Below are 57671 nucleotides of genomic sequence, written 5' to 3'. Positions count from 1 at the left end.
ATGATCGTGGCCTTGGCCAGCCGCTCGGCCGGGATCAATTGCGCGGTGATATCGCCACTGCCGATGTCTTCGAGCAGCGCGCGGCGCACGTTGGCTTCGATTTCGGCGGTGAGGTCGGCAAGACGGAGATTCGGCATAACAGGCTCCACAAACAAAGTGCCTGGATTATAGGGGCAGTGTGCGTTCGAACCCATAACCCACCGCTCAATTACAGCCGAATGACAGAGTTTGCTGGCGCAACTACCCCCATTTGCAAGATAATCTCGCGCCTTGCAATTGGCGTCATAGCTTTGACGTCCTGGTGATGACTGGAATCGCGCAGCGCCCGCGCCATCATTCCCCAACAGACACCGCCGTATCAGGAGGCCAGGATGCACAATGACGGAAAGGTGGTGCCAATCAACAAGGCACAGGCTATGCCATCGCCGCTCGCGCGCTTGCCGGTGGTGTTGCTGCAGGTCCGTGACAAGGCCGCGCAGCAGTTGCAGCAAGGCCTGCAGGAACTGTTCGATAACGCCGACGACACCCTCTTCGAAATGGCCGACAAGGCGCGCAACAACCTCGATCACCATATTTTCTTTGAAGCCATGCGCGACCTGCGCCTCAAGCGCAAGAATTTCGAGCGCGTGTTCATGGAGCAACTGTTCGCCGCCTTCGCCAACCTGGGCCTGGCGGGGCAGGGTGAGCGGCAGTTGGTGCCGGTGGTGTCCTACGATGCGGTGCCAGGCACATCCCGCGACGAGTTGGAGAAAGCCGTGGCGCTGGAGGCCATGCTGGGGCGGGTGCGCCACCGTGACGGCCTGGCCCTGGGGCAATTGACGGCGCGCTTGAGTGCCGTGCTGGTCAAGGGCCTGGATGAGCGCGAGAACCCACTGGGGCCCGCACTGTTGTGCGAGTTTTTCCTGCGGGCGGGGCGCAGCCTGGGTGTGGAGATTCGCGTCAAGCTGATCATGCTCAAGCTGTTTGAGAAGTACGTGCTCAGCGACGCCGATCAACTGTATGGCGAAGCCAATCAGCTGTTGGTCGCCACCGGCGTGTTGTCTGAGCTCAAGGCGGCGCCCTCGCGGCGCCCCGGCGGGCGGGCGGCCCGTGAACACTTGCGTAAAGACAGCGTGCCAGCGACCGATCCGCCGCTGGACGCAAACGGCCAGCAAGCGTTCGGTGCCTTGCAGGAACTGCTCAAGGCCGTGCGTGGCAGCGTGGCGCCCACCCTGGAAGCCAGCGCTGAACTGCAGCCGATCGCCACGCGCGACCTGCTGCGGCTGCTGTCCCATTTGCAGCAGTACGTGCCCACGCCAGACACCGAGGACGACGTTGACCTGCGCAACCAGCTTGGCCAGTTGCTGACCCGGGTCAGCGTCAAGAGCGGCAAATCCCGGGTGGTGGAGGTTGCGGACGAAGACGTGATCAACCTGATGGCGATGCTGTTCGAGTTCATCCGCAAGGACCGCAACTTGCCTGATGTGCTGCGGGCGTTGATCGTCCGGTTGCAGATCCCGTTGCTGAAAGTCGCGGTGCTGGACAAGAGTTTTTTCAGTCGCCCCAGCCACCCGGTACGGCGGCTGCTCAATGAAGTCGGTTGTGCTGCCGCGCAGTGGAGCCCACGGGACGATTATCAGCGTGACACCCTGTACCTGCGTATCGAGCACGTTGTGCAGCGTCTGCTGAATGAGTTTGTCGAAGATCCGGCGGTTTTTTCCCAGTTGCTCGCGGAGTTCACGGCGTTTGTTGCCGATGAGCAGCGCCGCTGCGAACTGGTCGAGCAGCACACCCGTGACGCCGAACAGGCGCGCGTGCTGAACGACGCGGCCCGCGAGCGGGTTGCCCAGGTGCTGAATCAACGGCTGTTGGGCAAGGCATTGCCGCCTGCCGTGGTGCAGTTTGTACAGCAGGCGTGGAGCCAGGTGCTGTTGCTGGCCAACCTCAAGTATGGCGAGCAGTCGGTGCAGTGGCAGTCGGCGCTGCGCACCCTGGATGAGTTGATCTGGAGCGTGGGCCTGCAAAGCGACACGGAGGCTGGGCGCCATCTGCTGGAACGCCTGCCCGGACTGCTCAAAGCGTTGCGCGACGGCTTGACCAGCGCCGCATTCGACCCGTTCAGCACCCGTGAATTTTTTGTGCGCTTGCAGGTATTGCACGTGCAGCCCCTGACGGGCGTCGAAGTGTTGAGCGTTGTGCGTGAGCCTTTCACCTTTGGCGCCGAGTTGCCCGACACCGCCCAGGACTTGCCGGGCGATGACCCCGACCTGATCAGTGCCCTGCAGATGCGCATCGGTGACTGGGTCGAGTTCCAGCAAGGCCCCGACGCCGTGCTGCGCTGCAAGCTGACGGCGATTGTGGCGCCGGCCAATCGTTACATTTTCATCAGCCACACCGGCCTCAAGGTGCTGGAGCAAAACCTCGGCCAATTGGCCCAGGCCTTCAAGCGTGGCGCCCTGCGCAGGCTTGACGATGGGCCGCTGTTTGACCGCGCGCTGGCCTCGGTGCTGGGCACTTTGCGCCAACTCAATCGCGGCTAACCATCGCAACCACAGGGCTGAACGCGGCATACTGGTCACACTTTGTCACGCTCAAGGACCCTGTATGCAGTTGGACCCCCTCAGCGGTTGGTGCAAGGGCATCCGTCATTGCCCTTCGCCCAACTTCAACGAGCGCCCCGCCGGCGAAATCTCGCTGTTGGTGGTGCACAACATCAGCCTGCCACCGGCGCAGTTTGCCACCGGCAAGGTGCAGGAATTTTTCCAGAACCGCCTGGATGTCACGGAACACCCTTACTTTGAAGGGATCGCCGACCTACGGGTGTCTGCGCATTTTCTGATTGAACGCGACGGCGCCGTGACGCAGTTTGTGGCGTGTATCGACCGGGCCTGGCATGCCGGGGTCTCGTGTTTCGAGGGACGTGAGACGTGCAATGACTTTTCCCTGGGTATCGAGTTGGAAGGCACGGATGATTTGCCGTTCACCGACGCCCAATACACGGCGCTGATCGACCTGACCCGTCAATTGCTGGCGGCTTATCCCGGCATTACCCGCCAGCGTATTTGTGGTCACAGCGATATCGCCCCGGGGCGCAAGACCGACCCCGGCCCGGCTTTTGATTGGGCGCGCTTTCGCGGCGCCCTGCAGGATGGAGGACACGCACAATGAGTTTCCTGGTATTGGTGCTGGCAGTGTGGATCGAGAAATTCTCGGCCTTGCGCCAGCGGTTGCAGCGCGACGGTGGATGGTTGCGCGAGCTGGCCAAGCTGGAATCGAGCCCGCGCATGGGCAAGCAGCCCTGGCTGATCCTGGTGCTGCTGGTGCTGCTGCCCGTGGCGTTGCTGGCGCTGTTGCTACTGGTGCTGGAGCCTGTGGCCTACGGTTTGCTGGCCCTGCCGGTGCACCTGTTGGTGGTGATCTACAGCCTGGGGCGCGGCGATCTACTGGCCGGGCTCGGGCCGTTCCGTGACGCCTGGCGGCGTGGCGACCTGCAAGCCGCCGAGCACGTGGCCGAGCGCGACCTGAAGCTGGGCGCCGACAGTGGCGAGCAGTTGCTCGAACGCGTCCAAGGGCATCTGCTGTGGCAGGCGTACCAGAGCTTTTTCGCGGTGATCTTCTGGTACTTCCTGCTGGGCCCGGTTGCTGCCCTGGCGTATCGCCTACTGGCATTGGCCAGCGAGCACAGTAAAAACCCGCTGGTGGCCGAACGCGCCGGGCAACTGCGCCATGCGTTTGACTGGCTGCCGGTGCGCTTGCTGGCGGCCAGCTTTGCCCTGGTGGGCAACTTTGTCGCGGTCAGCCGCGTGATGCTCCACGAACTGCTGAGTTGGGACATCAGCGCGGCGCAGTTGGTGGAAAAAGTCGGCCTGGTCGCCGCCGAAATCCCACCACCGGTGGTAGGCGCCGACGGTATCAACAGCCTCGACCGGCTGTGGGAACTGCTGCTGCGCGCGGCGGTGCTGTGGTATGCCGGCTTTGCGATCTGGACCGTGTTGCCCTAATCCCTGTGGGAGCGGGCTTGCCCGCGATAGCGGTCGGTCAGTCGAAGATGCATTGACTGACACTCCGCCATCGCGGGCAAGCCCGCTCCCACATGGGTTATTGCCGTGTCCTCAGGGTTGTTAACCTTACGTTACAAAACTCCCTTTCAAATTGAGCTATATAGAGGGTGGCGTTCTGCCGCTGCCCTGCGCCTCAATAAAAATAAAAGAAAGGGAGTTCACCTGTGAAGAGCTTGCTCTATCCCGCCGTCGCGCTGATGAATCGCTTGAGCTTCGGCATGAAATTCAGCCTGATCAGCGTGTTGTTCCTGCTGCCGATGCTGGCCACCAACTATTACCTCGTGCGCGACTCCTGGCGCGAATTCCAGGGCACGCGCATCGAATTGCAAAGCCTGGATTTGCTCGGCAGCAGCCTGGCCCTGCGTCGTGACCTCGAAACCCTGAACAACCAGGTGCAGATCAATGCGACCCTCGGTCAGTCTGGCAAGGCCGGTGATCTGGAGGGCAAGATCAGCGCCTTGGAACAGAGTGTGCTGAGCCGCCTGCAAAGCCTCACTGCGATGGCCACCGACCTCGAGCAAATCGCTGCGTTTGACGCCAAGCGCGATGAGTTGATCGCCGCCTTCAAGGCCCAGCAACAGGAAACTTCGTTGCTGAGCAAAAGCGCGCTGATCGGCAAATTGCTCAACAAGGCGCACATGCTCAGCCAGGTGATTGCCAGCCAGTCCGGCCTGAGCCGCGACCCCCAGGGCGATTTGCGCCAACTCGCCGAGCTGATCACCAGTATCACCCCGCAAGTCACCCAGACCCTCGGCGAAGGCCGGGCGATGGGCGCGTATTCCCTGGGCCAGGGTTTTCTCAACTCATCCTCCAGCACGCGCTTTGACGAACTCCTGCAGCAACTGGAAAAACTCCACGGCGAATACGCGCTGAAATTGCAGGATGCCCTGGGCTCCAGCAAGGCCGCCCACGCTGCACTCGACGGCCTGGCCAAGGCCAGCAATGCCAGCCTCAAGCAAGGCAGCGAGCTGTTTGAAGAGCAGGTGGTGATGGCCGAAACCCTCGACGCGCCCTGGCAAGGGTTCTACGACCACGTCAGCCAACTGATGGCCCAGACCTACCAACTCGACGAGGCGACCTTGACCTTTCTCGGACAGCAGTTGGAACAGCGGCTGGCGCAAAACCGCACGCACATGGTCGGGCTGGTCTGCGCCCTCTCGGCGGTGTTTTTGCTGATCTTCTACCTGTACGCAGGCTTTTATGCGTCCACCCGCACCACCCTGCGCCGGCTGGGCGCGATGATGGACAAAGTCGCGGCGGGCGATATGACCGTCACCTTCGTTGCCGATAGCCGCGATGAGCTGGGCGAGTTGGGCCAGGTGTTCAACGGCACTGTGGCGAAAATCCATGACCTGATCGAACGCGTCGGCCATACCGTCAGCCAGGTCGAAGTCCAGGCCGGCCAGGTGGAGACGGTATCGGCCCAGAGTAACCACGCGGTGTCTGGCCAGCGCAGCCAGATCGAACAGGTGGCGACGGCGATGAACCAGATGTCGTCCACCGCCCAGGAAGTGGCGCGCAGCGCGGCGGCGGCGGTCAGCAGCGCCCACAGCGTCAACGACGAAACCGTCAGCGGGCGCAGCCTGGTGCAATCCCAGCAGGGCAGCATCGCGCGGCTGGCCTCCGAGATCGACCAGTCGGTGCGGGTGATCAACCAATTGGCCACCGACAGCCAGTCCATCAGCAGCGTGTTGGAAGTGATCAAAAGCATTGCCGAGCAAACCAACCTGTTGGCGCTCAATGCCGCCATCGAGGCAGCCCGCGCCGGCGAGCAGGGGCGTGGCTTTGCGGTGGTGGCCGATGAGGTGCGCACCCTGGCCCGGCGCACGCAACACTCCACCGAAGAAATCGAGCAGATGATCAGCCGCCTGCACAGCGGCGTGGCCGCCGCGGTGAAGGCCATGGGCAGCAGCCATGAAATGGCGAATGGCACGGTGGGGCAGTCAGAAAAAGTCCAGCAGGCCCTGGAAAACATCCTCGGTGCCGTAGGCATGATCGTCGATCAGAACCAGCAGATTGCCGCCGCCGTGGAGCAGCAAACGGCGGTCGCCCATGATATCGACCAGAACATCGTCGAAATCAATCGTGCCGGCGAGCATGCGGCCCACGGTGCCCATCAGACCGAGGCGGCCAGCCGGCAGCTGTCGATGCAGGTGATTGAGTTGAAGCAACTGATCGGTGCCTTTCGGGTGTAGGAGTTGTGAGTAGGACTAAGCCGCCAATGGTGTGGCACTTGTCTTGATTTACCCGCGGATCTTTTATTGCGCCCTGAATCGGTGAGAGTTTGTTTCCTCTAGTCCTCGGGGAGAGCCGGCGATGACCGCAGTAATTGGCATTCGGGGGCATTGCGCCCAATGTGACATGACGTTCGAGCTCAAGCCTTGGCAATTGAACGCCATCGCCATCGACGAACCCTTTGAATGCACGTATTGCCAGTCGTGTCTCAGGCTGGTCAGCCAAAAACAGCTGTGTCGGTTCCGCGCCTTGAACCAGTGGGCGTTGGTGCGCCCGAGCATGATCATCCTGACCAGCGCAACCTTGCTGGTGGCGTTGGTGGCAGAGTGGGTGGGACTGATCAACGTGATCGGGCAGTTCAATATCTCGTTGGTGACGGTGCTGGTTCATTGCCTGGTATTGCGTTATGCCCGCTACCGGCAACGCATGACCCTCAACCTGCATGGCGTCAGCCGGTTACCAATCGAACAGCTCGCACGCATTGCGTGTACTCGCCTGCGCGAGCAATAACGGTTCGATGCCCATGCGTTCGGCCAGGGTGCGGCAAATATCCGGCAGGTGCTGCGGGCTATTGCGCTGGCCGGGGTACATGGCGGGGGCCATATCCGGCGAGTCGGTCTCCAGCACCACACTGTCCAGCGGCAACTGCGCCAGCACCTTGTGCATGCGCAACGCCTGGGGCCAGGTGGCCGCGCCGCCCAGGCCGAGCTTGAAACCCAGCTTGATGTACTCGCGGGCTTCCTCCGTGCTGCCGGCGAAGGCATGGATGATGCCGCCCCGTGGCAGGCGGATGCGCTTGAGGGTGGCGATTACGGCCGCGTGGCTGCGGCGTACGTGCAGCAGCGCTGGCAGTTGGAAGTCCACGGCCAGTTTCAGTTGGGCGTCAAACAGGCTTTGTTGGCGCTCGCGGTCCAGGTGCTCGAGAAAGTAATCCAGGCCGATCTCGCCCACCGCACACAGTTGCCGGTGGCCGTGCAGGCGGGTCAGCCAATCCCCCAGCTCCACCAGGTCGGCGGGGCGATGGTCATCGAGATACACCGGGTGCAGGCCAAAGGCTGCGAACAAACCTTCATCCCCTTGCACCAGATCCCACAACCGCTGCCAATTCTGCTGATACACCCCCAGCACCACCATGCGCCGCACGCCGAGTTCGCGGCTGTGGGCGAGGACTTCGCGGCGGTCGCTGTCGAAGTCCGCGAAGTCCAGGTGGGTGTGGGTGTCGATCAGCTCCACGGTCAGGCCTCGCGGATACGCTGCTTGAAGGTCCGGCCGATGGCATGTACGCCAGGTTGGTAGTGCTGTTCTTCGATGGCCGCCAGGGCCAGTTTCAGCGCGGTGTCGGCGATCAGCTGATGTTGTTGGGCCATGGCGTTCACCGGTAGCGGCAAGAAGTCCAGCAATTGGGTGTCACCGAACGTGCCCAGGCGCAGCGGGCGCGACTTCAGCGGGAAGTCATGCAGTGCATCAAACACGCCTTGCAGCAGCACGTAGGACGTAGTCACCAGCGCGTCAGGCAAATGCCCCAGTTGTTGTAGAAGTTGCTCCATCAACTGTCGGCCACAGTCACGGCTGAAGGCTTCGCCCTGTTCGACGATCACCTCGCCGCTGAACCCCTGCAGCGCGTCACGGAAGCCCGCCGCGCGCTCCTGGCTGATGCTCAGCTCCGGCCGTGCGCCGATCAGCACGATCTGCTTGGGCAGCGGTTGCAACAGGCTGCCGGTCAGTTGCTGGCAGGCCTGGCGGTCGTCGCTGACCACCGAGCAGAACTGCGCGGTTTCCATCACCCGGTCGATGGCAATGACCGGCAGGCCCTTGGCTTGCAGTTCGCGGTAGCTGTCATCGCTGGCCGGCAGGCAACTGGCGACAAACAGCGCATCACAGCGCCGCGCACGAAACAGTTGCAGCAACTGGCGCTCGCTGTTGGCGTCATCATCAGAGCTGGCGATCAGCAACTGATAGCCGCGTGCCCGTGCGCCTTGCTCCAATAGCTTGGCGATGCGTGCGTAACTGGGGTTTTCCAGGTCGGGCAGGATAAAACCCAAGGTGCGCGTGTGCCGACTGCGCAGCCCGGCGGCTTGGGGGTTGGGTGTAAACCCATGGGCTTCAACCACGGCACGCACCCGTTCGACGGTGGCGTTGCTGATCCGTTGTTGTTCGGCCTTGCCATTGATGACGTAACTGGCGGTGGTCACGGACACACCGGCCAAGCGTGCAATATCACTGAGTTTCAAACCGGGATTTCCTTGTTTTTTGGAGCTTGCCCCGACATTTTGTCCAATCGTAACCGATTACTGCATACAACCAATGTCCAAGCGCAAGTGCCGAGTGGTCCTTCAAGGATGCTCAATTAACGCGTAATCTGCCATAAATTCTAGATTAAACGTTTCAGCAGGCGTATTTTTACGATCTTCGCGACTGAGAGGCCACTGCCAATTGACTACTCAGTCAGCTATTACGCAACGCCATTACACTGTTTATTCAAAACAATACCTAGTGCGCCCATCGCACTAACTAGGAGAACGGCATGCTTGAGCTCACCCACGAGCAGATTTCCATGGGCCAGGTGGCTGTGGATAAGTCTGCTGCCTTGCACCTGCTCGCTGAAAAACTGGTGGCCGACGGCCTGGTCGCCGAGGGTTACCTCAGCGGTTTGCAAGCCCGTGAAGCCCAAGGCTCGACCTTTCTCGGCCAAGGTATTGCGATCCCCCACGGCACCCCCGAAACCCGCGACCAGGTGTTTGCCACCGGCGTGCGCCTGCTGCAGTTCCCCGAAGGGGTGGACTGGGGCGACGGCCAGATCGTCTACCTGGCGATCGGTATTGCCGCCAAATCCGATGAACACCTGCGCCTGCTGCAACTGCTGACCCGCGCCCTCGGCGAGACCGATCTCGGCCAGGCACTGCGCCGCGCCGGTAGCGCCGAGGCCTTGCTCAAACTGCTGCAAGGCGCGCCGCAGGAACTGGCGCTGGACGCACAGATGATCAGCCTGGGCGTGTCGGCCGATGATTTCGAAGAGCTGGTGTGGCGCGGCGCACGCCTGTTGCGCCAGGCCGATTGTGTGAGCAACGGTTTCGCCGCCGTGTTGCAGCAGGTCGATGCGTTGCCCCTGGGTGATGGCCTGTGGTGGCTGCACAGCGAGCAAACGGTCAAGCGCCCGGGCCTGGCGTTTGTCACCCCGGACAAACCCATGCGCTACCTCGGCCAGCCGCTCAATGGCCTGTTTTGCCTGGCTAGCCTTGGCGAGGCCCACCAAACCTTGCTCGAACGCCTGTGCGCCTTGCTGATTGAAGGCCGTGGCCAGGAACTGGGCCGCGCCACCAGCAGCCGCGCCGTACTCGAAGTGCTCGGCGGCGAGCTGCCGGCCGACTGGCCCAGCGCGCGCATCACCCTGGCCAACGCCCACGGCCTGCACGCGCGGCCGGCGAAGATCCTCGCGCAATTGGCGAAAAGTTTTGACGGCGACTTGCGCGTGCGCATCGTCGATGGCCCAGTGGGCGCCGTCTCGGTCAAGAGCTTGAGCAAACTGCTGAGCCTTGGCGCCCGCCGTGGCCAGGTGCTGGAATTTGTCGCCGAACCGACGATTGCCGGTGATGCGCTACCAGCGCTGTTGGCCGCCGTCGCAGAAGGCCTGGGTGAAGAGATCGAGCCGCTGCCGACCGTCAGCGCGCAACTGGCCACGGTCGACATCGAACCGCTGCTCAGTGCACCGCTGAGCGGCAGCCAGCTCCAGGCCATCGCCGCCGCGCCGGGCATCGCCATCGGCCCGGCGCACATCCAGATTCAACAGGTGTTCGACTACCCGCTGCGCGGCGATTCTTCGGCCATCGAGCGCCAGCGCCTGCAAGCCGCCCTGGCCGATGTGCGCCGCGATATCCAGGGCCTGATCGAGCGCAGCCAGGCCAAGGCGATCCGCGAGATTTTCATCACCCACCAGGAAATGCTCGACGACCCGGAACTTACTGACGAAGTCGACACCCGCCTCAAGCAAGGCGAAAGCGCCGAAGCCGCGTGGATGAGTGTGATCGAAGCCGCTGCCAAGCAGCAGGAATCGTTGCAGGACGCCTTGCTCGCCGAGCGCGCCGCCGACCTGCGCGACATTGGCCGTCGCGTGCTGGCGCAACTGTGCGGCGTCGAAACCGCCCGCGAGCCCAGTGAGCCGTACATCCTGGTGATGGACGAAGTCGGCCCATCCGACGTTGCGCGCCTTGATCCGACCCGCGTCGCCGGCATCCTCACCGCCCGTGGCGGCGCGACCGCCCACAGCGCCATCGTCGCCCGTGCCCTGGGCATTCCGGCGCTGGTGGGCGCCGGCCCCGCCGTGTTGCTGCTGGCCTCCGGTACGCCGTTGTTGCTGGACGGCCAGCGCGGCCGCCTGCATGTGGACGCCGACGCGGCCACCCTGCAACGCGCCACCGTCGAGCGCGACACCCGCGAACAACGCCTGCAAGCCGCTGCGGCCCAGCGCCATGAGCCGGCGCTGACCCGTGACGGTCACGCCGTGGAAGTGTTCGCCAATATCGGCGAAAGCGCCGGTGTGGCCAGTGCGGTGGAGCAGGGTGCCGAAGGCATTGGTTTGCTGCGCACCGAACTGATTTTCATGGCCCACTCGCAAGCGCCGGACGAAGCCACCCAGGAAGCCGAATACCGCCGCGTCCTCGATGGCCTCGGCGGGCGTCCGCTGGTGGTGCGCACCCTCGATGTGGGTGGCGACAAACCGCTGCCGTATTGGCCGATTGCCCAGGAAGAAAACCCCTTCCTCGGCGTGCGCGGCATCCGTCTCACCTTGCAGCGCCCGCAGATCATGGAAGCGCAATTGCGTGCGCTACTACGTTCCGCGGACAACCGCCCGCTGCGCATCATGTTCCCCATGGTCGGCAGCGTCGATGAATGGCGCGCCGCCCGCGACATGACCGAGCGCCTGCGCCTGGAAATTCCGGTGGCCGACCTGCAACTGGGCATCATGATCGAAGTGCCGTCGGCGGCCTTGCTCGCCCCGGTGCTGGCCAAGGAAGTGGACTTCTTCAGCGTCGGCACCAACGACCTGACCCAATACACCCTGGCCATCGATCGTGGTCATCCAACCTTGTCCGCCCAGGCCGATGGCCTGCACCCGGCGGTGTTGCAACTGATCGACATCACCGTGCGCGCGGCCCATGCCCATGGCAAATGGGTTGGCGTGTGCGGCGAGTTGGCGGCAGACCCGCTGGCCGTGCCGGTGCTGATCGGCCTGGGGGTGGACGAGTTGAGCGTGTCGGCCCGCAGCATTCCCGAAGTGAAGGCGCGGGTGCGTGAATTCAGTCTGAGCGAGGCCCAGGGCCTGGCGCAACAAGCACTCGCGGTGGGCTCGCCCGCCGAAGTGCGTGCCCTTGTGGAGGCCGTGTAGATGGCAAGGATTCTGACCCTGACGCTGAACCCGGCGTTGGACCTGACCATTCGCCTGGCGCGTCTGGAGGCGGGTGAAGTCAACCGCAGCGAAACCATGCTCACCCATGCCGCCGGCAAAGGCGTGAATGTGGCGCAGGTGTTGGCCGACCTCGGTCATCAAGTGACCGTGGGTGGCTTCCTGGGCGAAGACAATCCACAGGCGTTTGACGCGCTGATCGCCCGCCGTGGGTTTGCCGACGCGTTCATCCGCGTGCCCGGCGAAACCCGCAGCAATATCAAGATCGCCGAACAGGATGGCCGGGTCACCGACATCAACGCGCCGGGGCCGCAAGTCAGTGAACAGGCGCAGCGCGCCCTACTCGAAAAGCTGGTGCAGATGGCACCCGGTTTTGATGCGGTCGTCGTTGCGGGCAGCTTGCCGCGCGGCGTCAGCCCGCAGTGGTTTCAGCACTTGCTGGCGCAGCTGAAAAACCTCGGCTTGAAAGTCGCCCTCGACACCAGCGGCGAAGCGTTGCGCGCCGGTTTGCAGGCGGGCCCGTGGTTGGTCAAACCCAACACCGAAGAGCTGGCCGAAGCCCTGGGCAATGCCCCCGATGCCATCAGCCAATTGCACCGCTTGGGCGTGGAACATGTGGTGGTGTCCGACGGCGCCGCCGGCGTGAACTGGTACCGCCCCGGCGCCGCGTTGCATGCCACGCCGCCCAAGGTCACGGTCGCCAGCACGGTGGGCGCGGGCGACTCGCTGCTCGCCGGCATGCTCCACGGTTTGCTCAGTGGCGACATCCCGGAGCAGACCCTGCTCCGCGCTACGGCGATTGCCGCGATGGCGGTGACGCAGATCGGTTTTGGCATCAGCGATGACGCGCAGTTGGCGCGCCTCGAAAGCGGCGTCGATGTTCGCACGCTGACAGAACAATAAGAGGGTTTGTGATGAAGTTAGCCATTGTTACTGCCTGCCCGAACGGCATGGTCACCAGTGTGCTGTGCGCCCGCTTGCTGGACGCCGCCGCGCAACGCCAGGGCTGGAGCACCAGCGTCGAAGTGGTCGACGTGCAGCGCCCGGAGCGTCAGTTGTCCCAAGGGATCATCGACGATGCCGAGTGGGTGTTGCTGGTCAGCAGCACGCCGGTGGACATGCAGCGGTTTGTCGGCAAGCGCGTGTTCCAGAGCACGCCGGCCCAGGCGCTGGCGGATGTCGAAGCGGTATTGCGCCGTGGCGCCGAAGAGGCGGCGGTGTATGTCGCCACTGAAGTCGCCGCCAAAAACGCGCCGCGTATCGTTGCCGTCACCGCTTGCCCGACCGGCGTGGCGCACACCTTCATGGCCGCCGAAGCCTTGCAGCAGACCGCCAAGCGCCTGGGCTACGACTTGCAGGTCGAGACCCAGGGCTCGGTCGGCGCGCGTACGCCGCTGAGCCCGCAGGCCATCGCCGATGCCGACGTGGTGTTGTTGGCGGCGGATATCGAAGTCGCCACCGAGCGCTTCGCCGGCAAGAGGATCTACCGTTGCGGCACCGGTATTGCCCTCAAGCAATCCGAGGCGACCCTCAACAAGGCGCTGGCCGAAGGCGCGGTGGAAAGCAGCGGCAGCGCGGCGGTGGCCAAGGCGGAAAAGACCGGCGTGTACAAACACTTGCTCACCGGTGTGTCGTTCATGCTGCCGATGGTGGTGGCGGGCGGGTTGTTGATTGCGTTGTCATTTATGTTCGGCATCACCGCTTTTGAACAGGAAGGCACGCTGGCCGCCGCGCTGAAAACCGTTGGCGACCGCGCCTTTATGTTGATGGTGCCGCTGCTGGCGGGTTATATCGCCTACTCGATTGCCGACCGTCCTGGTATCGCGCCCGGCATGATCGGTGGCCTGCTGGCCGGTACGTTGGGCGCGGGTTTTATCGGCGGGATCTTCGCCGGTTTCCTCGCCGGGTACTGCGTCAAGCTGATCACCCGCGCGGTGAAATTGCCCCAGAGCCTGGAGGCGCTCAAGCCGATCCTGATCATCCCGTTGCTGGCGAGTCTGATCACCGGCCTGGCGATGATCTACCTGGTGGGTCCGCCAGTGGCGCGCATGCTGGCGGGCTTGACCGACTTCCTCAGCACCATGGGCACCACCAACGCCGTGCTGCTCGGCATCCTGCTCGGCGGCATGATGTGCGTCGATCTCGGCGGGCCGATCAACAAGGCGGCGTATGCGTTCTCGGTCGGTCTGCTGGCGGCCCACAGCGGCGCGCCGATGGCCGCGGTCATGGCCGCTGGCATGGTGCCGCCGATTGGCATGGGCATCGCGACGTTCCTGGCGCGGCGCAAGTTTGCCCAGACCGAACGTGAGGCGGGCAAGGCGGCGATGATCCTGGGGATGTGCTTTATCTCCGAAGGCGCGATCCCGTTTGCCGCCAAGGACCCGCTGCGGGTGATCCCGGCGAGTATTGCCGGGGGGGCGTTGACGGGGGCGTTGTCGATGTATTTCGGCTGCGTGCTGGCGGCGCCTCATGGTGGGTTGTTTGTGTTGATCATCCCGAATGCGATGAACCATGCGTTGCCGTATTTGCTGGCGATTGTCGCGGGGAGTGTGTTGACGGGGTTGGTGTATGCGGTGATCAAGCGGCCGGAAGTGGTCGAGCTGTCGGTCGCCCCAGCCAAGGCCTGACTTGGAATGCAGTAAAAAAACTGTGGGAGCTGGCTTGCCTGCGATAGCGGTGTATCAGTAGCAGATGTGCTAGCTGGCCCGCCGCCATCGCAGGCAAGCCAGCTCCCACAGTTTTGATCTCCACTGATCGCAAGATTAGTGTCATCTGCCCGTGCTTTAGTTGTCCTTTTGATCCTCAAGAGGGCACCTGCATGAGCCACTTCGATCTCGGCCGTCGCCGTGTGATGCAAGCCGTCGGCGCCGGGCTGTTGCTGCCGGGCCTGGCGCCGGCGGTGATTGCTTCGGTCAAGGACCGCCCACAACTCACCGATGGCGTGCAGTCCGGTGATTTGCTCGGCGACCGCGCGATGATCTGGAGCCGCAGCGACCGCCCCGCACGCATGGTGGTGGAGTGGGACACCCGCAGCACGTTCAGCAACCCGCGCAAGTTCATCTCGCCCCTGGCCGACAACCGCACGGATTTCACCGCCCGCGTCGAGCTCACCGGCCTGCCCGCCGACCAGGCGATTTTCTACCGTGTGCACTTCGAAGACGCCCAGAGCGGCGTTGCCAGTGAGCCTTGGTTCGGCCACCTGCGCAGCGTGCCGCAACAGCGCCGCGACATCCGTTTTGTGTGGAGCGGCGACACCGTCGGCCAGGGCTTCGGCATCAACCCGGACATCGGCGGCATGCGCATCTACGAAGCCATGCGCCTGCGCCTGCCGGACTTCTTTATCCACAGCGGCGACACCATCTACGCCGACGGCCCGGTGCCCGCACAGCTGGTCACCGAAGGCGGGCGCGTGTGGCGCAACATCACCACCGAAGCCAAGAGCAAAGTCGCGGAAACCCTCGACGAATATCGCGGCAACTACCGCTACAACCTGCTGGATGAAAACGTGCGCCGCTTCAATGCCGAGGTGCCGCAGATCTGGCAGTGGGACGATCACGAAGTGGTCAACAACTGGTCGCCGAGCAAGCAGCTCGATGAGCGTTACCAGACCAAGGACATCAACACCCTGGTCGGCCGCGCGCGCCAGGCCTGGCTGGAATATTCGCCGATGCGCCGCCAGGCCGCCGACGGTGGCGGGCGGATCTATCGCAAGCTCAGCTATGGGCCGCTGCTGGATGTGTTTGTGCTGGATATGCGCAGCTATCGCGGGCCCAACGATGACAACCTGGGCGGCGAAAAAGCCTTCCTCGGTCGCGAGCAATTGGATTGGCTCAAGCGTGAGCTCAAGGGCTCGCAGGCGCAGTGGAAGGTGATTGCCGCCGATATGCCCATCGGCCTTGGCGTGCCAGATGGCGAGGTGAGCCCAGGTGTGCCGCGTTGGGAGGCGATTGCCAACAACGATCCGGGCGCGCCCCAAGGGCGTGAGCTGGAGATTGCCGAGTTGCTGGGATTTTTGCGGGCGCAAAAGGTGCGCAACCATGTGTGGCTGACCGCTGATGTGCATTACTGCGCGGCGCATCACTATCACCCGGATCGGGCGGCGTTCCAGGAGTTCGAGCCGTTTTGGGAGTTTGTCGCGGGGCCTTTGAATGCGGGGAGTTTTGGGCCGAATCCGTTGGATAAGACCTTTGGGCCTGAGGTGGTGTTCGAGAAGGCGCCGCCGGTACAGAACACTTCGCCGTTTGCTGGGTTTCAGTTTTTTGGAGAGGTGCAGATTGATGGGCAGACGGCGGAGTTGACGGTGTTTTTGCGGGATCTGGATGGTGTGTCGGTGTTCCAGCAAAAACTCCAACCTGCCTGACTTGGAATGCAATTAAAACTGTGGGAGCTGGCTTGTCGGGTCGCCGCATCGCTGCGATAGCGGTGTGTCAGCTTGCACATTTGCTACTGATACACCGCTATCGCAGGCAAGCCAGCTCCCACAGTTTGATCCTCAGTGTCTGGGAGAGGTCAGTACACATCCCGGCGGTAGCGGCCCTGTTCAATCAGGCGATCTACCGCTTCACTGCCCAGAATATCCACCAACGCCTGATCCACTCCCGCCGCCATTCCCTGCAAACTGCCGCACACATAAATCGCCGCACCCTCGGCCAGCCACTTGCGCAGCACGTCCGCCGATTCACGCAGGCGGTCCTGCACGTAGATTTTTTCCTCTTGGTCGCGGGAAAACGCCAGGTCCAACAATGCCAGGTCGCCGCTGGCCAGCCAGCCTTGCAGCTCGTCCTGGCAGAGGAAGTCGTGGGCGATATTGCGTTCGCCGAACAGCAGCCAGTTGCGCTGCTGGCCATCGGCAATACGTGCCTTGAGCAAGCTGCGCAATCCGGCCAGGCCGGTGCCGTTGCCCAGCAGGATCATCGGCACCGGTGCGTCCGGCAGGTGGAAGCCACTGTTACGGCGCAGGCGCAGGCTGATGGTCGAGCCCAGGGCGGCGTGTTCGGTGAGCCAGCCTGAACCCAGGCCCAGGCTGCCATCGGGGTGGCGTTCCTGGCGTACGATCAGCTCCAGCACGCCGTCGCTGGCAATCGAGGCGATGGAGTATTCGCGCATGCCCAGCGGCACCAGCGCATTCACCAGTGCCTGGGCGTGCAGGCCCACTAGGTGGGCGCGATGCGTCGGCAGTTGGCGGGTGGCCAGGGCTTGATCGAGGGTGTGCGCCAGGTCGTCGATCAACACGCCGTCGCTGCCGGCCAGCCCGAGGCCTTCGAGGAAGTGCTCGATGGCCCAGGGGCAATTGCGCGGGAGGATTTCCACCAGGTCGCCGGCTTGCCAGGTCTGTGGTGAAGACGGGGTCAGGCCCAGCAGGTAGACGTCGGAACCGCTGCTGTCGCGGTTGAGCAGGGTGCGTTGGGCCAGCGTCCAGTTTTCGTACTGCGCGGTCGGCCATGCCGCAGTGGGGGCCTGACCTGTCAGTTGCCCAAGCTGTTGTTGCCAGTGCAGCAGGGCAGTGGTGTCGCCGCTGTCCACTTCCACGGGGGCGAACAGCGGGTTGCCGCCCTGGTTGGTCAGCCAGAAATGCAGGCGCCGGGCGAAGCCGCAGAAGTGTTCGTACTGCCGATCACCCAGGGCCAATACCGAGTAGTTCAGGCCTTTGAGGGACAGGTCCTGGCCGAGCACGCTGCGCTCAAAACCACGGGCGCTGTCGGGCGCTTCGCCGTCACCGAAGGTGCTGACCACGAACAGGGCGTTTTCGGACTGGCGCAGGTCTTCCTGGCTGACGCTACCCAGGGGTTGCACCTTCACTGGCAGGCCGGCCGCTTGTAATTGGCCAGCGGTTTGCCAGGCCAGTTGTTCGGCGAAACCGCTCTGGCTGGCGAAGCCGATCAGCCACGCCGGGGCATCGCTGTGGTTGGCGCCGAGGCCTTTGCGCGCGTCGCGCACTTGGCGTTTTTTGCGGCGGCGGTCGAGGTACAGCAGCCAGCCGGTGATGAAGAACAACGGCATCAGCAACGAACTGACGGTGAGGATAATGCGCCCCGCCAGGCCGAAGTAGCTGCCGGTGTGCAGCGCGTAGACGCTGGTCAGCAGCTGGGAGCCGAGGGTCTTGCTGGCGTAGCGGTCGTGGGACTTGACCTCGCCGGTGGCGGTGTCGAGGTTGAGCTGGTTCAGCGCGCGGTCGTGGGGCGAGTCTTGCAGCAGGTAGTAGACCGTGGCCGGTTGCCCGGCGACGGCGGGCATGCGGATGTTGTAGCTGCTCAAGCCTGGGCCGGCGCTGCTGTAGATGCTGCTCCACATCGCGTCATAGTTGGCCACGGGCGCCGGGCCTTGCGGCGGTGGGCCGCGCTTGCGCATGCGCTCGTTTTGCGGCGCGTCGGAGAGCAGTTTGGTCACGCCCTGGTTGTACCAGTCGTAGGACCAATACAACCCGGTCAGCGCCGCCAGCAGGTAGGCCAGCAGGCACCAGGTGCCGAACACCGAGTGCAGGTCCCAGTTGAAGCTGCGACCTTTCTTGCGCCAGTCCAGGGTCAGCCACACGCGCCAGCTGGCGACCTGGCGCGGCCAGCGCAGGTACAGGCCGGACAGGCAGAAGAACACCAGGATCAGCGTGCACGCCCCGGTGATGTTGCGCCCGGTGTCGCCCATCACGAGGAAGCGGTGGAATTGCAGGAGGAAGCCGAACACGTCCTGGCCGACCACGTCGCCCATGTAGTTGCCGGTGTAAGGATCGAAATAGCGCAACTGGCCACGGCGCTCGCCGGGTGGCGGGGTGAAGAACACGCGCGCGGCATTGCCGCTGTCGCTTTCGACAAAGAGCATGGCCACGGTCTGGCCTTCGGTGGCCTCCAGTTTGCGTACCAGTTCGGCGGGCGGCAGCACGCCGGCGTCGCGCTTTTCCACCGTCAATACGCTGGGGTTGAGCGCCCGCAGGATTTCATCCTGAAACGAAACCGCTGCCCCGGTAATCCCCATCAAGGCCAGCACCAGCCCGGCCGTAATGCCGAAGAACCAGTGCAACTGGAACAGGGTTTTCTTCAACACGTCTGACCGCCTCGTCTATCTGGTTGTAAATGCACGGCGCGCATTATGCCGTGGGTTATCGAGAAATATTCTGTTTTACACGCAAAAGCCCCACGCATCCGATGCGTGGGGCTTTTGCCGTTTGCTGCCCGCTTTTAGAAGTGGAAGCTGGTGGACAGCAACGCCGTGCGACCCGCCGCCTGGTTGGCGAAGTGCGAGGCGTAGGCTTTGTCGTAGTAGGTCTTGTCGGTCAGGTTCTGCACATTCAATTGCAGGTCGACGTTCTTGGTCAGCTTGTAGCTGGCCATGGCGTCGTAGCGGGTGTAGGACGGTACGTACACGGTGTTGGCCGCATCGCCGTAAACCTGGTCGACATAGAACGCGCCGCCACCGATGGTCAGCTTTGGCGTCACGTTGTAAGTGGTCCACAGGCTGAACGAGTTTTCCGGGGTGTTCGGCATCTGGTTGCCTTTGTTCGAACCGGTCGTCACGACGCCCAGGCGGGTGCCGTTTCTGCCCGGATCAACCAGCTCGCTTTTCAGGTAGCTGTAGCCAGCGAACACTTGCCATTGCTCGGTGATCTTGCCGCTGGCGGACAATTCCAGGCCGTCGACGCGGGACTCACCGGCGGTTTCGTAGGTGTTGGAATCCACCAGGATGCGGGTGTTTTTCTTCTCGGTACGGAACACCGCAGCCGACAGCGACAGGCGGTTGTGGAACAGGTCCCACTTGGTGCCCAGCTCGTAGTTGACGGTTTCTTCCGGTTTCAGGTCGCTGGTGTTGATGCCGGTCGGGATAGCGTTGCTATCCACACCTTCACCCACCAGGCCGCCCGCTGGCGACGCCGAGGTGGCGTAGGAGGTGTAGATGCTGCCGTTTTCCAGCGGCTTCCAGACCAGGCCGGCCTGCCAGTTGAAGAACTGGCTGTCGTCCTTGACCTTGGTGCGCCCGGTGGTGGCATTGGTATTGGCTTCGGTGTCGAAGGTGTCGTAGCGCACGCCCACGTTCAGCAGCCATTTCGGGTCCAGCTCGATGGTGTCGAACACATAGGCGGCGCGGCTGGTGGCCTTGGTGTTGGTGCCCATGTAGTTGCGTGCGACGCTGCCGGTCCAGGCGTCGTCCGGGTTCGGGTTGCCCAGGGAGGTGCAGCTGCCGCCGCTGTTGCCGACCATGCCCGGCAAGCAGCCGTTGGGCGTTGGGTTGGCATTTGGCGTGATGGTGTAGCCGCTGACGCGGGTTTCTTCACCGGTGAATTCCAGGCCGGTGGAGTAGCTGTGCTTGAAGCCCAGCGCCTGGAAACTGCCAAACAGATCGGTCTGGTTGGTGGTGGTGGTCGTGGTGGAGACGCGGGCGTTGGCGCGGCGCCACACGGTGCCGTACTTGTTGACGTTGCCTTTGCTGTCGTCCGGCTGGGTGAGAACGTAGTCCTGGCCGGTGCTGCCATGACGCAGGGTGTTTTTCAGCGTCATGCTGTCGTTCAGGTCGTGCTCGACGGAGATCGTGCTGATATCCGCGCGGGTCTTGCGGAAGTCGCGATTCTTGAGGCCGTAGAAGTTGCTGCTGTCGCCGCCGTCGGTGGGTTTGTCGTGGACGTGGGTGGTGGTCGTGGCCGAGCCGTAGCCGTACGGAATGCCCGAATCCGGCAGGTCGTTGCTTTCCATGTGGTAGTAGCTGAGGTTGACACGGGTCGGGGTGCCCAGGCCAAAGGTCAGCGACGGGGCCACGCCCCAACGGTCGTAATTCACGGCGTCGCGGCCGGCGACGTTTTGTTCGTGGCTCATCAGGTTCAGGCGGAACGCGGCGCTGTCGTCGAGGAACTGGCGGTTCACGTCGAGCACGTAGCGGCGGGTCTGGTCGGAACCGTAGGTGAAGCCGCCGTTGGTGAAGTCCCGCGCTTGTGGGGTCTTGCTCACCAGGTTGAGGCTGCCACCGGCCGAGCCGCGACCGCCGAAGGACGAGTTCGGGCCTTTGCTGACTTCGATGGATTCGATGTCGAAGATCTCGCGGCTCTGGCCACCGGTGTCGCGTACGCCGTCGAGGTAGGTATCGCCCTGGGCGTCAAAACCGCGGATGAACGGGCGGTCGCCCTGTGGGTTGCCGCCTTCGCCAGCGCCGAAGGTGATCCCCGGTACGGTGCGCAAGGCATCTTGCAGCGAGGTGGCGGCGGTGTCCTTGAGGACTTGTTGCGGTACCACGGTGACCGAACGCGGGGTGTCCACCAGCGGCGCGGTGTACTTCTGCGAGGAGGCCTTTTCAACCTGGTAGGAGGTCTGGTCCTGTTCCTGGCCGGTGATGCTGGTGGCGCCCAGGGAGATGCTGTTGCGCTCGCCTTTTTGTTCAGTGTCGTCAGCCGCTTGCGCCAGGTGGGCAGCAGAGCCGGCGGTCAGGGCGACGCCGATGGCCGAAGCCAACAGACGTGGTGAACTGGCAGGTGTTTTTATTGAAGTGCGCGACATGACGTGTCCTTTCCCCAAGGATGTGAGGCGGCGGAATATAGGGCGAACACGACTTTCTATCAATTGCGATACATTGCTAATTGCATTGAATTTACATTCTTTACACTTTTTGCTTACGGTTTTTACGATGTCATCCGTCCACGGTGTTTTACAGGCTTGATAAGAATCAATACCATTGGCGCCTCTCTGCATTCAGGTATCGCCCATGTTGCTGCACATTCCCGGCCTGTTCTCTCGTGAGGAAGTGCAGCGCATCCGCCAAGCCCTGGAAAGCACCGATTGGGCCGACGGCAAAATCACCGCCGGGCACCAGTCCGCCAAAGCCAAGCACAACCTGCAACTGCCGGAAGGCCACCCGTTGGCCAAGGAAATCGGCGCGGCGATGCTGGAGCGCCTGTGGAAAAACCCGCTGTTTATGTCAGCGGCGTTACCGCACAAGGTCTTCCCGCCGCTGTTCAACTGCTACACCAGCGGCGGCAGCTTCGACTTCCATATCGACAACGCCGTGCGCCAGGCGCGGGGCAGCATTGAGCGGGTGCGCACGGACTTGTCGTCTACCTTGTTCTTCAGCGACCCGGAGGAATACGACGGCGGCGAACTGGAGATCCAGGACACCTTCGGCCTGCAACGGGTGAAACTGCCCGCCGGCGACATGGTGCTGTACCCCGGTTCCAGCCTGCACAAAGTCAACGCCGTGACCCGTGGCGCACGCTACGCCTCGTTCTTCTGGACCCAAAGCCTGGTGCGCGAAGACAGCCAGCGCACCCTGCTGTTCGAAATGGACGGCGCGATCCAGCAACTGACCGCCGATGTGCCCGACCATCCGGCCCTGATCCAGCTCACCGGCACGTATCACAACCTGTTGCGCCGCTGGGTCGAGGTCTGACATGGGCTTTCTGCTGCGCCGCGAAGAAGTGCTCAACGTCGAGAAACTGCAAGCCATGCTCGACGACTCCCCGGTGCGCGCTGCCCAGGCGATCCTGATGGCGGCGAAGGAGGGCGTGGTGGATGCCCAGGCGTTGCTTGGGCAAATCCTCTTGGAAGGCCGTGGCATTGCCCGTGATGAAGCGCTGGCGTTGCGCTGGTTCCAGATCGCCGCCCAGGGCGGGCACTTGATGGCGCGCAATATGGCCGGGCGGTGTCTGGAGCATGGTTGGGGATGTGCGGCTGATGAGGTTGCTGCGGCGAAGGCATACCGCTTTGCGGCTGAAGCGGGTTTGGATTGGGCGCAGTACAACTACGCCAATCTGCTGGCTACTGGGCGTGGTGTTGCTGAAGACCAGCAACAAGCGTTGAGTCTCTATCGCCAGGCAGCGGAACAGGGCCATGCCAAGTCGATGAATCTGCTGGGGCGTTATCTGGAAGACGGCCGGTTCTGTGCGCAGGATCTAGACGCAGCCGTGGATTGGTATCGTCGCTCGGCCGAAGGTGGCGATTTTCGCGGGCAGTTCAGCTATGCGGCGGTGTTGGCGGACAGAGGGCAGGTCGATGCGGCGTTGGAGTGGTTGCGCAAGGCGTTGGCGGGGGGGAATTTGAAGTTCTTGCGCACGGCGTGCAAGGCGTTGGCTGCGGCGGAAGATGCGCAGATTCGCGCGATGGCCGAGGCTTACCAACAACGTGCTGCAAGTCTTTCCTGATCCGTTGATCCCAGACAGAGCCAGGCACAAAAACTGACATTAGTTTTCTGGCGAAAACGGTTCGCCCCTCGGCACCATCGCGCCACACAAGCCCGCTTGAGAGTTAAGCGGGCTTTTTCATTGGTGTGTTTCGTGTGTATAAAAACCCATTGCCATCCGGTGGTGTGTAATGTACACACTGAAAGGGTGGGCGATGAAAAGTCGAGAGGTAATAGAACTGCTTGTTGCGGATGGTTGGTTTGAGGTGGCAGTCAAGGGCAGCCATCACCAGTTCAAGCATCCGGTGAAGCGGGGGCGAGTGACCGTTCCTCATCCCAAATCAGAGATTGCCAAGGGCACGCTGCACAGTATTTTCAAATCAGCTGGTATCAAGTGATGGCCTCGCTTGATGAGTTGGATAGAGTCCCAGGGGCTCGTCCAAAGGAGGAGCAATGAAGTTTCCAGTGGTGGTACATAAAGACGCAGACTCGGATTACAGCGTGGCCGTCCCTGATGTGCCGGGGTGTTTCTCGGCCGGTGGGACCTTTTCCGAAGCGCTGGACAATGTCCGTGAGGCACTGGCGTTGCATCTTGAAGGGCTGGTCGCAGACCAGGAACCGTTGCCCCAAGCGCTGGAGGTGGACGCCCATTTGGATAACCCGGATTTTGCTGGTGGAGTTTGGGCGATAGTCGACTTTGATCTCACGCCTTACCTGGGCAAGTCGGTGCGTTTCAATGCGTCTCTACCGGAACATCTGTTGCAGCGCATCGACGAGCGCGTGCAAAAGGACCATCGCTACGCCTCGCGATCAGGTTTTTTGGCGACGGCGGCGTTGCGTGAGTTATCGGCTTAGCAGAAACAAAAAAGCCCATGACAGGTCATGGGCTTCTTCTTGCAGCTTGTGGCTAAAAACTAACCGCTGCTCTTAAACGTAGAACGACTTCAACGGCGGAAAGCCATTGAACTCAACCGCGCTGTAGCTGGTGGTGTACGCACCCGTCGACAACCAGTACAAACGATCACCAATCGCCAGGTTCAGCGGCAGGCCGTACTTGTAGTTTTCGTACATGATATCGGCGCTGTCGCAGGTAGGACCGGCGATGACCACTTCTTCCATCTCGCCTTTCTTCTCGGTCCAGATCGGGAACTTGATGGCTTCGTCCATGGTTTCGATCAGACCGGAGAATTTGCCCACATCCGTGTACACCCAACGCTCGACGGCGGTACGGGATTTACGCGCAACCAATACCACTTCGCTGACCAGGATACCGGCGTTGGCGATCAGCGAACGGCCCGGCTCCAGGATGATTTCCGGCAGGTCGTCGCCGAAGTCTTCCTTGAGGAAGCGGATGATCTCTTCAGCGTAGGTTTCCAGGCTGTTGGTGCGGGTGATGTAGTTGGCCGGGAAGCCGCCGCCCATGTTGATCAGCTTCAGGTGGATGCCGTCTTCTTCTTTCAGGCGTTCGAAGATCACTTTGACCTTGGCGATCGCCGCGTCCCACACGCTGATGTCGCGTTGTTGCGAGCCGACGTGGAACGAGATGCCGTATGGCACCAGGCCCAGGTCGCGGGCGAGGATCAGCAGGTCCATGGCCATGTCGGTCTGGCAGCCGAATTTGCGCGACAAAGGCCAGTCAGCCGTGGTCGAGCCTTCGGTAAGGATACGCACATACACTTTCGAACCCGGGGCGGCCTTGGCGATGTTGCGCAGGTCGGCTTCGGAGTCGGTGGAGAACAGGCGCACGCCTTTCTCGTAGAAGTAGCGGATGTCCTTGGATTTCTTGATGGTGTTGCCGTAGCTGATACGGTCGGCGCTGACGCCGCGGTCCATGACCTTGTCCAGCTCGTAGATCGAGGCGATGTCGAAGCTCGAACCTTTCTCTTTGAGCAGGTCGATGATCTCGACGGCCGGGTTGGCCTTGACGGCGTAGTACACCTTGGCGAATTCGAAACCGGCGCGCAGGTCATCGTAGGCCTGGCTGATCATCGCGGTGTCGATCACCACGAACGGGGTTTCTTGCTTGTCGGCGAACGCCTTCATTTTGTCAAAAGTGGCGCGCGCGAAATAGTCTTCGACGTTGATCGACATGCTGGGAACTCCTAAGGGCAAACTGATTTAAACAATGGGTGCAAATGAACGTCCTCCGTATCCCCACTTTGGTTCGCCTACTTCCCAAGGCATGTCGCCGAAAGCAAAAAGGCCATGGGAATAACCGCTTCCCTTGGCCTTGCTGTCTCGTCGTCAGTACTTGAGCCGGATGGATCGTTTCCAGCATGGACGTTCGGCGCGAACTTTAGGGCGTGAGGGGCTTGAGATCAACTAAAAATGTCGCGTTTTTGCACGCGTTCGTCGCGAGGACCCGTGCAGCTACTTATGTAACCGACCGGTGTGACGGAATGATGTTCCCCGGATGGGGCAAATTGAGGTGTTTCAGACACAATGGAGATCCAATGTGGGAGCGGGCTTGCTCGCGAATGCGGCGTGTCAGTCGATAGATGTTTGACTGATACACCGCCTTCGCGAGCAAGCCCGCTCCCACAGTGTTAACCGCAGGGTGTCAGATCAAGCCAGTGCGGTTTCGGCAGGCGAAACGATGCTGGTCTTGCCCCCCCGGGACTTACCGGAACTCAAGTACTCGGCAATCGACTCCTGGGTCACCTCCCCAAGGAACACCCGCTCCGCATCCATCACCGGCAACCACGAGCGGTTGAACTCGTACATGCGCGACAACAGGATGCGCAAATGCTCGTCATACGCCGCCGTGGCGTTGAACTCGCGCAGGTACTGGCCGCAGGTACCGGTCTGACGGTGCAGGTCGCGACGTCGCACATAACCCAGCGCCTTGTTCTCGGCGCAGGTCACCACCACATAGCGGCGGTCATGTTCGTCCATCAGTTCCAGCGCGTCGGCCACCGGGGTTTCCGGGCTGACCGATGGGGCGTTGTCCGCCGCGTCTTCGGCTTTCACCAGCAGCAGGCGCTTGAGGGTGCTGTCCTGGCCTACGAAATTGCTGACGAACTCATCGGCCGGGTGCGCTAGCAGTGTGTCCGGGTGGTCGATCTGCAGCAGCTTGCCGGCACGGAAGATCGCAATCTTGTCGCCCAGCTTGATGGCTTCGTCGATGTCGTGGCTGACCATGATCACGGTCTTGTTCAGCGCGCGTTGCATCTCGAAGAACTCGTTCTGGATCATCTCGCGGTTGATCGGGTCGACCGCGCCGAACGGCTCATCCATCAGCAACAACGGTGCATCGGCCGCCAGAGCACGGATCACGCCGATGCGCTGTTGCTGGCCACCCGAGAGTTCACGCGGGTAGCGATGCAGGTACTGCTTGGGTTCCAGCTTGATCATGCTCATCAACTCGCGGGCGCGGTCGTGGCACTTCTGCTTGTCCCAACCCAGCAGCTTGGGCACGACCACGATGTTTTCCTCGATGGTCATGTTGGGGAACAGGCCGATCTGCTGGATCACATAACCGATGTTGCGGCGCAGGGTCACGGCGTCGAGGTCGGTGGTGTCTTCGCCATTGATCAAAATCTTGCCCGAAGTCGGCTTGATCAGGCGGTTGATCATTTTCAGCGTGGTGCTCTTGCCGCAGCCCGAGGGGCCGAGGAATACGCAAATTTCGCCTTCATTGACGGTCAGGCTTACGTCGTTGACGGCGGTGACAGTCTTGCCGTTGCTTTGAAAAGTCTTGGTCAGGTTTTGAAGTTCGATCATTTGAGTAATCCTTTTGGAGTCAGCGAGCGTTGCAGCCATTGCAAGAGCAGGTCGGCGAAGATGGCCAGGAGACTGACCAGCACGGCGCCGACGATCAGCATCGACATATCGCTGCGGCTGATGGCAGCCAGAATCAGTACACCCAGGCCACCGGCGCCGATGGTGGCGGCAATGGTCATTACACCGATGTTCATCACCACGGCGGTGCGCACACCGGCGAGGATCACCGGTACGGCGATGGGCAGCTCGACCATGCGCAGGCGCTGGCCGAAGGTCATGCCGATGCCGCGCGCGGCCTCGCGAATGCCCGGTTCCACGCCCGTCAGGGCCAGGTAGGTGTTACGCATGATCGGCAGCAGGGAGTAGAGGAACACTGCGGTGATCGCCGGCATCGGCCCCAGGCCCTGGCCGAATTTGGAGTAGAACGGCAGCAGCAGGCCGAACAGGGCGATCGACGGCACGGTCAGCAGCACCGTGGCGCTGGCTTGCAGCGGCCCGGCCAGGCTCGGGAAGCGCGTCATCAGGATGCCCAGGGGCACGCCGATGAAGATCGCGAGGATCACGGCGATACCCACCAGGGTGATGTGCTGCCAGGTCAGGTGCAGGACTTGGGCCCAATCAAGATGGGAAAAGGCGTTCAGGAATTCCATGTCTTCTCCTCTTATTGATTGATCGGATGTTGGCGCAGGAAATCGGCGGCAACGGCGGAAGGGCTTTCATGGTCAACGTCGACCCGCGCGTTCAACTGGCGCATGGTTTCGTCGTCGAACAGATCGGCCAATGGCTTGAGGTCAGCGGCCAGTTCCGGATGGGCGTCGAGATAAACCTGACGCACCACCGGCGCGGCGGTGTAGTCCGGGAAGTAGTGCTTGTCGTCTGCCAGCAGCTTCAACTTGAAGGCGTTGAGGCGACCGTCGGTGGTGTAGACCAAGCCCGCAAACACCTGGCCATTACGCAGCGCGGTGTAGACCAGGCCGGCGTCCATCTGCCGGGTGTTCTTGCGGGTCAGGTTCATGTCGTACAGCTTGACCATGCCGGCCAGGCCGTCGGAGCGGTTGGCGAACTCGGTGTCCAGGGCCACCAGGCGCTTGGCCTTGGCGTCTTGCGCCACGGCTTGGGTCAGGTCGCTGATGCTGTTGATCTCGGGGTGCTCAGCGGCCACTTTCTCCGGCAACGCCAGGGCATAGGTGTTGCTGAAGCGCGATGGGGCGAGCCAGACCAGGCCTTTTTTCGCGTCGAGTTCTTTCACTCGGGCGTAGGACTGTTCGCTGTCGAGTTTCTCGTCCACGTGGTTGTAGGCCACCAGCGACACGCCGGTGTATTCCCAGATCAGGTCCAGTTGCCCGCTTTCCTGGGCACTGCGCGCCAGGTTGCTGCCCAGGCCACCGGTCACGCGGGTGTCGTAGCCCTTGGTGCGCAGATATTGGGAGGTGATTTCGGCGAGCAGGGTCTGTTCGGTGAACACCCGGGCGCCGATGCGGATGACGGGCTTTTCAGCGGCTTGCGCAAACCCTGCACACAGCAGGACGCAGCTCAGTATCAGTGTCAGCTTTTTCATGTCGGTTCCTTAAGACGCACGCAACCCGCGTTCCAGCCAGAGGCGGCTGGCCAGGGTCACCAGACCGTCAAGCAGCAAGGCCAGCAACGCGGTGCACGCGGCGCCGAGCAGCAATTGCGGCTGGTTGTTCAGGGCGATGCCCGGGAAGATCAGGCTGCCCAGGCTGTTGGCGCCAATCAGGAACGCCAGCGGCGCGGTACCGACGTTGATCGCCAGGGCCACGCGCACGCCACCGATGATGATCGGCACGGCGTTGGGCAATTCCACGCGCAGCAGAATCTGGCGTGGCGTCATGCCGATGCCGGTGGCGGCTTCTTTCAGGGAACCCTGGACGTTTTTCAGGCCTTCGTAGGTGTTGCGCACGATGGGCAGGAGGGAGGCGAGGAACAGCGCGAAGATCGCCGGGCCGCTGCCGATGCCGAGGACGCCGAGGGCGATGGCCAGTACGGCCAGGGGAGGGACGGTGTTGCCGATGTTGAAGATCTGCATGAAGCGTTCTGCGCGCCCGACCATGTGCGGTCGGCTGAGCAGGATACCGGCGGGGATGCCCACAACAAGGGCGGCCAGCATGGAGACTAGAACGAGGATCAGGTGTGCTTGCAGGTAAAACAACAAATCGTCGCGGTACAGTTCGATCGTGTTGATGCCGATCCAGTGGACCAGCAGGGCCAGGAGGGCGACGACAACCGCTCCTCCTATCAGCCCTTTGCCATAGCGAATAGCCACAGGCGGACTCCTTTTTTCTTTTGTCGGCGAACACATTTCCGAGCGGCAATGCCATTCCTGGCTGTCGGCGAATGAGTTCGCGAAAAGCAGCTTGGTCATGTCGGTAAGACGGCATGAGATCAAGCCATGAGCGCAGCCTCGTCAGGCTAACTTGCTGATTTATCAGCCCCTGTTCCGAGTGCGGTAGCAGGGGAGTGGACGTCTCGACCTTTTAAAAGGTTCCATACTTGGCAGCATTTAGCCACCCCCAATCGGGTGAACGGTGGTCCGGCGCCCGGGGTTTGCGCTATACTCGCCGCCCTTTTTTGACTCACCTGCCAGGCGATTTCCCATGACCCACCAGGCCGCCGAAGTCGCGAAACGCCGCACTTTCGCCATTATTTCCCACCCCGATGCCGGTAAAACCACCATCACCGAGAAACTCTTGCTGATGGGCAAGGCAATCGCTGTGGCCGGCACGGTGAAATCCCGCAAATCCGACCGCCATGCCACCTCCGACTGGATGGAAATGGAAAAGCAACGGGGTATTTCCATTACCACGTCGGTCATGCAGTTCCCGTATCGCGACCACATGGTCAACCTGCTCGACACCCCGGGCCACGAAGACTTCTCCGAAGATACCTACCGCACCCTGACGGCGGTGGACTCGGCGCTGATGGTCCTCGACGGCGGTAAAGGCGTCGAGCCACGCACCATCGCCCTGATGGACGTGTGCCGTCTGCGTGACACGCCTATCGTCAGCTTCATCAACAAACTCGACCGCGACATCCGCGACCCGATCGAGCTGTTGGATGAAATCGAAGCCGTCCTGAAGATCAAGGCCGCGCCGATCACCTGGCCGATTGGTTGCTACCGCGACTTCAAGGGCGTGTACCACCTGGCCGACGACTACATCATTGTCTACACCGCCGGCCACGGTCACGAGCGCACCGAAACCAAGATCATCGAGAAGCTCGACTCGGACGAAGCCCGCGCCCACCTGGGTGACGAGTACGACCGCTTCGTCGACCAACTGGAACTGGTGCAGGGCGCCTGCCACGCGTTCAACCAGCAGGAGTTCCTCGACGGCCAACTGACCCCGGTGTTCTTCGGTACTGCGTTGGGCAACTTCGGTGTCGACCACGTACTCGACGCCGTTGTGGATTGGGCGCCGAAGCCGTTGGCCCGTGTCGCCAACGAGCGCACCGTGGAGCCAGTGGAAGAGAAATTCACCGGCTTCGTGTTCAAGATCCAGGCGAACATGGACCCGAAACACCGCGACCGTATCGCCTTTATGCGTATCTGCTCCGGCAAATACGAAAAAGGCATGAAGATGCGCCACGTGCGCACCGGCAAGGACGTACGCATCGGCGACGCCCTGACGTTCTTCTCCTCCGAGCGTGAACAGTTGGAAGAAGCCTACGCCGGCGACATCATCGGCCTGCACAACCACGGCACCATCCAGATCGGTGACACCTTCACCGAAGGCGAAGCGCTGGGCTTCACCGGTATCCCGCACTTCGCCCCGGAACTGTTCCGCCGCGTACGTCTGCGTGATCCGCTCAAATCCAAGCAACTGCGCCAAGGCTTGCAGCAACTCGCGGAAGAGGGCGCCACCCAGGTGTTCTTCCCGGAGCGCAGCAACGACATCATCCTCGGCGCCGTCGGTGTGCTGCAGTTCGATGTAGTGGCCAGCCGCTTGAAAGAGGAATACAAGGTCGAATGCTCCTACGAGCCCATCACCGTGTACTCCGCGCGCTGGATCGATTGCAGCGATAAGAAGAAGTTGGAAGAGTTCTCCAACAAGGCCGTTGAAAACCTCGCGGTGGACGGCGGTGGTCACCTGACCTACCTGGCGCCGACCCGGGTGAACCTGGCGCTGATGGAAGAGCGCTGGCCGGATGTGAAATTCCGTGCGACCCGCGAGCACCACTAAGGGCTGAGCGGTAAAAAAAGGGTGAAGCTGTCATGGCTTCACCCTTTTTTTATGCCCAACAAAAATCAAAACTGTGGGAGCTGGCTTGCCTGCGATGGCGGTGTATCAGTCGCCAATGTGCACGCTGACCCACCGCCATCGCAGGCAAGCCAGCTCCCACAGTTTGATCATCACAAGGCTTGGGATTGGCGAGAACCGTATATCGGGTCTAATTTTTACCCACCGACCGTAAAGGAGACCGCTGTGTTTAGTATTCAACGCGTTATCCATCTGGTTCTACTCGCAGGCCTGGCGCTATCCACCGCCGCCGCCCTGGCCGGCGCCGGCACACCCCAGTGGAAAGACACCGGCCCCGTCACCAAGCGCAAGCAGCAGGAGGTCAACTCCGGCAGCTGGCAGCCCCAGGCCCAACCCGCGCCCAAGGAAGACGCCGAAAACCCCTACAACGAAGGGGAAGACAGCGAAACCTACGACGACGGCGACACCTGACGGGCGAGTGGCGCAAACCCTGGATCGGAACTAGCTTGATTGTGAGCACCGGCCGAACGCCGGGGCGCATAGTTCACTGACTGGACGGAAACCGACCATGACTATCTTTCAACGTGTAGTGCTGTTGCTGAAAGTGTTGGTGCTGTTAACGCTGGGTACCACCACCGCATGGGCCAATAGCGCCGTGCAAAGCCAGGCGCCTGGGTTTGTGGCGGCGAAGAGCTTGCTTCTGGCCAAGAGCGAATCAGAAGCCGGTGACAAAGACCAAGGCGGCTCCGCGGATGACGACGACCAGCAAGCCCCACCGGAAGACGATGACAGCGAAGGTGACAGCGATACTTGAGTCGAGGCGAAAAAAAGCCCCACCTGCCGGACTGATGCGCAATCCGACGAGTGGGGCGGTAGAACTCTTGTAATGCCCTGGGCTTGATCGCCCAGGGCATTTTTGTTGCGTGATTACGCCACGAACTGCTCCGCGTAGTGGCAAGCCACCTGACGGTTATCCAAGGCACGCAGTTGCGGCTCCTCGCTACTGCACCGCGCCGTCGCATACGGGCAGCGCTTGTGGAAGGCGCAGCCAGGCGGCGGATTCAGCGGGTTGGGCAGTTCGCCGACGATCTTGATCTTCGGCTTGTTCGGGTCCGGGTGGATGGTCGGGGTGGCCGACAGCAGCGCCTGGGTGTACGGGTGCAGCGGGCGCGCGTAGATGTCTTCCTTGGGGCCGACTTCCACCGGACGGCCGAGGTACATCACCATCACGTCATCGGCGACGTGTTGCACCACCGCGAGGTTGTGGGAAATGAACACGTAGGCGGTGTTGAATTCCTGCTGCAAATCCATGAACAGGTTGAGCACCTGGGCCTGGATCGACACGTCCAGCGCCGAAGTCGGCTCATCCGCCACCAGCACTTTCGGTTGCAGCATCATCGCCCGGGCCAACGCGATGCGCTGGCGCTGACCACCGGAGAACATGTGCGGGTAGCGCTGATAATGCTCGGGGCGCAGGCCCACTTGCTTCATCATCGCCTGCACTTTCTCGCGACGTTCGGCGGCGGACAGGTTGGTGTTGATCAACAACGGCTCACCGAGTTGATCGCCGACTTTCTGCCGAGGGTTCAACGAGGCGTACGGGCTCTGGAACACCATCTGCACGTCTTTGCGCAACTGCTTGCGCTGTGCCTTGTCGGCGCCGGCGACTTCCTGGCCGGCGATTTTCAGCGAACCGGAAGACGGCTCTTCAATCAGCGTGAGTGCGCGGGCCAGGGTGGATTTGCCGCAACCCGACTCGCCTACAACGGCGAGGGTCTTGCCGGCTTCCAGCTCGAAGGACACGCCATTGAGTGCGCGTACCAGCGCATGGCCCTTGAACAGGCCACGGGACACTTCGTAGTGACGGGTCAGGTCGCGGGCGGTAAGAACGACGGCCATTACGCCACCTCCTGGTTCAAGGGGTAGAAGCAGCGCGCGAGGCTGTTGGTTTTTGGATCAAGCCCCGGACGCTGGGCACGGCAGGATTCCTGCACATACGGGCAACGTGGCGACAGCAGGCAACCCTGCGGGCGGTCATAACGACCCGGAACGATACCTGGCAGCGTGGCCAGGCGCGTGGCGCCCAGGCTGTGCTCGGGAATCGCCTTGAGCAGCGCTTCGCTGTACGGGTGCGCCGGGATGTCGAACAACTGCGGCACCTGGCCGACTTCCACGGCTTGGCCGGCGTACATCACACACACGCGCTGGGCGGTTTCAGCCACGACCGCGAGGTCGTGGGTGATCAGCACCAGGCCCATGTTCTGCTCTTTTTGCAGGGCCAGCAGCAGTTCCATGATCTGCGCCTGGATGGTCACGTCCAACGCGGTGGTCGGTTCATCGGCGATCAGCAGTTTCGGCTCGCCGGCAATTGCCATGGCGATGGCCACGCGCTGGCTCATACCGCCGGACAGTTGGTGCGGGTAGGCATCCATACGGCTGGCAGCGCCGGGGATTTCCACCTTTTCCAACAGTTCGATGGCGCGCTTGCGCGCTTGCTTGCCGGACATTTTCAAGTGCAGGCGCAGCACTTCTTCAATCTGGAAACCCACGGTGTAGCTGGGGTTCAGTGCGGTCATCGGGTCCTGGAACACCATCGCCAGGTCTTTGCCGACGATCTGGCGGCGCTGGCGGTTGCTCAGCTTGAGCATGTCCTTGCCGTCGAAGTTCAGGGCGTCGGCGGTGACGATGCCGGGGTGCTCGATCAGGCCCATCAGCGCCATCATGGTCACGGATTTACCCGAGCCCGACTCGCCAACGATCGCCAGGACTTCGCCTTTGTCGACGCTGATGTCGAGGCCATCGACCACCGGCACGGCGGTCTTGTCGCCGAAGCGTACGTTGAGATTCTTGATTTCTAACAGTGACATGGGAATCTCCTCAGGCGGCGTTCTTGAGTTTCGGGTCCAGCGCATCGCGCAGGCCGTCACCCATCAAGTTGATTGCCAGCACGCTGAGCAAAATGGTCAAACCAGGCAAGCTCACCACCCACCAGGCGCGTTCGATGTAGTCACGGGCCGAAGCCAGCATGGTGCCCCACTCCGGCGTCGGCGGTTGAACGCCCAGGCCGAGGAAGCCCAGGGCTGCGGCGTCGAGGATCGCCGACGAGAAGCTCAGGGTGGCCTGCACGATCAGCGGTGCCATGCAGTTGGGCAGCACGGTGATGAACATCAGGCGTGGCAGGCCGGCGCCGGCGAGGCGGGCGGCGGTCACGTAGTCACGGTTCAGTTCGCCCATCACGGCGGCGCGGGTCAGGCGCACATAGGACGGCAGCGACACAATGGCAATGGCAATCACGGTGTTGATCAGGCCAGGGCCGAGGATCGCGACAATGGCTACGGCCAGCAGCAGCGACGGCAGGGCCAGCATGATGTCCATCAGGCGCATGATGGTCGGGCCAAGCAAACGCGGGAAGAACCCGGCGAACAGGCCCAGCAGGATGCCCGGAATCAGCGACATCACCACCGATGACAAACCGATCAGCAACGACAGGCGCGAACCCTGGATCAGGCGCGAGAGCAGGTCACGGCCCAGTTCGTCGGTGCCCAGCAGGAACTGGATCTGCCCACCTTCCAGCCAGGCTGGCGGGGTGAGCAGGAAGTCGCGGTATTGCTCGCTGGGGTTATGCGGCGCCACCCAAGGGGCGAAGAGCGCGCAGAACACGATCAGCAGCATGAAGGCCAGGCCGGCCACCGCGCCTTTGTTCTTGGAAAAGGCTTGCCAGAATTCTTTGTACGGGGACGGATACAGCAGGCTTTGATCGACTGCTGACACGGGAGTAGGTGTGGTCATGGTCATGATCTCAGCGCTGGTGACGGATGCGTGGATTGGCGAAGCCGTAGAGGATATCCACCACGAAGTTCACCAGGATCACCAGGCAGGCGATCAACAGGATGCCGTTTTGCACCACCGGGTAGTCCCGTGCGCCAATGGCTTCGATCAGCCATTTGCCGATGCCGGGCCACGAGAAGATGGTTTCGGTCAGGACCGCACCGGCCAGCAGCGTGCCGACTTGCAGGCCCACCACGGTAAGTACCGGGATCAACGCGTTGCGCAGGCCGTGGACGAATACCACGCGCGCTGGCGACAGGCCCTTGGCCTTGGCGGTACGGATGTAGTCTTCGCGCAGCACTTCGAGCATCGACGAACGGGTCATCCGTGCGATCACCGCCAGCGGAATGGTGCCGAGCACGATGGCCGGCAGGATCAGGTGGTGCAGCGCGTCCCAGAAGGCGTCCGGCTCGTCAGCCAGCAGGGTGTCGATCAGCATGAAGCCAGTGCGCGGCTCGATGTCGTAGAGCAGGTCGATACGCCCGGACACCGGGGTCCAGCCCAGGCTCACGGAGAAGAACATGATCAGGATCAGGCCCCACCAGAAGATCGGCATCGAATAACCCGCGAGGGAGATGCCCATCACCCCGTGGTCGAACAGCGATCCTCGTTTCAAGGCCGCGATCACCCCGGCCAGCAGGCCCAGGATACCGGCGAACAACAGGGCGGCCATGGACAGTTCCAGGGTCGCCGGGAAGAGGGCGGTGAACTCGGTCCACACGCTGGTGCGGGTACGCAAGGATTCGCCAAGGTCGCCCTGGGCGAGCTTGCCGACGTAGTCCAGGTATTGCGCATACAACGGCTTGTTCAGGCCAAGGCGTTCCATTGCCTGTGCGTGCATCTCGGGGTCGACGCGCCTTTCGCCCATCATGACTTCGACGGGGTCGCCAGGGATCATGCGAATCAACGCAAACGTGAGCAACGTGATGCCGAAGAACGTGGGGATCAATAACCCCAGTCGGCGGGCAATAAAACTAAACATCGTGTGGTGTACCTCAATCAGCCGGTTAGGCAGGTCCGGCACCACCCAGGTGGGCGGTGCCGAGCGTTTTTCTTATTTACTTCGCCTGGGTAGTGGCGAAGTTATTGGTGCCGAGAGGGCTAAGGGTGTAGCCCTCTACGTTTTTGCGCATGGCGGTGAACAGTTTCGGGTACGCCATGGGAAGCCATGGCTGGTCTTTTTCGAAAACGTCCTGTGCTTGTTCATAGAGCGCCGCGCGTGTTGCGGGTTCCTTGGCGGCACGGGCCTTGTCGATCAAGTCCTGAAACTCCTTGTTACACCAGCGCGCGTAGTTTTCGCCGTTTTTCGCTGCATCGCAACTCAGGTTCGGCGTGAGGAAGTTATCCGGGTCGCCGTTATCGCCCACCCAGCCGGCCGAGACCATGTCGTGCTCGCCACCTTTGGCGCGCTTGAGCATTTCGCCCCATTCCATGACTTTGATATTGATCTTCAGGCCAATCTGCGCAAGGTCAGCCTGCATGCGCTGGGCGCCCAACATTGGGTTGGGGTTGGTCGGCCCGCCGCCGTTACGGGTGAACAAGGTAAATTCGGTGCCTTCCGGTACGCCGGCTTCCTTGAGCAGGGCGCGGGCTTTGTCCAGGTCCCGTGGCGGGTTTTTCAGCTTGTCGTTGAAGCCCAGCAAGGTCGGCGGATACGGGCCGGTGCCCACTACTGCGTTGCCTTTGCCGAACAAAGCGTCGGTATAGCCGGCTTTGTCGAACGCGATGTTAATGGCGTGGCGTACCCGCGCGTCGCTCATGTACTTGTGGGTGGTGTTCATGGCGATGTAGCTGGTGGTCATCGCCGCCAACCCGTCGACCTTCAGGTTCGGGTCGGCTTGCATGCTCGCCACGTCATCCGGTTTTGGATACAGCGCGATCTGGCACTCGTTGGCCTTGAGCTTTTGCAGGCGCACGTTGTTGTCGGTGGTAATCGCCAGGATCAGCGGATCGGCCGGCGGCTTGCCACGGAAGTAGTCCGGGTTGGCCTTGTAACGCACCTGGGCGTCCTTGGCGTAGCGCGTGAACACAAACGGCCCGGTGCCGATCGGCTTGGCGTTCAGGTCATCGGTCTTGCCGGACTTGAGCAACTGGTCGGCGTATTCGGCGGAGTGGATCGAGGAAAACGCCATGCCCAGGTCGGCCAAAAACGGTGCTTCAGGACGGGTCAGGGTAAAGACGACGGTGTGATCGTCGGTTTTCTCTACGCTCTTGAGCAGTTCCTTGAAGCCCATGCTTTCGAAGTACGGGTAGCCCACGAGAGACTTTTTATGCCACGGATGGTTCGGGTCCAGCTGTCGCTGGAGGCTCCAAAGCACGTCGTCGGCATTCAGGTTGCGCGTGGGTTTGAAGTAGTCGGTGGTGTGGAACTTGATGTCATCACGCAGGTGGAAGGTGTAGGTCAGGCCATCTTCGCTGATTTCAGGCAGGGCCTTGGCCAGTGCCGGAACCACTTCGGTGGTGCCGGGCTTGAAGTCCACCAGGCGGTTGAACAGGGTTTCTGCTGCGGCGTCGGCGGTGACGGCCGTGGTGTACAGGACCGGATCGAAGCCTTCCGGGCTGGCTTCGGTGCAGACCACCAGCGGTTTGGCCGAGATGCCGACGGCCACGCTCAACAGCGCGGCAGCAATGGCGGCTTGTAGCGGGAGCATTTTCATTCGGAGCCCTCTGAAATCGATGGGACCAGACAAGCGTAGACGGCGGGCTCGTCCTGAGCCCGCCGTCTACCTGGCGCTAATTAAAGAATGTTGAACGGGATGGTGGTAACCAGACGGAATTCGTTCAGGTTGCCGTCAGACTGTTCGGCGGTAGCACGGTGAGCGACATAGGTCGCGCGGATAGTGGTGGCCTTCAATGGACCGCTCTGTACCGCGTAGGACGTGCCGATACCGTACTCGTAGTGGTGTTCGCCGTCCTGCGCCTGGACGCCGTCATAGCCTTTGCCTTCTACGCCACGGTTGCCGGTGTAGTGCGTACCGTCGATGCCCCAGCCGCGAGCCGAGTAGATGTTGAACTTCAGGCCTGGCACGCCGTATTCGGCCATGTTGATACCGTAGGCAACCTGGAAGGACTTCTCGTTCGGGCCGTTGAAGTCCGACGTCAGGGAGTTGGCCAGGTAGATACCGTTGGTTTCGTGCAGGTAGTCGAAGTACTCGTTACCGTTCACTTGCTGGTAGGAGAAGGTCAGGCTGTGAGCCTGGTGAGTCAGGCCCAGGGACAGGGAGAAGGTATCGTTGTCGATATCCCCCATCAGCTTTTTGCCTTCATCGACGGTTTTGTAGTAGTTGAAGCCGGTGGTCAGGCCCAGCACCGAGCTGTCGCCCAGCTCGTGGGTGGCGCCGAAGTAGTACTGGTTCCAGAAGTCTTTGACGTTCGCGCCGAAGAAGCTGGTTTTCAGGCTCTTGAACGGCTGGTAGTTGGCACCCAGGGTGTAGACCTTGTCGGTCTCGACGCCATCGGCGCCTTTGCTGTTGTACTCGCTGCGGAACTTCGACAGGCTCTGCTCGGTACGTGGCGAAACGCGGTCAAACACGCCGCCCTGGAACGACAGGTTGGTGAATTCTTCGCTGTTGAAGCTCACACCTTCAAAGCTCGACGGCAGGGCACGGTTGCCGATGGTGTCGACGATGCCGCTGCTGAAGTTCTGGCGACCCGCGGTCAGCGTGGTGTTGGACACGCGGAACTTGACGTTGGCCAGGCCCAGTTTGCTCCACTGGTCTACGGCGTCACCGTAGGAGTGGGCCAGGGTGCGGTTGGAGCCGCCGGCGATGTCGTCCCGGTTACGGATCAGTGAGATCACGTTGTAGGCCGCGACTTCGGTGCTCACGCCAACGGTGCCTTGGGTAAAGCCCGAGGTGTAGTTGAGGATGGTGCCCTGGTCCCAGTTGTAACGGCGGGAAACGCGGGTCTTGTTGATGTCGCCTTCGTTCTTGAAGTAGCCGATGCGCGTGTCGCGACGGAACATTTCGTTGGAGTACCAGTTACGCGTGGTGCCGCCCAGGCTTTGGCCGTCGATAAAGCCTTTGGCCTCGCTTTGGGCGCTGGTGCCGGCCAGGGTGGTAGGAACGAAGTCCTGGCTTTGGGTTTCAGCGTAGGCGGTTGCCGTGATGGTGCTGATGGCCAGGGCCAGAAGCGCTTTGCTGCTCAGTTTCATGGGTGAAGCTCCTTTGGTTCTCTTTTTTATGCCGGTCTTATTAGGTGATCCGGCTATTGGGTGTGTAACTCGTTCAAGCCTTTGCAAACGTTTGCCTTAAGGGAATTCCCGAAATAAGGCTGCACGTTTGCCGCAGAGCCAACTTCGCTCTGCGCCATCCGGTTATTTTTTTATGGGGTGATACTGACGCCCGAGAACACGTTGCGGCCGAAGGGGCTCACTTTGAAACCTTCGACTTTGGCGCTTAACGGCTGGTTGACCGTCGAGTGGGCGACCGGCGTGATCGGCACCTGCTGCTTGAGCAGTTGCTGCGCCTGCTTGTACAGAACAGTCCGTTGTTCGCGGTCGGTGACGACCTTGGCTTGCTTGATCAGCTTGTCGTACGCCGGGTCACACCACATGGAGTAGTTGTTCCCGCCGATGGCGTCGCAGCTATAGAGGGTGCCCAGCCAGTTGTCCGGGTCACCGTTGTCGCCAGTCCAGCCGATCAAGCTCACATCGTGCTCACCGTTCTTGGTGCGCTTGATGTATTCGCCCCACTCGTAGCTGACGATCTTCACTTTCAGGCCGATCTTGGCCCAATCGTTTTGCAGCATTTCTGCCATCAGCTTGGCGTTGGGGTTGTAGGGGCGTTGTACGGGCATCGCCCACAGGGTGATCTCGGTGCCTTCTTTCACGCCGGCAGCCTTGAGCAGTTCCTTGGCTTTTTCCGGGTTGTAGGCGGCGTCCTTGATGGTGTCGTCGTAGGACCACTGCGTCGGCGGCATGGCGTTGACCGCCAGTTGCCCGGCGCCCTGGTACACGGCGTTGAGGATGCTTTGCTTGTTCACCGCCATGTCCAGCGCCTGGCGCACTTCGAGCTGGTCGAAGGGCTTGTGGCGCACGTTGTAGGCGATATAGCCGAGGTTGAACCCCGGCTTGGTCAGCAGTTGCAGGTTCGGGTCGGCCTTGAGGGCGTCGACGTCGGCTGGGCGAGGGTGCAGGGTCACTTGGCATTCGCCGGCCTTGAGCTTTTGCACGCGCACCGAAGCGTCGGTGTTGATGGCGAAGATCAACTGGTCCAGCTTGACCTTGCTCGGGTCCCAGTACTGTTTGTTCGGTGCGTAGCGGATCTGCGAGTCTTTCTGGTAGCGCTGGAACACATACGGGCCAGTGCCGATCGGCTTCTGGTTGATGTCGCTGGGCTTTCCGCTCTTGAGCAATTGCTCGGCGTACTCGGCCGACAGGATCGCGGCGAAGCTCATGGCGATGTTTTGCACGAACGCGGCGTCTACCGTGTTCAAGGTCATCACCACGGTGTGCGGGTCGGTTTTCTCGACCTTGGCGATGTTCTTGTTCAGGCTCATCCCGTTGAAGTACGGAAACTCGGTGGGGTAGGCCTTGCGGAAGGGGTGCTCGGGGTCAAGCATACGGTTGAAGGTGAACAGCACGTCGTCGGCGTTGAAATCGCGCGTCGGCTTGAATTCCTTGTTGCTGTGGAACTTCACCCCTTCACGCAGGTGAAAGGTGTAGGTCAGGCCATCTGGCGAAATATCCCACTTGGTTGCCAGGGCAGGCACTACGTTGGTCTCGCCTTTTTCAAACTCGACCAGGCGGTTGTACAGCGGTTCGGCTGCATCGTTGTCGGTGGCGGTGGTGTATTGCGCGGTATCAAAACCAGCGGGGCTGCCTTCAGAGCAGAACACCAGGCTCTTTTTGTCGGCGGCTTGGCCCATCGTGGCCACAGCCAGCAGGCTGGTGGCAAATAGTGCGGATAGAACGGTGGTATGGCGCATGACGATCCCGATCCTTGTTTGTAGTTGTCGTCAGCGAGCAATCACCCGGTCTTTGAGGACCGGGATGCATCGCTGACCCCACACGGCAAGTGCCCTATCAGATTGAGGCTTCTGCGGCCCTGCGACGTTATGGGTCGCGGACTTCGCAGTAAATGCACGAAATCTGAATGTCGTCGTAGGTAACGGAGACGCAGGTCGAAGTTTGTTGCTGTAGGACGGCAACGTGTTCGGCTGTAGTCTGTTTCCTACGTCTTGGGCAGATGCAATAACGGCGACGTTATGAAACGTCGCCGCCAATGCCTCTTATTTGCCGCTTACGCTCACGCCGTAGAAGGAGTTCAAGCCAAACGGGCTGATCTTGAAGTCCTGCACGGTGTTGCGCATGGGTTGATACACCGTCGAGTGCGCGATAGGTGTCATCGGGACAGCATCTTTGAGGATATGTTGCGCCTGCTTGTACAGCTCGGTGCGTTTGGCGACATCCGAAGTAGCCTTGGCTTCTTTCACGGTGTCGTCGAATTTCTTGTCACACCATTTGGAGAAGTTGTTACCGGCCAGCGAATCGCAGCCGAACAGCACGTTCAGCCAGTTGTCCGGGTCACCATTGTCGCCGCTCCAGCCAATGATCATGGCCTGGTTCTCGCCGCCTTTGGAACGCTTGATGTACTCGCCCCACTCATAGCTGGTGATCTTGACTTTCAGGCCGATCTTGGACCAATCGTTCTGCAGCATCTCTGCCATCAGCTTGGCGTTCGGGTTGTACGGACGCTGAACCGGCATGGCCCACAGCACGATCTCGGTACCTTCCTTGACGCCGGCTTCCTTGAGCAACGCCTTGGCTTTTTCAGGGTCGTACTTGGCGTCCTTGATGGTGGTGTCGTAGGACCACTGGGTCGGCGGCATGGCGTTGACGGCCAGTTGGCCGGCGCCTTGGTAGACGGAGTCGATGATCTGCTGCTTGTTGACCGACATGTCCATCGCCTGGCGTACGCGCAGGTCCGCCAGTGGGTTTGGCTGGTCGCTGCCCTTGACCTTGTCCATCACGTTGTAGGCAACGTAGCCCAGGTTGAAACCGGCCTGGTGCGGCAATTTCAGGTCTTTGTCTTCGCCCAGCGCCTTGAGGTCGGCCGGACGTGGGAACAGGGTCACCTGGCATTCGTTTTTCTTCAGCTTCTGGATACGCACCGACGGGTCGGTGGTGATGGCGAAGATCAGGTTGTCGATCTTCACGTCCTCAGGTTTCCAGTAGTCCTTGTTGCCGGTGTAGCGAATGTTCGAGTCTTTCTGGTAGCTCTTGAACACGAACGGACCAGTGCCGACTGGCTTCTGGTTGATGTCCTGGGCCTTGCCTTCTTTCAACAGCTGGGCGGCGTATTCGGCCGACTGGATCGAGGCGAAGCTCATGGCCAGGTTCTGGATGAAAGCCGCGTCCACGGTGCCAAGGGTGAACTTGACGGTGTGGTCATCGACTTTTTCGATGTTCTTGATGTTGGTGTCCATCCCCATGTCCGTGAAGTACGGGAACTCGGTGGGGTAGGCTTTGCGGAACGGATCGTCCTTGTTGATCATGCGATTGAACGTGAACAGCACGTCATCGGCATTGAAGGTACGGGTCGGCTTGAAGTACGGGGTGGTGTGGAACTTGACGCCGTCGCGCAGTTTGAAGGTGTACGTCAGGCCATCCGCGGATACGTCCCAGCTGGTGGCCAGCCCAGGAATCACAGCGGTGCCGCCGCGCTCGAACTGGGTCAGACGGTTGAACATGGTTTCGGCCGAGGCATCGAAGTCTGTTCCGGTGGTGTACTGGCCTGGGTCGAAACCGGCCGGGCTCCCTTCGGAGCAGAACACCAGGTTAGTCGCCGCTTGGGCGAAAGGAGCTGCGGCCATAAGGCCAGCGCTAACAATTAACGGAATGACTGCGTGTTTAAGCATGTTGGCCTCATGATTTGTTGTCATTTTTGGTGGTGAGGGCGACCTCGTGAGCCGGCCTGCGGATACTTATGCAGGGGCCATACCCATTGCAAGATGCAGAACCGTTAGGAGGTTGAAACAGTGGTACGAACGTACAGGAATGTCGCAATTATGAAAGTTTCTACATAATTGAGTACATTTCGAGGGTTTTTTCGGTGCGTCGGGCGCACCAAAAGAGACCAACCGAGGCGTCTAGCGCACTCGGTTGGGGCGCTGCTGTTACTTATCTAGACTGACGCCATAGAAGGGCGTGAGGCCAAACGGGCTGATCTTGAAGTCGTGCACTTCTTTACGCAGGGGCTGGAAAACCGTCGAGTTCGCAATAGGCGTTATAGGTACTTGTTCCTTAAGGATTTTTTGTGCCTGCTGATACCACTTGATGCGTTGTTCACGGTCGCTGCTGACCTTGGCCTGCTGCACCAGTTTGTCGTAGTCAGGGTTACACCATTTGGCGTAGTTGCTGCCCTTCACCGCAGCACAACTGTAGAGCACGCCGAGCCAGTTATCCGGGTCGCCGTTGTCGCCGGTCCAACCGTAAATCATTGCGTCGTGCTCGCCATTTTTGGCGCGCTTGATGTATTCGCCCCACTCATAGCTGACGATGTTGGCCTTGATGCCGACTTTTTCCCAATCCTGTTGGATCATTTGTGCCGACATTCGCGCATTGGGATTGGACGCACGCTGGACCGTCATGGCCCACAGGTTGATGGTGGTGCCAGGGGCGACGCCTGCTTCTTTTAGTAGCGCCTTGGCCTTGGTGGGGTCGTAGGGTGCGTCTTTGATCGTCGGGTCATAAGACCACTGCGCTGGCGGCAAGGCGTTCTGCGCCAATTGCCCGGCACTCTGGTACACCGCCTTGATGATCGCGGGCTTGTCGATGGCCATGTCCAGGGCCTGGCGCACCTTGAGCTGATCCAGGGGCGGATGGGTCACGTTGTAGGCCAAAAAGCCCAGGTTGAAACCGGCCTGTTGCAGCACCCGCAGGTTGGGGTCCTGCTTCATCACCTCGATATCGGACGGGCGCGGGTAACCGCTGACCTGGCATTCGCCCGCCTTGAGTTTTTGCAGGCGCGACGCGGCGTCCGGGGTAATGGCGAACACCAGGTTGTCGAGTTTCACGTCCTCGGGTTTCCAATACTGTTTATTGGCCACGTAGCGAATCTGCGAATCCTTCTGGTAGCGCTTGAACACGAACGGCCCGGTGCCGACCGGTTTCTGGTTGATCTCTTTGGCCTTGCCCTGCTTGAGCAGTTGCGCGGCGTATTCGGCAGACTGCACCGAGGCGAAGCTCATGGCCAGGTTCTGCACGAACGACGCATCCACATTATTGAGGTTGAAGCGCACAGTGTGATCATCGAGCTTTTCAACGCCCTTGATCGTGGTGTTCAAGCCCATGTCGGTAAAGTACGGCGACTCGGAAGGGTAGGCCTTGCGGAACGGGCTGTCGGCATCCAGTAGGCGGTTGAAGGTGAACAGCACGTCATCCGCGTTGAAGTCGCGGGTCGGGGTGAAAAAATCGGTGGTGTGGAACTTGACGCCATCGCGCAGGTGGAAGGTATACGTCAGGCCATCCTTGGACACGTCCCAGCTTGTGGCCAGGCCGGGTTCCACTTCGGTGCCGCCGCGTTTGAACTGGGTCAGGCGGTTGAATACGGTTTCGGCCGAGGCGTCGAAATCGGTGCCGCTGGTGTACTGGCTAGGGTCGAAACCGGCGGGGCTGGCTTCGGAGCAGTAGACCAGGGTGCTGGCCGCTTGGGCCATTGGCATGCAGGCCAGCAGGCTGGCAGCGAGGAGGAGCGGCTTGAAGGTGATTCTTTCCATGGAGACCCCAGAGGTGGCAGTCAGAGACTGCGCAAATGAAAACGGCGGTACCGAGGTTACCGCCGTTCTAGGGGAGGAGATAGATCAGCTCAGCTTAGGCCTAACTTCCATGCGTATAGGCGAGGATGGATCCAGAGCATAACCGTCACTGTCCAGTTCATTGCTTTCGCGAAGGGTCAGTGTTCTTGATGACGTTACCTCTATGTCATTAAGTTCTTCCAGTTCACCATTGCTATTGTCTAGTTTTGTCAATATATAATCGGACTTGGCCGTGACCGTAGTTACATTGTTAGCAGGGTCATATTTGATATGGTAGTGTGGGTCACGCCCGCTACCAAAGACAGTGCCTTCAAATCTCGATGCACTAAATTCGTCCGACGCAGCGCCGAGTGCCCATTGGTTGGCGAGTTGAGAAATCCGCCTTCTTAGCTCCGGATCAGGAATCATTTCTTCCATAGCACGGATGTTTTCCCGCTTGACGTCATCGAGTTCATCATTCGTCAGTACACGGCCTTTCTGCTGCTTTAACGCTTTTATTTGTTGGTCAATGTCAATTTTCAGCGTGCCGCCGGGTGCTTCTACTGTGAATTTACTACGGTGTAGATCTGTGAGGAATTGATGAGTGTAGTCGTTTGTGCCAAAAGTGGAGATGAAATCGGAAGGTGGCAGCGTAGCCTTAAGCGGGTCCTCTTCAGCCGTCCAGGAAAGTTGCGGTATGGTTTCACCTTCATTGTTCAAGGTAATACCGTATTTATACTCGTTGCCATCAACCTTTAAGTACTTGTCCAGCGTTTCGGAACCCTTCATTTTCTCGCCGTTGATATCAAGAAACTCATCTGATAGTTTTGGCGATAACTTAGGCTCAGGGCTTGGGCTGGTAGACGCTTTACGACTCCACCATGCGCCGCCATCGCCCGGCGCGCGCGCCCACTCTCCATCACGCCCAGGTGTCACCACCGTCAGCCCGGTCCTCGTGGTTGGATCAATGATTTTGGCCGCTGCCGCGCCAGACCGATAGCTGCCGGAAATTTCAAATACCTTGCTCGTGCCCGTCTCATCAGTCATGCGCACAAACTGTCGAAAAGCCCCCGTGCTGTCTGTCATTCGGTAAACCCCGGACGCATCTCGGGTAGCGTTCTTTATCAGTTGCTCCCCGTCGGCGACGGCGTATTGCGCCATGGGGAGGAGCGACGGAGATCTCGGCAAGGGCGTAGGTGCTGGTTTGGTTTCAGGAGCTATACCATGCGAGGGGCCTGGCTGGGGTTCTTTACTGACCGTGACTTCCGGTTGGGGCTGCGGCTTCACAGGCGGCAGTTCTCTCTCGGGGGGAAGTGCAAACGGGTCTTCGGGAACCGCACTGGCCCCGACCGAAAACAATGTGTTCAGCAAGCCATCGAATGCCTTCGATGAGCCGTCCCGGCGTTCAGCCACCGTATCGCCGGACGCTTGTTTTTCGGCCCCCAATGCCAGTTCGGTCAATCCTGTCACTACGGCGGCCGCCGCCACCGGCGCAGCGATAGGCGCAAGCTTGGCCAGCAGGCCGGCCGCTACAGTAACGTCGTTGAGCCAGGTGTCCCGGGTGACTTCGCTGTTGGACTTGATGACCACGTCGGCGTCACTCGTCATGCGGTCCTTGCTGGCGGCGGCCATGGCGGAAAACACATCTCCCGCAATGGGTGACTGATTTTCATGGATGGCAGGGTGGAGTTTGCCCGAGGCCAGTTTCTGAAAGACCGTATCCAAGCCTTCTTTACGGGAACCTACGTTGGTAAACCACAACAACGGTACGACGATCTTGGCAATGCTTGCCAGGGTGCCGGGCTCATGATCCTGGCGTGCGATCAAAGGGAAGTGGGAAGCGAGGGCCGCACGCTTTTTATCGTCCTTGGTTTGGTCGATGACCCATTGATTCAATTTTTCAAGGGAATCAAACCTCAGAAACGCCGGCTCAGCACCAGGAATGTAGAGCACCTGGCGACCACCGTCGGCCGCACTGAAACGCAGAATGTCGTTGGATGCAAAGCCTGCGATATTCAGTGCATGTGCCTGCACGTGGTCTTTCGCCGGGGCCTGTGCCTTGAGTTGTTCGACGCTAAGCGGTGCATTTGGGTCGAGTGGCAGGTTGGACACTGCGCCCATCACCAAGCGGTAATCCTCTCGGGTGAAGCGGTGCTCGGGGGCTTGCAGCGCACGCTCGGCGGTCAGCCTGGCTTCAGCGGTCTTGAGTTGTTTACGGGCCTGATAGGTGAACTCGCCCTTGATTGCGGTCCGGTAGTCATCGTTGTGACTGTTCCAGAACGTGTCGATTTTTTTGGTCATTTCACCTTGAAAATCGGTCTTCCAGCTTTCGTGCATGACTTGGGAGGGAAGGATTGGGACTTGGTTGTGGGCGCCCCAGCCCTTTTTTTTGCTTTGCCCAAAGCCGTCTGTGTACAAACCGGATGCCCAGTCGAGGTTGCCTGGAACTCCGTCATCTTCCGAAAAGTTTTTCAGCAACGCATCCGGTAGCCGCAGGGAGGAAACTGGCTCCCAGGTGGTGTATTCCCAGCCAGTGATAGTCGCGTTTTCGGGGTCGGGGGTGTGCCCACCGCCGTTGAAACGGTTTAAGTAGACTGTGTCGGAATCAATGTGCTTGCCGGTCAATTTGAACAGAACCGCGTCCGCCCACTTCTTGGCTTCTGCCCGGGTGTTGGGCAGGTTGTTGGCGACATCGACCGCCAAATGTTTGTACGCCAGTGCCTGCGGGGCCGTGAGAAAAAACTTCGCGGCATTCAGCTTCTGCGTTTGCAGCGCGTCTGCCGAGCGGCTGTTGGCTGGGCGCAGTGAATCGTCGGCAGGAATGGGGCGGAACGCGTGGTCATTGTGCTCCAGTCGCCTCACTTGTGCGCGGGCCTCGGATTTGGAGGTGGGCAGTGTTTCACCGTAAAAGTCAGTGACTAGTTTTGGCCGCACGACGACTTCATCACCATTCATGTTTACCCGCAGGCGTTTACCAGGAACGGGAGAGATGACCTTGGCCGTGTCCAGAATAGGCCCTGCTATTTGACCCCAGCCCGAGTTGTCGGTGAGCGTGAAGGTCTTCTGCTTATCGCCTTCGCCGTATGTCAGCACGCCCGTGGACGGGTTGATCGACGCAGCGTCCATCTGAATCCCGTGGTCGCGCATCCAGTTCTTCACGACTGGGTTTTCTAAGTGCTCGCGATACAGTTCAAGCCATTGGCCCAGTTGGCTGTCGGGAGGGACTTTGATCAGGCCTGGGTCGTTGTGCAGTATTTTTTTCTGCACCGCCGCAATGTAGGCCTCAACCAGTTTTTTATCGCCGGGGGACGTCGCAGAGGGTTCAGTCGACGCCTGGCTCTCGAGCGCCTTTGGCGTGTTGGACATGACGGGGTTGAAAGGGAGTTGGCCACCCAAAGGAGGCGTTGTGGAGTGATGGTCGTTGCTCAGTGAACGGATCATTGTGCAGGTCTCTTAGATTGGCACATTCCGGCGAAGCACTCCCTGTAGGCCGGGTTGATCTCTGTGTCGTAAGAGCCGAGTTTTCGATTCCGATGCAATGTGCTGCAAGGCATGACGCCTTGGGTGGTGCGTGAAAAAAAAGGCGCGAGCCCTGGGGCCGCGCCGTTTTAACGCTCGGAAAAACTTATTGCAAAACTTCAATCACCCCATCGGCGCTCATGGTGACCTGGCTGGTGCCGGCTTCCACTTCCGGCGTTGGCGCTGAATCCATCGCGGCCGCTTTCATCATCATTCCACCACGGGCGTATGGCTGTGGATAACCATTGGTGTTGAAGTTCAGGTTGACGATCTTGTAGCCCTTGCCGCCCAGCGCATCGGTCGCCAATTGCGCGCGAGCCTTGAACGCGGCCACGGCGTCCTTGAGCAACGCATCTTCACTGGCCTTACGCGTGGCGTCGGCGATGGCGAAGTCCATGCTGTCCATTTTCAGGGTATTGAGCAATTCGCCGGTGAGCTTGGACAGCGCCGGGAAGTCTGCGCTTTCCAGGCGCAGTTCGGCGCGTTCACGCCAGCCGGTGATCTTCTGGTTCTTGTTGTCGTAGATCGGGTAGCTGTTGCGGCTGCCTTGGCGCAAGGTCACGCCCTTGACTTCGCGGGCCTGGCCCAATGCTTTGTTCACGGCTGTGGTGATTTCGGCGGCGAGCTTGGCCGGGTCGCTGTTCTGGGACTCGGTGTAGAGGGTCACGATCATCTTGTCGCGGGCAACCTCCTGGCTGGCCTCGGCGCGCAGGGAAATCTGGTTGTAGTTCAGCCCTTCGGCGGCCAGGGCAGGGAGGCTGGCAAGGGTGGCGACACCGAGGGTGATTACGGCTGCACTGCGAGTGAAACGAGACATGAGAACTCCTTGAGGTATTCGTGTTCGGTATGACTGTAGACGGTGGCATCGGGTTCTTCGGGTTTACACATTACCTACAAGTTGTGCCGTTGCCGACGAACGGTCATTTGCCACACCTGCGGCAAAGAGCCACACACGCCGTGCCAGCCGGTCGGCTTCGTTTATACTCCTGCCGATCCGCCTGCAGCGCTCAACGGGAGAGCTCATGCTCGCCGCCGTAAAACTGACTTCCGCCACCCGCCAGAACCTCTGGCGCCTGACGTTCATTCGTACCCTGGTCCTGGCCGCACAGGCCGGCTCCGTCGGGCTCGCCTATTGGTTTGAGCTGCTGCCGCTGCCGTGGCTGCAATTGGGCGTGACCCTGGGTTTCTCCACCGTGCTGTGTGTGTTTACCGCGATCCGCTTGCGTACCACCTGGCCGGTGACCGAGTTGGAATATGCGCTGCAACTGGCCTGCGACCTGTTTATCCACAGTGTGTTGCTGTATTTCTCCGGTGGTTCCACCAACCCGTTCGTCTCGTATTACCTGGTACCGCTGACCATTGCCGCGGTGACCTTGCCGTGGCGCTACTCGGTGGTGCTGTCGGGCATCGCGCTGACGCTGTACACCCTGCTGCTGGCGCGCTTCTATCCGCTGCAAACCTTCCCCATCGCCCGGGAAAACCTGCAGATCTACGGGATGTGGCTGAGTTTCGCCCTGTCTGCCGCCGTCATCACTTTTTTCGCCGCGCGCATGGCTGAAGAGCTGCGCCGCCAGGAAGAGCTGCGCGCCATCCGTCGTGAAGAAGGCCTGCGCGACCAGCAACTATTGGCCGTCGCCACCCAGGCCGCCGGCGCCGCCCATGAGTTGGGCACGCCGCTGGCGACCATGAGCGTACTGCTCAAGGAAATTATCCAGGACCACCACGACCCGGCCCTGCAGGAAGACCTCAGTGTGTTGCAGGAACAGGTCAAGCAGTGCAAACAGACCTTGCAGCAATTGGTGCGCGCCGCCGAAGCCAATCGCCGCCTGGCGGTGGAGATGCAGGACGTGACCCAGTGGCTCGACGAAGCCCTGAACCGCTGGCACCTGATGCGCCCTGAGGCCAGCTACCGCTTCCACCTGCTCGGGCAAGGCACCGTCCCGCGCATGGCGCCGCCGCCCGACCTGACCCAGGCCTTGCTCAACCTGCTGAACAACGCCGCCGACGCCTGCCCTGAAGGCCTGGGTGTGCAGTTGGACTGGGATGCGGAAGACGTGACCATCAGCATTCGCGACCACGGCGCGGGTGTGCCGCTGGCCATTGCCGAGCAGATCGGCAAGCCGTTCTTTACCACCAAGGGCAAAGGCTTCGGCCTCGGCCTGTTTTTGAGCAAGGCCAGCGTGACCCGCGCGGGCGGCTCAGTGAAGCTCTATAGTCATGAGGAAGGTGGCACGCTCACCGAGCTGCGCCTGCCCCGTGTCGCACGAGGAGATATCGATGAGTGACGAGATCCAAGTCGAAGGCGAAGAACTGCCGCACCTGTTGCTGGTAGATGACGACGCGACCTTTACCCGCGTGATGGCACGCGCCATGAGCCGTCGCGGTTTCCGCGTGAGCACCGCCGGTTCCGCCGAAGAAGGCCTGACCATCGCCCAGGCCGACCTGCCGGACTACGCCGCGCTCGACCTGAAAATGGACGGCGACTCCGGCCTGGTGCTGTTGCCCAAGCTGCTGGAACTTGACCCGGAAATGCGTGTGGTGATCCTCACCGGTTACTCCAGCATTGCCACCGCCGTCGAGGCGATCAAGCGCGGCGCCTGCAACTACCTGTGCAAACCGGCGGATGCCGACGACGTGCTGGCCGCCTTGCTTTCCGAGCACGCCGACCTCGATACCCTGGTGCCGGAAAACCCGATGTCGGTGGACCGCCTGCAGTGGGAACACATCCAGCGCGTGCTCACCGAGCACGAAGGCAACATCTCCGCGACTGCCCGCGCCCTGGGCATGCACCGCCGCACCTTGCAGCGCAAACTGCAAAAGCGTCCGGTACGCCGCTGAACGAAGTCTGAACAACCTGCTTCAGGCTGCACGGCGCCCTGAACCGATCGTCTATGATCGGTTCAAACGCCTGTGATCTCTTCCCTACCGAGCCTGAACGATGAATCAGAACGCTGAGTACTCCGCGGTCAACGACGCGGTGCGTGGGCAATTCTTCCGCCGAACCTGGGCGATGATCACACCGTATTGGCGCAGTGAAGAGAAGGGCAAGGCGTGGTTGTTGCTGGCGGCGGTGATTGGCCTGTCGCTGTTCAGCGTGGCGATCTCGGTGTGGATCAACCACTGGTACAAGGACTTCTACAACGCCCTGGAACACAAGGATACCGCCGCTTTCTGGCAGTTGATCGGCTACTTCGGCGGGATCGCTGCGGTGGCGATCCTCGGCGCGGTGTACCGCCTGTACTTGACCCAGATGCTGACCATCCGCTGGCGTGCCTGGCTCACCGAAAAGCACTTCGCCCGTTGGCTCGCCGACAAGAACTACTACCAGCTGGAGCAGGGCGGTTACACCGATAACCCGGACCAGCGGATTTCCGAAGACCTCAACAACTTTACCGCCAACACCTTGAGCCTTGGCCTTGGCTTGCTGCGCAATGTGGTCAGCCTGGTGTCGTTCTCGATCATCCTGTGGGGTGTGTCGGGCAGTATCGAAGTGTTTGGCATCACCATTCCCGGCTATATGTTCTGGTGCGCGCTGCTGTATGCCGCCGTGGGCAGTTGGCTGACGCACCTGATCGGCCGTCGCTTGATCGGCCTGAGCAACCAGCAGCAGCGCTTTGAAGCGGACCTGCGTTTCTCCATGGTGCGCGTGCGCGAGAACGCCGAGAGCATCGCGTTGTACAACGGCGAGCCGAATGAGCAGCAGCGCTTGAGCACACGCTTCGGCAAGGTATGGCACAACTTCTGGGACATCATGAAAGTGTCCAAGCGCCTGACCTTCTTTACTGCCGGTTACAGCCAGATCGCGATCATCTTCCCGTTTATCGTCGCTGCGCCGCGTTACTTCACCGGCAAGATCGAGCTGGGCGAGCTGATGCAAATCAACTCGGCGTTCGGCAACGTGCAGGAGAACTTCAGCTGGTTTATCAGCGCGTATTCCGACCTGGCGTCGTGGCGTGCCACCAGTGATCGTCTGCTGAGTTTTCAGCAGGCCATGACTGACAACGAGCAACGTCCTCCAGCGATTGATGTGCGCCCGCAAGGCGAGCGCCTGGTGGTGCAAGGCTTGGGCATGGACCTGGCCGATGGTCGCCACTTGCTCACCGATGCGGATATGACCGTGGAGCCTGGCCAGCGTGTGATGCTTAGCGGGCGTTCCGGCAGCGGTAAAAGTACGCTGCTGCGTGCGATGGGCCAACTGTGGCCAGCGGGGCATGGCAGTATTCGTTTACCGGCGGCGCGTTATTTGTTTTTGCCGCAGAAGCCTTACCTGCCGATCGGTACGTTGAAGGCGGTGTTGAGTTATCCACAAGACGACAGCGCCTACCCGGCCGAACGTTATGCACAGGTGCTGGAGACTTGCCGCTTGCCGCATCTGGTTGGCCGTCTGGATGAAGCCAACCACTGGCAACGCATGCTCTCGCCGGGTGAGCAGCAGCGCCTGGCCTTTGCCCGTGCGTTGTTGTTCGCGCCGCAATGGCTGTACATGGACGAAGCGACGTCGGCCATGGACGAAGAGGATGAGGCGACGTTGTACCAGGCGTTGATCGATGAGTTGCCGGGGTTGAGCATTGTCAGCGTGGGGCATCGCAGCAGCCTGAAGCGGTTCCATGGGCGGCATGTGCGGATCGAGGGTGGGCGTCTTCAGGAACAACAACCCGCCTAAGGGTGCACTCAATCAGTGTGGGAGCTGGCTTGCCTGCGATAGCGGTGTATCAGTGACAGATGAGCAAGCTGACACACCGCTATCGCAGGCAAGCCAGCTCCCACATTGGATCTCTGGTGTGCTTGAGAATGAGCAAGTAACAAAAAGCCCGGCTGATCATCGATCAGCCGGGCTTTTTAGTGCTTGAAGAAAACTTACTTCTTCAAACCGTAATGCTCATCCAGCATGCCTGGGGCGTTCGGCGTTTTTGGCGCGTAGTCCCGTGGCGGCTCCTGGTTTTCCCGGGGTGGGGTCAGGCGCTCACGTGGCGTTTGCGGTGCATCGGAATGCAGCGCGGCCAGCAGACGCTGACGGGTGATGTCGTCGAGGGCCAGGCGGTTGGCGCCATCGGCGAGGTGATCCTGTACTTCCTGGTAGCTCTGGGTGAGCTTCTTGACCAGGGTCGCGGTGCTGTTGAAGTGGGTAACAACCTCGTTCTGATAACTGTCAAAACGTTCCTGAATGTCATCCAACTGACGCTGCGTGCGGTTAGGCGCGGCATTCGGCAGCAGGCGAGCAACCAGGAATCCAATGGCGACACCGGCAACCAGGGCAAGAGTCGGCAACAACCAAACTAAGAGCGAGTGTTCCACGAGTCCTTCCTCTATAAACGGCTTTGCTTTACGTTAACGGCTCAAACCTGCGCTGTATACCGCGATTAAGCTCGCAATGATGCCAAGCACAGACTTTTAGCTAGACGAGTTGACCCTTTGAGAGGTCACGGAGTTCATCTCTTGCTCATGCGTGAAACCCCCGTTTTGATCGATGGCCCGGTCGGCCAATTGGAAGCGCTGTACCTGGATCACCCCGAACCACGGGGCCTGGCGCTGATCTGCCACCCCAACCCGGTGCAGGGTGGCACCATGCTCAATAAAGTCGTCTCGACCTTGCAACGCACCGCCCGCGATGCTGGTTTGATTACATTGCGCTTCAATTACCGTGGCGTCGGCGCAAGTGCCGGCACCCACGACATGAGCACCGGTGAAGTGGACGATGCCGAAGCGGCCGCCACCTGGCTGCGGGAAAAACACCCCGACCTGCCGATGACCTTGCTCGGTTTCTCCTTCGGCGGCTACGTGGCGGCCAGCCTCGGCGGCCGCCTGGAAGCCAAGGGTGAGCAGCTCGCGCACCTGTTCATGGTCGCCGCGGCGGTGATGCGCCTGCGTGACACCGACCTGCTGCCGTTGGGCTGCCCGCTGACCCTGATCCAGCCGGAAACCGACGAAGTGGTCGACCCGCAGACCGTCTACGACTGGTCCGCCGCCCTGAATCGCCCCCATGAGCTGCTGAAAGTGGCAGAATGCGGGCACTTTTTTCATGGCAAGCTCACCGATCTCAAGGATCTGGTGCTGCCGCGCCTCTCGAATTGATAGCAGTCTGATAAGCGATTACCCATGACGACTCGTACCCGTATCCTCACCGGCATCACCACCACCGGCACGCCGCACCTGGGCAACTACGCCGGTGCGATCCGCCCGGCGATCCTCGCCAGCCAGGACGCCAATGCCGACTCCTTCTACTTCCTGGCCGACTACCACGCCCTGATCAAATGCGATGACCCGCAGCGCATCCAGCGCTCGCGCATGGAAATCGCCGCGACCTGGCTGGCCGGTGGCCTGGATGTGAACCGGGTGACCTTCTACCGCCAGTCCGACATCCCGGAAATCCCCGAGCTGACCTGGCTGCTCACCTGTGTTGCCGCCAAGGGCCTGCTCAACCGCGCCCACGCGTACAAGGCCTCGGTGGACAAGAACGTGGAAACCGGCGAAGACCCGGATGCGGGCATCACCATGGGCCTGTACAGCTACCCGGTGCTGATGGCGGCGGACATCCTGATGTTCAACGCGCACAAGGTGCCGGTGGGTCGCGACCAGATCCAGCACGTGGAAATGGCCCGTGACATCGGCCAGCGTTTCAACCACCTGTTCGGCAACGGTAAAGAGTTCTTCACCATGCCCGAGGCGCTGATCGAAGAAAGCGTCGCCACCTTGCCGGGCCTGGATGGTCGCAAGATGTCCAAGAGCTACGACAACACCATCCCGTTGTTCACCAGCGCCAAGGACATGAAGGACGCGATCTCGCGCATCGTCACCGACTCCCGCGCGCCAGGCGAAGCCAAGGACCCGGACAACTCCCACCTGTTCACCTTGTTCCAGGCATTTGCCAGCAAGGCCCAGGAAGAAGAATTCCGCGCCGAGCTGCTGCAAGGCCTGGGCTGGGGTGAGGCGAAGAACCGCCTGTTCCAGCTGCTGGACGGTCAATTGGGCGAAGCCCGCGAGCGTTACCATCAACTGATGTCGCGCCCGTCGGACATGGAAGACCTGCTGCTGATCGGCGCCAAGAAGGCCCGCGCCGTGGCGGCGCCATTCCTCGCCGAGCTGCGTGAGGCGGTTGGCTTGCGTTCGTTCGTCGAGCAGGCTGCTGCGCCGGTGGCCGCCAAGAAGAAAGCCGCGAAGGCTGCACGCTTCGTGAGCTTTCGCGAAGACGACGGCAGCTTCCGCTTCCGCCTGCTGGCTGCCGATGGCGAGCAACTGCTGCTGTCGCGCAACTTCGCTGACGGCAAGGCCGCCGGTGCCGTGACCAAGCAATTGCAATCGGGTCAAACTTTGGACATTCGTAGCGAAGCGTATGGCTTCAATGTCTGGCTCGACGGCGAATGCGTCGCCGAGAGCACGGCAATCTACGCAGATGCCGCCGAGCGCGACGCTGGAATCGCCGCCCTGCGCGTTGCGTTGACGCCAATCGAAGATTGACCCGACCAAGGGTTGATTGCCATTAATCAGGGCCGTCGTTACAGTGACGGCCCGTTTTTGTTGCCTTGCTAACGAAATTATGACGCCCCTAGAACGATATCAAGCTGATCTGAAACGCCCTGAATTCTTCCATGACGCTGCGCAGGAAACCGCGGTGCGTCACTTGCAACGCCTGTACGACGACCTCGTCGCCGCCTCGCAAAGCAAGCCGGGGATGTTCAGCAAGCTGTTTGGCAAGAAAGACCACACGCCGGTCAAAGGCCTGTACTTCTGGGGCGGCGTCGGCCGCGGCAAGACTTACCTGGTGGACACCTTCTTCGAAGCGCTGCCGTTCAAGGAAAAGGTCCGCACTCACTTCCACCGCTTCATGAAGCGCGTGCACGAAGAGATGAAGACCCTGCCGGGCGAGAAAAACCCGCTGACCATCATCGCCAAGCGCTTCTCCGACGAAGCGCGGGTGATCTGCTTCGATGAGTTCTTCGTCTCCGACATCACCGACGCCATGATCCTCGGCACCCTGATGGAAGAGCTGTTCAAGAACGGCGTGACCCTGGTCGCCACGTCGAACATCGTGCCGGACGGCCTGTACAAGGACGGCCTGCAACGCGCGCGCTTCCTGCCAGCCATCGCGCTGATCAAGCAGAACACCGAGATCGTCAATGTCGACAGCGGCGTCGACTACCGCCTGCGTCACCTCGAGCAAGCGGAGCTGTTCCACTTCCCGCTCAACGAAGCGGCGCACGAAAGCCTGCGCAAGAGCTTCCGCGCCCTGACGCCGGAATGCACCCAGGCGGTGGAAAACGACAAGTTGATGATCGAGAACCGCGAAATCATCGCGCTGCGTACGTGCGATGACGTGGCCTGGTTCGACTTCCGCGCCCTGTGCGACGGCCCGCGCAGCCAGAACGACTACATCGAACTGGGCAAGATCTTCCACGCAGTGATCCTGAGCGGCGTGGAGCAGATGAGCGTAACCACCGACGACATCGCGCGGCGGTTTATCAACATGGTCGATGAGTTCTACGACCGCAACGTGAAGCTGATCATCTCGGCGGAAGTTGAGTTGAAGGATTTGTACACCGGTGGTCGCTTGAACTTCGAATTCCAGCGGACCCTCAGCCGTTTGCTGGAAATGCAGTCCCACGAGTTCCTCGCGCGCGGGCACAAACCTTAAAGACGAAGTAGATCAAAATGTGGGAGCTGGCTTGCCTGCGATAGCGGTCTGTCAGCCAGCTCATCTGCTGGCTGGTACACCGCTATCGCAGGCAAGCCAGCTCCCACATTAGGTTTGTGTTTGCCTAGGGTCAGGCGGCTTGCTGGAATTGCTGGCGATACTGGTTCGGCGACAGCTCCGTGTGCTGCCTGAACAACCGCGCAAAGAAACTCGCATCGTCATACCCCACCTCATAACTGATGGTCTTGATGCTCTTGCGGCTGCCCGAGAGCAGGCCCTTGGCTGTCTCGATACGCAGGCGTTGCAGATAATGCAGCGGCTTGTCACCGGTCGCCGTCTGGAAGCGCCGCATGAAATTGCGGATGCTCATGCCATGTTCGCGGGCGACGTCTTCGAAGCGGAATTTGTCGGCGAAGTGTTCTTCGAGCCAATGCTGGATCTGCAGGATGATCACGTCCTGGTGCAGCTTCTGCCCACCAAAACCGATGCGTCCCGGCGCGTAGCTGCGTTGCACTTCGTAAAGAATGTCGCGGGCCACGGCCTGGGCGATGTTGGCGCCGCAGAAGCGTTCGATCAGGTAGATGTAGAGGTCGCACGCCGAGGTGGTGCCGCCGGCGCAGTACAGGTTGTCGGCGTCGGTGAGGTGCTTGTCCTGGTTGAGCTGGACCCGCGGGAAGCGTTCGCTGAAGGCGTTGAAGAAGCGCCAGTAGGTGGTCGCCTCCTTGCCGTCAAGCAAGCCGGCTTCGGCCAGCCAGAACACCCCGGTGGCTTCGCCGCAGAGCACGGCGCCGCGTGCGTGTTGTGCGCGCAGCCATGGCAGCACTTGCGGGTAGCGGGTGCAGAGAGCGTCGAAGTCGTCCCAGAAGGCCGGTAGCACGATGATGTCGGCGTCTTCGAGGCCGCCGTCCACCGGCATGATCACATCGCTGAAGCTGCGCACCGATTGCCCGTCGGGGCTGACCAGGCGCGTTTCGAACGCCGGGGTCAGGCCCAGGCCTTGTTGCTTGCCGTAACGCAGGCTCGCGAGGTGGAAGAAATCCTTGGCTTGCATGAGGGTGGAAGCAAATACCCGATCAATGGCCAAAATGCTGACGCGCCGCAAGGGCGTGGAGATTTGGTTAGACATAATTTCATTTATTCTTATAGGGGAAAGTGGTCACCAGACGGCTGGATCGTCTTATTTTTTGTCGCATGTGTCCAGTGTCCTGTGATGCCTTCGCGGCATAGTCTCTGTGGGCTTGTTTTTGTCCGACAAT

45 protein-coding genes (1 of these 45 cut by a window edge) are annotated in these 57671 nt (G+C 61.0%); 22 read left to right on the top strand and 23 right to left on the bottom strand.

All coding sequences use genetic code 11. The features are described from left to right. On the bottom strand, nt 1–137 hold the start of the coding sequence (gene nadC / locus J1G37_RS02835; RefSeq protein ID WP_017737934.1) for a carboxylating nicotinate-nucleotide diphosphorylase. Its footprint begins 712 nt before the window's first position; 137 of the gene's 849 nt are visible here — the first part of the coding sequence; the start codon lies at nt 135–137; its stop codon lies off the left edge, out of view. Between the two features lie 234 nt (nt 138–371). Here nadC and J1G37_RS02830 point away from each other — a divergent pair, with 234 nt between their 5' ends. The 5 genes from J1G37_RS02830 (at nt 372) to J1G37_RS02810 (ending at nt 6785) form a co-directional block, all read left to right on the top strand. Further along, entirely contained in the window at nt 372–2519 is a 2148-nt protein-coding gene (locus tag J1G37_RS02830; protein ID WP_207040109.1) for a DUF1631 domain-containing protein, read from the top strand. 64 nt (nt 2520–2583) lie between these two features. Then, on the top strand, nt 2584–3147 hold the full coding sequence (gene ampD, locus J1G37_RS02825; protein WP_207040108.1) for a 1,6-anhydro-N-acetylmuramyl-L-alanine amidase AmpD: 564 nt from the start codon (nt 2584–2586) through the stop codon (nt 3145–3147). After that, nucleotides 3144–3980 carry a regulatory signaling modulator protein AmpE gene (ampE, locus tag J1G37_RS02820; RefSeq protein ID WP_207040107.1) on the top strand — a complete coding sequence of 279 codons (837 nt, stop codon included), beginning with the start codon at nt 3144–3146 and terminating at the stop codon, nt 3978–3980. The genes ampD and ampE overlap by 4 nt, the downstream gene beginning before the upstream one ends. Nucleotides 3981–4204: 224 nt before the next feature. Next, complete coding sequence (locus tag J1G37_RS02815; protein WP_207040106.1) at nt 4205–6235, top strand: methyl-accepting chemotaxis protein; 2031 nt, start codon at nt 4205–4207, stop codon at nt 6233–6235. 121 nt (nt 6236–6356) lie between these two features. After that, complete coding sequence (locus J1G37_RS02810) at nt 6357–6785, top strand: hypothetical protein (RefSeq protein ID WP_207040105.1); 429 nt, start codon at nt 6357–6359, stop codon at nt 6783–6785. Here the strand turns inward: J1G37_RS02810 and J1G37_RS02805 are convergent. Together J1G37_RS02805 and cra are read right to left on the bottom strand one after the other, a co-directional pair. After that, nucleotides 6732–7508: a TatD family hydrolase gene (locus J1G37_RS02805; protein ID WP_207040104.1), complete on the bottom strand. Its 777-nt coding sequence runs from the start codon at nt 7506–7508 to the stop codon at nt 6732–6734. The two genes, J1G37_RS02810 and J1G37_RS02805, sit on opposite strands and share 54 nt — an antisense overlap. A gap of 2 nt (nt 7509–7510) precedes the next feature. After that, complete coding sequence (cra, locus tag J1G37_RS02800) at nt 7511–8506, bottom strand: catabolite repressor/activator (protein WP_207040103.1); 996 nt, start codon at nt 8504–8506, stop codon at nt 7511–7513. Between the two features lie 293 nt (nt 8507–8799). Here cra and ptsP point away from each other — a divergent pair, with 293 nt between their 5' ends. From ptsP to J1G37_RS02780, 4 genes are all read left to right on the top strand, one after another. Continuing rightward, nucleotides 8800–11658, top strand: a complete 2859-nt coding sequence (gene ptsP, locus J1G37_RS02795) for a phosphoenolpyruvate--protein phosphotransferase (protein ID WP_207040102.1) — start codon at nt 8800–8802, stop codon at nt 11656–11658. Then, nucleotides 11659–12579 carry a 1-phosphofructokinase gene (pfkB, locus tag J1G37_RS02790; protein ID WP_207040101.1) on the top strand — a complete coding sequence of 307 codons (921 nt, stop codon included), beginning with the start codon at nt 11659–11661 and terminating at the stop codon, nt 12577–12579. It abuts the gene before it with no gap. An 11-nt stretch (nt 12580–12590) separates the two neighbouring features. Beyond that, nucleotides 12591–14303 carry a PTS fructose-like transporter subunit IIB gene (locus tag J1G37_RS02785; RefSeq protein ID WP_207040100.1) on the top strand — a complete coding sequence of 571 codons (1713 nt, stop codon included), beginning with the start codon at nt 12591–12593 and terminating at the stop codon, nt 14301–14303. Nucleotides 14304–14494: 191 nt separating this feature from the next. After that, nucleotides 14495–16036, top strand: coding sequence for an alkaline phosphatase D family protein (locus J1G37_RS02780; RefSeq protein ID WP_207040099.1), 1542 nt, complete (start codon nt 14495–14497; stop codon nt 16034–16036). A gap of 149 nt (nt 16037–16185) precedes the next feature. On the opposite strand, the gene J1G37_RS02775 is transcribed toward J1G37_RS02780, so the two are convergent. Both J1G37_RS02775 and J1G37_RS02770 read right to left on the bottom strand, forming a co-directional pair. Continuing rightward, a complete protein-coding gene (locus J1G37_RS02775) occupies nt 16186–18711 on the bottom strand; it encodes a sulfite reductase flavoprotein subunit alpha (RefSeq protein ID WP_207040098.1) in 2526 nt (841 codons plus the stop codon). A 134-nt stretch (nt 18712–18845) separates the two neighbouring features. Further along, nucleotides 18846–21146, bottom strand: a complete 2301-nt coding sequence (locus tag J1G37_RS02770) for a TonB-dependent siderophore receptor (RefSeq protein ID WP_207040097.1) — start codon at nt 21144–21146, stop codon at nt 18846–18848. A 205-nt stretch (nt 21147–21351) separates the two neighbouring features. Here J1G37_RS02770 and J1G37_RS02765 point away from each other — a divergent pair, with 205 nt between their 5' ends. The 4 genes from J1G37_RS02765 (at nt 21352) to J1G37_RS02750 (ending at nt 23616) form a co-directional block, all read left to right on the top strand. Continuing rightward, nucleotides 21352–22032, top strand: a complete 681-nt coding sequence (locus J1G37_RS02765; RefSeq protein ID WP_017737742.1) for a Fe2+-dependent dioxygenase — start codon at nt 21352–21354, stop codon at nt 22030–22032. 1 nt (nt 22033) lies between these two features. After that, entirely contained in the window at nt 22034–22783 is a 750-nt protein-coding gene (locus tag J1G37_RS02760; RefSeq protein WP_207040096.1) for a tetratricopeptide repeat protein, read from the top strand. Nucleotides 22784–22976: 193 nt separating this feature from the next. After that, entirely contained in the window at nt 22977–23159 is a 183-nt protein-coding gene (locus J1G37_RS02755; protein ID WP_192297838.1) for a type II toxin-antitoxin system HicA family toxin, read from the top strand. A 55-nt stretch (nt 23160–23214) separates the two neighbouring features. Then, a complete protein-coding gene (locus J1G37_RS02750) occupies nt 23215–23616 on the top strand; it encodes a type II toxin-antitoxin system HicB family antitoxin (protein WP_207040095.1) in 402 nt (133 codons plus the stop codon). A gap of 72 nt (nt 23617–23688) precedes the next feature. On the opposite strand, the gene J1G37_RS02745 is transcribed toward J1G37_RS02750, so the two are convergent. From J1G37_RS02745 to J1G37_RS02725, 5 genes are all read right to left on the bottom strand, one after another. Continuing rightward, nucleotides 23689–24852, bottom strand: coding sequence for a type III PLP-dependent enzyme (locus tag J1G37_RS02745; protein ID WP_010213203.1), 1164 nt, complete (start codon nt 24850–24852; stop codon nt 23689–23691). 474 nt (nt 24853–25326) lie between these two features. Beyond that, complete coding sequence (locus J1G37_RS02740; RefSeq protein ID WP_207040094.1) at nt 25327–26484, bottom strand: ABC transporter ATP-binding protein; 1158 nt, start codon at nt 26482–26484, stop codon at nt 25327–25329. Further along, on the bottom strand, nt 26481–27134 hold the full coding sequence (locus J1G37_RS02735) for an ABC transporter permease (RefSeq protein WP_017737738.1): 654 nt from the start codon (nt 27132–27134) through the stop codon (nt 26481–26483). Before J1G37_RS02735 ends, J1G37_RS02740 begins: the two co-directional genes overlap by 4 nt. Before the next feature lie 11 nt (nt 27135–27145). Next, a complete protein-coding gene (locus J1G37_RS02730; RefSeq protein ID WP_207040093.1) occupies nt 27146–28042 on the bottom strand; it encodes a glycine betaine ABC transporter substrate-binding protein in 897 nt (298 codons plus the stop codon). Nucleotides 28043–28051: 9 nt separating this feature from the next. Next, nucleotides 28052–28768: an ABC transporter permease gene (locus J1G37_RS02725; protein ID WP_017737736.1), complete on the bottom strand. Its 717-nt coding sequence runs from the start codon at nt 28766–28768 to the stop codon at nt 28052–28054. A 331-nt stretch (nt 28769–29099) separates the two neighbouring features. Here J1G37_RS02725 and J1G37_RS02720 point away from each other — a divergent pair, with 331 nt between their 5' ends. The 3 genes from J1G37_RS02720 (at nt 29100) to J1G37_RS02710 (ending at nt 31515) form a co-directional block, all read left to right on the top strand. Beyond that, complete coding sequence (locus J1G37_RS02720; RefSeq protein ID WP_207040092.1) at nt 29100–30683, top strand: peptide chain release factor 3; 1584 nt, start codon at nt 29100–29102, stop codon at nt 30681–30683. Between the two features lie 243 nt (nt 30684–30926). Beyond that, nucleotides 30927–31172, top strand: a complete 246-nt coding sequence (locus tag J1G37_RS02715; RefSeq protein ID WP_207040091.1) for a hypothetical protein — start codon at nt 30927–30929, stop codon at nt 31170–31172. A gap of 97 nt (nt 31173–31269) precedes the next feature. Then, on the top strand, nt 31270–31515 hold the full coding sequence (locus J1G37_RS02710; RefSeq protein WP_124527501.1) for a hypothetical protein: 246 nt from the start codon (nt 31270–31272) through the stop codon (nt 31513–31515). Nucleotides 31516–31628: 113 nt separating this feature from the next. Here the strand turns inward: J1G37_RS02710 and J1G37_RS02705 are convergent, their stop codons facing one another. The 11 genes from J1G37_RS02705 to J1G37_RS02655 form a co-directional block, all read right to left on the bottom strand. Further along, nucleotides 31629–32600, bottom strand: a complete 972-nt coding sequence (locus J1G37_RS02705; RefSeq protein ID WP_017138288.1) for a peptide ABC transporter ATP-binding protein — start codon at nt 32598–32600, stop codon at nt 31629–31631. Next, on the bottom strand, nt 32600–33568 hold the full coding sequence (locus tag J1G37_RS02700) for an ABC transporter ATP-binding protein (protein WP_017739469.1): 969 nt from the start codon (nt 33566–33568) through the stop codon (nt 32600–32602). Before J1G37_RS02700 ends, J1G37_RS02705 begins: the two co-directional genes overlap by 1 nt. A 10-nt stretch (nt 33569–33578) precedes the next feature. After that, nucleotides 33579–34490 carry an ABC transporter permease subunit gene (locus tag J1G37_RS02695; protein WP_026137147.1) on the bottom strand — a complete coding sequence of 304 codons (912 nt, stop codon included), beginning with the start codon at nt 34488–34490 and terminating at the stop codon, nt 33579–33581. Nucleotides 34491–34500: 10 nt separating this feature from the next. Further along, the gene (locus tag J1G37_RS02690; RefSeq protein ID WP_003171721.1) at nt 34501–35511 is read right to left on the bottom strand and encodes an ABC transporter permease subunit; all 1011 of its coding nucleotides are present in this window, start codon (nt 35509–35511) and stop codon (nt 34501–34503) included. 76 nt (nt 35512–35587) lie between these two features. Next, entirely contained in the window at nt 35588–37186 is a 1599-nt protein-coding gene (locus J1G37_RS02685; protein ID WP_207040090.1) for an ABC transporter substrate-binding protein, read from the bottom strand. Nucleotides 37187–37266: 80 nt separating this feature from the next. Beyond that, nucleotides 37267–38682 (bottom strand): OprD family outer membrane porin, encoded by a 1416-nt coding sequence (locus J1G37_RS02680; RefSeq protein WP_207040089.1) that lies wholly within the window; start codon nt 38680–38682, stop codon nt 37267–37269. A gap of 170 nt (nt 38683–38852) precedes the next feature. Beyond that, on the bottom strand, nt 38853–40457 hold the full coding sequence (locus tag J1G37_RS02675) for an ABC transporter substrate-binding protein (protein WP_207040088.1): 1605 nt from the start codon (nt 40455–40457) through the stop codon (nt 38853–38855). Between the two features lie 303 nt (nt 40458–40760). Beyond that, on the bottom strand, nt 40761–42389 hold the full coding sequence (locus J1G37_RS02670) for an ABC transporter substrate-binding protein (protein WP_207040087.1): 1629 nt from the start codon (nt 42387–42389) through the stop codon (nt 40761–40763). A 258-nt stretch (nt 42390–42647) separates the two neighbouring features. After that, entirely contained in the window at nt 42648–44249 is a 1602-nt protein-coding gene (locus J1G37_RS02665) for an ABC transporter substrate-binding protein (RefSeq protein WP_207040086.1), read from the bottom strand. A gap of 84 nt (nt 44250–44333) precedes the next feature. After that, on the bottom strand, nt 44334–47708 hold the full coding sequence (locus J1G37_RS02660; protein WP_207040085.1) for a DUF6543 domain-containing protein: 3375 nt from the start codon (nt 47706–47708) through the stop codon (nt 44334–44336). 184 nt (nt 47709–47892) lie between these two features. Continuing rightward, nucleotides 47893–48603: an SIMPL domain-containing protein gene (locus J1G37_RS02655; protein WP_207040084.1), complete on the bottom strand. Its 711-nt coding sequence runs from the start codon at nt 48601–48603 to the stop codon at nt 47893–47895. A gap of 205 nt (nt 48604–48808) precedes the next feature. Between J1G37_RS02655 and J1G37_RS02650 the strand changes: the two genes are divergently transcribed. From J1G37_RS02650 to J1G37_RS02640, 3 genes are all read left to right on the top strand, one after another. Then, nucleotides 48809–50071 (top strand): ATP-binding protein, encoded by a 1263-nt coding sequence (locus tag J1G37_RS02650; RefSeq protein ID WP_207040083.1) that lies wholly within the window; start codon nt 48809–48811, stop codon nt 50069–50071. Beyond that, nucleotides 50064–50624 carry a response regulator transcription factor gene (locus J1G37_RS02645; protein WP_003171731.1) on the top strand — a complete coding sequence of 187 codons (561 nt, stop codon included), beginning with the start codon at nt 50064–50066 and terminating at the stop codon, nt 50622–50624. The genes J1G37_RS02650 and J1G37_RS02645 overlap by 8 nt, the downstream gene beginning before the upstream one ends. A gap of 100 nt (nt 50625–50724) precedes the next feature. Further along, nucleotides 50725–52449 (top strand): ABC transporter ATP-binding protein/permease, encoded by a 1725-nt coding sequence (locus tag J1G37_RS02640; RefSeq protein ID WP_207040082.1) that lies wholly within the window; start codon nt 50725–50727, stop codon nt 52447–52449. Between the two features lie 194 nt (nt 52450–52643). Here J1G37_RS02640 and J1G37_RS02635 read toward each other — a convergent pair whose 3' ends face one another. Continuing rightward, a complete protein-coding gene (locus J1G37_RS02635) occupies nt 52644–53081 on the bottom strand; it encodes a DUF1043 family protein (RefSeq protein WP_003171734.1) in 438 nt (145 codons plus the stop codon). Nucleotides 53082–53228: 147 nt separating this feature from the next. Between J1G37_RS02635 and J1G37_RS02630 the strand changes: the two genes are divergently transcribed. The 3 genes from J1G37_RS02630 (at nt 53229) to zapE (ending at nt 56415) form a co-directional block, all read left to right on the top strand. After that, complete coding sequence (locus J1G37_RS02630; protein ID WP_207040081.1) at nt 53229–53858, top strand: alpha/beta fold hydrolase; 630 nt, start codon at nt 53229–53231, stop codon at nt 53856–53858. 24 nt (nt 53859–53882) lie between these two features. Then, nucleotides 53883–55241: a tryptophan--tRNA ligase gene (locus J1G37_RS02625; RefSeq protein WP_207040080.1), complete on the top strand. Its 1359-nt coding sequence runs from the start codon at nt 53883–53885 to the stop codon at nt 55239–55241. A gap of 79 nt (nt 55242–55320) precedes the next feature. Continuing rightward, nucleotides 55321–56415 carry a cell division protein ZapE gene (gene zapE / locus J1G37_RS02620; RefSeq protein WP_207040079.1) on the top strand — a complete coding sequence of 365 codons (1095 nt, stop codon included), beginning with the start codon at nt 55321–55323 and terminating at the stop codon, nt 56413–56415. A gap of 130 nt (nt 56416–56545) precedes the next feature. Here the strand turns inward: zapE and J1G37_RS02615 are convergent, their stop codons facing one another. Next, on the bottom strand, nt 56546–57466 hold the full coding sequence (locus J1G37_RS02615; RefSeq protein ID WP_177325302.1) for a GlxA family transcriptional regulator: 921 nt from the start codon (nt 57464–57466) through the stop codon (nt 56546–56548). Between the last annotated feature and the right edge of the window lie 205 nt (nt 57467–57671).

The sequence above is a fragment of the Pseudomonas sp. Marseille-Q1929 genome (assembly GCF_017316265.1).
GTDB lineage: Bacteria > Pseudomonadota > Gammaproteobacteria > Pseudomonadales > Pseudomonadaceae > Aquipseudomonas.
Note: the sequence above shows the minus strand (reverse complement) of the source record. Positions and strands in the feature narration are given on the sequence as shown.

Coding starts and splice junctions, on each gene's coding strand:
- J1G37_RS02645 (WP_003171731.1), top strand. CDS start 50,064: ATGAGTGACGAGATCCAAGTCGAAGGCGAAGAACTGCCGCACCTGTTG.
- J1G37_RS02735 (WP_017737738.1), bottom strand. CDS start 27,134: ATGGAATTCCTGAACGCCTTTTCCCATCTTGATTGGGCCCAAGTCCTG.
- J1G37_RS02745 (WP_010213203.1), bottom strand. CDS start 24,852: ATGTCGATCAACGTCGAAGACTATTTCGCGCGCGCCACTTTTGACAAA.
- J1G37_RS02730 (WP_207040093.1), bottom strand. CDS start 28,042: ATGAAAAAGCTGACACTGATACTGAGCTGCGTCCTGCTGTGTGCAGGG.
- J1G37_RS02705 (WP_017138288.1), bottom strand. CDS start 32,600: ATGGCCGTCGTTCTTACCGCCCGCGACCTGACCCGTCACTACGAAGTG.
- J1G37_RS02665 (WP_207040086.1), bottom strand. CDS start 44,249: ATGGAAAGAATCACCTTCAAGCCGCTCCTCCTCGCTGCCAGCCTGCTG.
- J1G37_RS02765 (WP_017737742.1), top strand. CDS start 21,352: ATGTTGCTGCACATTCCCGGCCTGTTCTCTCGTGAGGAAGTGCAGCGC.
- J1G37_RS02625 (WP_207040080.1), top strand. CDS start 53,883: ATGACGACTCGTACCCGTATCCTCACCGGCATCACCACCACCGGCACG.
- J1G37_RS02640 (WP_207040082.1), top strand. CDS start 50,725: ATGAATCAGAACGCTGAGTACTCCGCGGTCAACGACGCGGTGCGTGGG.
- J1G37_RS02760 (WP_207040096.1), top strand. CDS start 22,034: ATGGGCTTTCTGCTGCGCCGCGAAGAAGTGCTCAACGTCGAGAAACTG.
- J1G37_RS02755 (WP_192297838.1), top strand. CDS start 22,977: ATGAAAAGTCGAGAGGTAATAGAACTGCTTGTTGCGGATGGTTGGTTT.
- J1G37_RS02810 (WP_207040105.1), top strand. CDS start 6,357: ATGACCGCAGTAATTGGCATTCGGGGGCATTGCGCCCAATGTGACATG.
- J1G37_RS02750 (WP_207040095.1), top strand. CDS start 23,215: ATGAAGTTTCCAGTGGTGGTACATAAAGACGCAGACTCGGATTACAGC.
- J1G37_RS02650 (WP_207040083.1), top strand. CDS start 48,809: ATGCTCGCCGCCGTAAAACTGACTTCCGCCACCCGCCAGAACCTCTGG.
- J1G37_RS02655 (WP_207040084.1), bottom strand. CDS start 48,603: ATGTCTCGTTTCACTCGCAGTGCAGCCGTAATCACCCTCGGTGTCGCC.
- J1G37_RS02680 (WP_207040089.1), bottom strand. CDS start 38,682: ATGAAACTGAGCAGCAAAGCGCTTCTGGCCCTGGCCATCAGCACCATC.
- zapE (WP_207040079.1), top strand. CDS start 55,321: ATGACGCCCCTAGAACGATATCAAGCTGATCTGAAACGCCCTGAATTC.
- J1G37_RS02780 (WP_207040099.1), top strand. CDS start 14,495: ATGAGCCACTTCGATCTCGGCCGTCGCCGTGTGATGCAAGCCGTCGGC.
- J1G37_RS02630 (WP_207040081.1), top strand. CDS start 53,229: ATGCGTGAAACCCCCGTTTTGATCGATGGCCCGGTCGGCCAATTGGAA.
- J1G37_RS02830 (WP_207040109.1), top strand. CDS start 372: ATGCACAATGACGGAAAGGTGGTGCCAATCAACAAGGCACAGGCTATG.
- J1G37_RS02615 (WP_177325302.1), bottom strand. CDS start 57,466: ATGCAAGCCAAGGATTTCTTCCACCTCGCGAGCCTGCGTTACGGCAAG.
- J1G37_RS02785 (WP_207040100.1), top strand. CDS start 12,591: ATGAAGTTAGCCATTGTTACTGCCTGCCCGAACGGCATGGTCACCAGT.
- J1G37_RS02720 (WP_207040092.1), top strand. CDS start 29,100: ATGACCCACCAGGCCGCCGAAGTCGCGAAACGCCGCACTTTCGCCATT.
- J1G37_RS02685 (WP_207040090.1), bottom strand. CDS start 37,186: ATGAAAATGCTCCCGCTACAAGCCGCCATTGCTGCCGCGCTGTTGAGC.
- J1G37_RS02675 (WP_207040088.1), bottom strand. CDS start 40,457: ATGCGCCATACCACCGTTCTATCCGCACTATTTGCCACCAGCCTGCTG.
- J1G37_RS02700 (WP_017739469.1), bottom strand. CDS start 33,568: ATGTCACTGTTAGAAATCAAGAATCTCAACGTACGCTTCGGCGACAAG.
- J1G37_RS02670 (WP_207040087.1), bottom strand. CDS start 42,389: ATGCTTAAACACGCAGTCATTCCGTTAATTGTTAGCGCTGGCCTTATG.
- J1G37_RS02690 (WP_003171721.1), bottom strand. CDS start 35,511: ATGTTTAGTTTTATTGCCCGCCGACTGGGGTTATTGATCCCCACGTTC.
- ampE (WP_207040107.1), top strand. CDS start 3,144: ATGAGTTTCCTGGTATTGGTGCTGGCAGTGTGGATCGAGAAATTCTCG.
- ampD (WP_207040108.1), top strand. CDS start 2,584: ATGCAGTTGGACCCCCTCAGCGGTTGGTGCAAGGGCATCCGTCATTGC.
- ptsP (WP_207040102.1), top strand. CDS start 8,800: ATGCTTGAGCTCACCCACGAGCAGATTTCCATGGGCCAGGTGGCTGTG.
- pfkB (WP_207040101.1), top strand. CDS start 11,659: ATGGCAAGGATTCTGACCCTGACGCTGAACCCGGCGTTGGACCTGACC.
- J1G37_RS02695 (WP_026137147.1), bottom strand. CDS start 34,490: ATGACCACACCTACTCCCGTGTCAGCAGTCGATCAAAGCCTGCTGTAT.
- J1G37_RS02660 (WP_207040085.1), bottom strand. CDS start 47,708: ATGATCCGTTCACTGAGCAACGACCATCACTCCACAACGCCTCCTTTG.
- J1G37_RS02770 (WP_207040097.1), bottom strand. CDS start 21,146: ATGTCGCGCACTTCAATAAAAACACCTGCCAGTTCACCACGTCTGTTG.
- J1G37_RS02710 (WP_124527501.1), top strand. CDS start 31,270: ATGACTATCTTTCAACGTGTAGTGCTGTTGCTGAAAGTGTTGGTGCTG.
- J1G37_RS02740 (WP_207040094.1), bottom strand. CDS start 26,484: ATGATCGAACTTCAAAACCTGACCAAGACTTTTCAAAGCAACGGCAAG.